Source organism: Ahrensia kielensis DSM 5890 (assembly GCF_000374465.1).
GTDB lineage: Bacteria > Pseudomonadota > Alphaproteobacteria > Rhizobiales > Rhizobiaceae > Ahrensia > Ahrensia kielensis.
The window spans coordinates 691621-747875 of sequence record NZ_KB894528.1 but is presented as its reverse complement, the minus strand read 5'-3'; the positions used below and the strand labels follow the sequence as shown (position 1 = coordinate 747875).

Here is a 56255-nt window from a genome sequence, read left to right as displayed (position 1 = left end):
GTTGTACAGCACCGCAGCGCGACGAAAATCAACTTCATGCGGCTGTTGTTGAACTTGTGGCGATGGATGACGCGGAAATTAAATATTCGACCGTTCAAAACTGGTATCCGGGCGATTCTACAGGCAAGGGCGGTATTTATAACTTTGTGACGAAACGTGGCGATTGCCGCGGCGACCGCTCTAAGATTTCTTGGACACAGGTCGAAACGGGTTCTGCGATCACTTGGAAATATCCATCATGCATTTTGCGCGGTGATGATAGCCAAGGCGAGTTTTACTCAATCGCGGTTTCCAATGGCGCGCAGCAGGTCGATAGCGGCACCAAGATGATCCATTTGGGCAAGCGCACAAAGAGCCGCATCATTTCAAAAGGTATTTCGGCAGGTCGTTCGCAAAACACCTATCGTGGCCGCGTTTCGGCGCATCGCAAAGCAACAGATGCACGTAACTTTACGCAGTGTGACTCGCTTTTGATTGGCGATCAGTGCGGCGCGCATACGGTGCCTTATATTGAAGCAAACAATGCAACGGCACAGTTTGAGCATGAGGCGACAACGTCTAAGATTTCCGACGATCAGCTGTTTTACTGCATGCAGCGCGGCATTCCTGAAGAAGAGGCCATCGCGCTCATCGTCAACGGGTTTGTGAAGGAAGTTATTCAAGAACTGCCAATGGAATTTGCGGTTGAAGCACAGAAGCTTATTGGCATCAGCCTGGAAGGCTCTGTTGGATAATGTTCGATAGCACAGCCATTGTTTGGTACGCCGCGGTTTGCGGCGCACTTGCGGCTTTTGCGCCGCGCTTTGGCGGTAGAACGGTGCGGATTGTTACGGGTGCCGTCGTTGGGATTGTTGCAGCTTCGGTGTTTCCCGCGATCAAAGGCATAATGGGATATTAAATGGACGACAATTTTTTTGATAGTTTGCCGGAAGATGATGACCAAGCATTTTTGGAATATGCGACTTATGCGATGGAGGAGATTCTTCAGCTAGATGAGGAAGGCGATCCGACCTATTCTAGTGTCGAACTTTTGCGCGTGAGACTAGCTCAGCTTACAGATGTATTTTCGGTATCAGATAAAATTAAACAGGAGATAATTGATGCCGATGAAATCAGTGATTATGTAGAAGGGCGAAAGTTTCTTTTCATTATTCGATCGTTTCGTGACATTTTACGGCTTAAAAAATCGCGTGAAAAATACAATGCAGTTTTTGATACTGTCAAAATTCGAAGTGAATTCAAAACCGAAATCCGTGACTTAATCGGGAAAATTAAGAAAAAAATTGATATCGCCGGTTTAGAGGTTCCGAGGACTGAAAGTCTTCATAATAAGCTCAATGTATTTTTAGCTGAATTAGACCGCGATAGAACTAAGTTGACCGCGCTTACTGCTGCGTTTGTTCAAGTGAGTGGCGCGGTAGGTGAAGGCGCTGAAAAACTTGATCCGGCTATAGCTATGCTTGAGCGTGTGATGAAAGCAATCGGGATTGGCAGTGAGGAACGCCCTGGGCTTCCTAAACCAGAAAAACAAAAGCAGCTTCCTGCTCCTGAAACAACAAATGGCTCCGGCAACGAGCCTGAAGTGAAAGAACAAAAAAATGCTAGAAATTAAAGACCTTCACGCGAAAATCGCTGGTACAGACACAGAAATCATCAAAGGCCTAAATTTGTCAGTGAAAGCTGGCGAAGTGGCAGCGATTATGGGCCCGAACGGTTCAGGTAAATCAACGCTGTCCTACATTCTGGCTGGCCGCGACGATTATGAAGTCACATCCGGCGACATTCTTTTCAACGGCGAAAGCATTCTTGAAATGGACCCGTCAGAGCGTGCTGCTGCTGGTCTTTTCTTGGCGTTCCAATATCCGATGGAAATTCCAGGTGTTGCGACGATGCAGTTTTTGAAAGTTGCGATGAATGAGCAACGCAAAGCGCGCGGCGAAGAAGAGTTGAAGACACCTGACTTTATCAAGCTTGTTAAAGAGGCTGCTGGTGATCTTGAGATTTCAATGGAAATGCTCAAGCGTCCACTTAATGTTGGCTTTTCTGGCGGCGAGAAAAAACGCGCTGAAATCTTGCAGATGAAACTGCTTGCGCCAAGCCTTTGCGTTTTGGATGAAACCGATTCTGGCCTTGATATTGATGCGTTGAAAATTGTGTCTGAAGGCGTCAATTCATTGCGTTCACCGGATCGTGCAACAATCGTCATCACGCACTACCAGCGCTTGCTTGATTATATTGTGCCGGACAGCGTGCATGTTCTTTCCAAAGGTCGGATCGTCAAAACGGGCGATAAAGAACTTGCTAAAGAGCTGGAAGCAAATGGTTATACGGACATCATCGCAGAAGCTGCGGCTTAACTGACGCGCGGTTTGCCAGCTTGGCCAATAGGCCTGCTGGAAACGATGAATTAGAATTTTAAAGGATAAGCCATGAATATTCAGGCTCCAATAAAACATACTGCTGCAGAAGAAGTGTTGTTCCAGTCGTGTGAGGCAGCAAATGCTGCTGTTGCATGTTCTGAAGAAAGCCAAAAATTGCGTGAAGCTGCCGTTGCGCAATTACGCGATAATGGTTTTCCAACACGCCGTGTTGAAAGCTGGCACTATACTGATCTGCGTGCTGCGGTGAAGCAGTTGAGCACACCCACTGGTTCTCGTGTGTCAACGCCATTGCTCGCAGGCTCTAAGGTGTTGTCCGCTGATACTCATATCGCAGGCGTTAAGATCGAACCTTGGAGCGCTGATAAAGCGCAGTTCGCACCGCTTGAAAGTGATGATGCTGTTGGTCAGATCAACACAGCATTGGCAACATGCGGTTCGATTGCGACCATTGAGGCAGGCCAGACAATTGATACGCCTTTGTCGATTGAAAACCGCGGTGCCCATGCGCGCAATGTTGTTTCTATCGGTGCTGGTGCATCTGCAACGATTATCGAATCAGTGTCAGGTGATGACGGCTTTTCGTCTGATGTTACGTTGATTTCGCTCGCAGAGGGCGCAAAAGCAACCTATGTGGCGACTTGCGAAAAAGGTGCTGACGCAATCCAGCTTGGACAATTGCGTGTCGCACTTGGCAAGGATGCCAATCTTGATATCGTTATTTTCAACGCTGGTGGCAGGCTCATTCGCCGCGAAATCATTGTGCTTGTTGAGGGCGAAGGCTCGAATCTCGACATTAAGGGCGTTAATCTGATCGGTGGTAACAGCCACATTGATGTGACCACTGTTTTGCAGCACACGGTGCCGAATACGGTGTCTGAACAATTGTTCCGCAATATCTCTACAGGCAAAGGCCAAGGTGTATTCCAAGGCCAGATTAAAGTGCACCAGATTGCGCAAAAAACAGATGCACAAATGGCTTGCAACACTTTGCTGCTTTCTAACGATGCAAGCTTTTCTGCCAAGCCGGAATTGGAAATTTTCGCAGATGATGTGATCTGTGCGCATGGTGCTACCGTGGCAGAGCTGGATGAAGATCATCTCTTCTATCTTTGTGCGCGTGGTATCACAGAGCGTACAGCACGTGCATTGCTGGTTGAAGCTTTCGTTGATGAAGCGGTAGAGCAGATTGAAAATGAAGCACTGGTTGAGGCGCTGGAAACACGGATTGGCGCTTGGTTGGAAGCCAATGGCTAACCCGATTTCAGCTTTTTTTGCTTATCTTGCTGACAGTTTGAAAATTTTTCTGCTGCCTGTGAGCACGATTGGTAAAGCCGCTGATCGTCAATTGCCCGCCGGTTCAGCGTTTGTTGCGCTGTTTCTATTGGCCATTGTCGCTGGTGCTCTTCAGTTCGTTTTAGGGCAAATGCCCGGCGGGCTTGGCCAGTCTGAAAGCCTTTCAAATGTGGCTATGCAGGCCGCTGCTTACGTCGTGTTCTTTCTGCTGGCGCTTGGACTTTTGTTTGCGCTGATTGTTAGCTTTGGCGGTAAGGCAAGCATTGCGCGCTTGTTTGCGGCCAAGCTTAGTCTTGCCTCCGCGGTTGTCGGCGCCTTAATGTTCGGGCTGCTTGGCAAGCTTATTATTGGCTTGCTGTTTTTAGGCGCAAGTGATGGCGTTGCTGGCGGTATGATTGTTCTTGGTGAGCAATTTGGTGCGATGGCGATAGGCCTCATCGTTGCTTTTTACACGATTATTGTTGCGCGTTTTGGCGGGCAAATATCATGGCCCAAAGCGGTGATCGTGGCTGTTGTACATTTCCTTCTTATGGTCGCTATAGCGACAGCTTATGGTGTGATTTTGCCAGACAGTAATCTACTCGTCGTTCAACCCGCATTGCAGATTTGAGACCTATATGGCTTATGATATCGAAAAAATTCGCGGTGATTTTCCAATTCTTGCGAGCCAAGTTTATGGCAAGCCGCTGGTTTATCTCGATAATGGTGCCTCGGCGCAAAAGCCGCGTCAGGTGATTGAAACGCTTACGCATACCTATGAGCATGAATATGCGAATGTGCATCGCGGCCTGCATTTTATGTCCAATGCGGCAACAGATGCCTATGAGGGCGCACGGGAAAAAGTACGCAAATTTTTAAATGCGCCCACGGTGGAAGAGATCGTTTTTACGAAATCTGCAACCGAGGCAATCAATACCGTTGCTTATGGCTATGGTGTGCCAAATATTGGCGAAAGCGATGAGATTGTACTGTCAATCATGGAGCATCACTCCAATATCGTGCCATGGCACTTTTTGCGTGAGCGCCACGGTGCTAAATTGGTTTGGGTGCCTGTGGATGAAGATGGCGTGTTTGACATTGCCGAGTTTGAAAAATGCCTGACGGACAAAACCAAACTTGTCGCGATCACCCATATGTCAAACGTGCTGGGCACGGTTGTTCCGATTAAAGAAATATGCCGTTTAGCGCATGAACGTGGCATCAAGGTTTTGGTTGATGGCAGCCAAAGCGCTGTGCATATGCCGGTTGATGTGCAGGATTTGGACTGTGACTTTTTTGTTTTTACAGGTCACAAAGTTTATGGCCCGTCTGGTATTGGCGTTCTTTATGCAAAGCGTGAGCTGCTCGATACAATGCAGCCCTTTATGGGCGGCGGCGATATGATTGTCGAAGTGACGCAAGACAATGTTACCTACAATAGTGGTTTTCACCGTTTTGAAGCCGGAACACCGCCGATTGCGCAGGCCATTGGCTTGGGCGCAGCGCTTGATTATATGGAAAGTATTGGCCGCGCGGAAATCGCAGCGCATGAGCATGATTTGCTCACTTACGCCAATGAACAGCTTGCGCATATAAATTCCATTAGAATCATCGGCAATGCACCCGATAAAGGGGCGATTATTTCATTTGAGATGGAAGGCGTTCACGCGCATGATGTTTCTATGTTAATTGACCGCTCTGGTGTTGCCGTGCGGGCAGGCACGCATTGCGCGCAGCCACTCTTGCAACGCTTCGGTGTAACCTCCACATGTAGGGCATCCTTTGGTATGTATAATACGCGCGGCGAAGTTGATGCGCTGGTGACTGCTTTGGATAAAGCGCGGACATTTTTTGAATAGGATTATGGCTCATGACTGAAGAAACAAAAACAGAAGTCGCAACAAGCGCCATTCCCAGAGATGAATTGGCGCGGTTGACGGATGATATCATTGCGGCCCTTAAGACCGTTTATGACCCGGAAATTCCGTGCGATATTTATGAACTCGGCCTGATCTACAAAGTCGACATCGAAGATGATCGCACAGTTAAGGTTGATATGACACTGACTGCGCCTGGCTGTCCTGTTGCTGGCGAAATGCCGGGCTGGGTTGAAAATGCCGTGCGCAGTGTTGAAGGTGTGATGGATGTTGATGTGGACATGGTTTTTGATCCGCCTTGGACGCCGGACCGCATGAGTGAAGAAGCGCAAATCGCCGTTGGTATGTACTAACAGTTACGCCTTGTAGATCGTAGCGGCTGTGCTTACATTTAGTTTAGTTGATAATGGAGAAATCCCATGGCTTTTGCCATAATGACTATGACGGATGCAGCTGCGACACGTGTTCGCGAGATTGTTGCCAATCGTGCAGACGAGGGCGCTTTAGGCGTTCGCGTCGGCATTAAAAAAGGCGGCTGTGCAGGTATGGAATATACCGTTGATCTTGTCACTGAACCCAATGCTGCCGACGACCACATCACGCACGCAGACGCTAATGTGTGGGTTGATCCTGCTGCAATGCTTTACCTTTTGGGAACGCAGATGGATTTTGAAGTGACAAAGCTACGCGCTGGTTTTGTTTTCAATAATCCAAATCAGTCTTCGGCCTGTGGTTGCGGCGAATCTGTTGAGCTTAAGCCTGCTGATTTGAAAGAATTGGCTGAAGCACGCGGTCAGGTTTAAGTTTGGACGAAGATTTTCTTCGCGATTTATTTGCCAGCATAGCACCACTGTCATTTCGAAAAATGTTTGGCGGCCTTGGTATTTATACCGATGGATTGATATTCGCCGTCATTCTTAAAGGCGAATTGATGCTCAAGGGTGATGAGCAATGCTGCGAGCAATTTGAAGCTGCCGGCATGACGCGCTGGACTTATAATAATAGTAAGTCGGGAAAAAAGGTTTTAATGCCTTATTGGTCAGCGCCAGAGCAAGCAATGGAAAGTGCCGAAGACATGGCGCCTTTTGCTCAATTGGCATTTGCAGCAGCATTACGCGCTAAAAAGACGTAAAAGGGCGCTTTTAGCGCCCGTTGAACATGAACGCAGGTATCGCGTCTTCAGCACCAAAGCCAGTTGATTGATTATTATCATTATCAACTTTGTTTTTCTTATTATTACGGCGACGATCATTGTTTTTATCATCGTCTTTGCCCGTTTTTTGCTGGGCATTATTTTCTTTGATTTTAGTCTTGCGATCATCTTTCTCTTCGCTCGGCTTAGCTTCTGAGATTGGTTGCTCGACTTTTTCTTCAGTTTTAGCACCGCGTTTACGGCTATTGCCGCGTTTTGCGCGCTTAGGCTCTTCGGCCTCTGAAGCATCAATAGCATCGGCAACGCCGTCAGCCAGATCAATCCACTCGATCTTTTTCTCAATCAATTTTTCAATCGCATCGAGATATTTAGTCGCTGATTTTTCAACAAGCGAGAAAGCTTGACCTTCACGGCCAGCACGGCCTGTGCGGCCAATCCGGTGTACATAATCTTCTGCATGTATCGGAACATCATAATTATAGACGTGGCTTACGTCTGGAATGTCCAAGCCGCGCGCGGCAACATCAGATGCAACAAGGATCTGAATTTCATTGTCTTTGAAACCTTGGAGCATTTGTGTGCGAGAGCGCTGGTCCATGTCGCCATGCAGCGCGCCAACAGAAAAACCATGTTTTTCCAATGACTTCCAGACAGTTGCTACATCACGTTTGCGGTTGCAGAAAACAATCGCGTTCTTGATGTTATCCTGACTTTTAAGCGCATCGCGTAAAGTCGCGCGCTTTTCATAGTCTTTGCCACCGGTTCTAATGAGCCGCTGTTCAACAGTGATTGCGGTGGTTGACGGTTTTGCCGTTTCAACGCGCACAGGGCCTTGCAAAAACTTATCAGCCAAGCGCTGAATTTCAGGCGGCATAGTCGCTGAGAAAAACAATGTCTGACGTGTGAACGGAATGAGCGAAACAATACGCTCAATATCAGGGATAAAGCCCATATCCAGCATACGGTCGGCTTCATCGATCACGAGGACTTCAACGCCCGTTAAAAGCAATTTGCCGCGCTCGGAGTGATCCAGCAAGCGGCCTGGCGTTGCGATTAAAACATCCGCGCCGCGCTCAAGCTTCTTTTCTTGATCGCCAAATGAAACGCCGCCAATTAGAAGCGCTACGTTCAACTTGTGATACTTGCCGTATTTTTGGAAGTTTTCATCAACCTGCGCGGCTAATTCGCGCGTTGGTTCTAAAATTAGTGTGCGCGGCATGCGTGCGCGGGCACGGCCACGCTCCAGTCGCGTTATCATAGGCAGAACGAAAGACGCTGTCTTTCCTGTTCCTGTTTGGGCTATGCCGCAAACATCTTTACCTTGAATCGCGTGCGGTATCGCACCTTCTTGAATCGGGGTGGGCTGGGTGTAACCAGCATCCTCAACAGCCTGCAATACTTTTTGCGAGAGGCCGAGGTCAGCAAATGAGACCAATGGAATTCCGTTTTGTTTAACAAAATCTGCTGCTCCCCGCATGGGCGCAGCTCATGCTTGGCGATAGGCAGTATCGACCGCAATGTCAATAAAACTATAGTAATTTCGAATGCTTCTGCTCAATTGACGCGTTTAAATGACATATTAGGCACATATTTTCACACATGTCTAAAATACGACTCAATATTTAAATTGTTCAGCAAGAATACGCTCATCCCAAGAATGGGAGGCATCAAACAGGATTGTGCTGCTTAAATCGCGTGCCTCTGACACCGTTACGCGCGTGACAGATTTTACTTCGCAATGATCTGCAACAGCGTTTACGGGCCGTTTTTCGCTTTCAATAACATCAAACTGAACCGAAACCTGATTGGGCAGCAATGCGCCGCGCCAACGCCGGGGCCTGAATGGGCTGACAGGTGTTAAAGCCAGCAGGGGGGCATCTATGGGAATGATAGGGCCTTGCGCCGACAAATTATAAGCGGTTGAGCCCGCAGGGGTGGCAATCATCAAGCCGTCGCAGGTTAATTCCTCAAGGCGCGTTTTGCCATCGACTGTGATTTTCAGTTTTGCAGCCTGATAGGATTGACGGAATAGTGACACTTCATTGATCGCCAAAGCTTCAGTAAAGCTGCCGTCAGCGCTTTCGGCCTTCATTCGCAGAGGGCAAATGGTTTCTGACGTGGCCTCACTAATACGCTCGCGCAAATTGGTTTCGCTATATTCATTCATGAGAAAGCCGACTGAACCGCGATTCATGCCGTAAATTGGAATGTCCTGATCCATAAAGCTATGAATTGTGGCCAGCATGAACCCATCGCCGCCAAGGGCTACAATCACTTCGGCATCGTCTGCACTGCTTTGACCATAGATGGATGCAAGCAAATGTGCAGCTTCATCGGCTGATTCTGTGCCTGAAGAGACAAAGTGAAGCGCGTTGACCGCAGGTTTAATATTTTCGTCGCGCATTATTTGCCTAATTTCGCCAGAGTTAACTCAAAATCATGTGTTTTTTTGTAATTCAAACAAAATGATTTAGCAAAGGTGCACTTAAGGTCTTTACAGGCCGTGAAATTGTGCTATTTCGCGTCTCGTTGCCCCTATAGCTCAGTTGGTAGAGCAACTGATTTGTAATCAGTAGGTCCGCGGTTCGAGTCCGTGTGGGGGCACCATTCTTTCCTTTAGCTGCTGATTTGTTTTGTAATATGACATACGCTTTGGTTTTACCTTTAGCGGGCGTTAGTTCTTTGTAGGCACTGTAAATTTAGCTAAATCTAGTTGGTGCAAGCTGTGCCAATTACACAAACGTCCGTCTCATCGCCCAGCTTTGCCAGAACTAGGCGAATCGTGAGACGCTGCTTTTCGATCTAGCTTCTGTTTTCAGCAGCCAATGCCAGTCCATCGACAATCGCCGTAAAAGCATCCGCATGAAGAATAGGGATGTTTGGAAACTGCTTCGTGACCTTTGTTTTGACGATTTGCATGAGGCTTGAGCCGCCGACAAAAATGATCTTGTCAATTTTGTTGCTATCAAGCCCTGCCGATTTCACGGTCTCAGACGCTGTAGTGCTAATTTTTTCAGCGTAAGATGCCAAAGATTCATCCAGATTAGCCATATTCAACGGCACGTTTAATTGTGATTCGATAAAATCAAGATCGATAAAGGCTTCGGTTGTTTCATTGGATTTGATTTTTGCGCGCTCAACGGCAAAGGCAATATCGTGACCATGCTCTAGTTCAAGCACGTCTATCAAGCGGCCGAACGTTTTCTTGTCGATCGCTTTTTTGTGCAAATCTTCGGCAAATCGCAGGCTGTCACGGCTGTATAGAGCGGGGATTTTTTCCCATGTCGCCAAATCATGAAATATATGGTTGGGAGCGGTCAATGTGCCAGCGCCCATATCTTTTTTAATATCCCCGCCAAAGCCTAGAAGAGGCATGACGTGGTCGATATTTAGCGTCTTGTCAAAATCTGTTCCGCCGATGCGTATACCATTATTGGCCAATACATTGATGCCATTGGCGGTGCCTTCAAACAAACAAAAGTCCGATGTGCCGCCGCCAATATCGACGATCAATGCGATTTCCCCGATGCCAACGCCGCCATTTGCGATCGCGGCAGCTTCGGGCTCAGCCATAAAGCTTACGCCTTTGAACCCAGCTTTCTCGTAACAGGCTTCTAAATCTGTGAGTGCTTGGGCGTTTTTCTTTTCATCGTCTGAATGAAAGTAAACAGGGCGGCCAGAGAGCGCATAATCAAATGATTGACCTGCTGCGTTTTCTGCGCGTGTTTTTATCTCGGTCAGAAATTGTGCGATCACATCAATGAAAGTAACACTTTGGCCCATGAGATATCGGCGTTCATGCATTAAGGTCGTGCCAAGTACGCTTTTTAAGGCGCGCAAAAAGCGTCCTTCTTCTCGATTAACGAGGGCAGCATTCGCTTCGCGTCCATATAGAACTTGTTTGCTTTGGTTATCGAAGAAAATCGAGGTGGGCAGTGTCTTTTCACCCTCTTCGACATGAAGCAGAACAGGCTTGTTATTCATCGCAATTCCTGCTGCGGAATTTGACGTGCCGAAGTCTATGCCGAGCACAGTGATTTGTTTGAGATTGTTCATGGATTCCACTTGCGCCAGCTGAATTAAAACAACGGTCGTTATCGGTTTAAGTTTAGATTCTCAAGTGAGTGTTTGCAGAAAAGCAACGAGGCTTATAAACCAAAAAATCTGTTGATCGGGAGAATTGTATACTTACCCACTTGATATACTTGAAACATGGTGTCTATGCTCAATTTTTTCGTGATGAATACTGACCTAAAGTAATCGCGAAACTCGCATTTGAGATCAACAAATTGAGAAAGTTCCCTATGCAAATTTTAAATTTCAAAAAGGTGCTGGCAGGCATGACGCTTGGGTGCATGATGACGGGTAGTGTTTTTGCTGCCACGTTAAATCTGCACAATGGCGGCGATGCTAGCTCACTCGACCCACAAAAAGTGTCCGGCGATTGGGAGAATCGTATCGTAGGCGATATCTTCGAAGGTCTGACGACTGAGGACGCGCATGCTGAACCAATTCCTGGACAAGCTGAAAGCTGGGAAATCTCGGATGACGGCCTTACTTATACATTCAAGCTGCGTGACGGCATTCAGTGGTCTGATGGCGAACCTGTAACCGCAGAAGATTTTGTATACTCTTTCCAGCGTTTGATGAATCCAGAAACCGCTGCGAATTATGCTTATCTTCAATTCGCGATCAAGAATTCTGAAAAGATAAACAGCGGTGAAATCACTGACTTTAACGAACTTGGTGTTAAGGCGATTGATGATAAAACGCTTGAAATTACGCTTGAACAGCCGACACCATATTTCCTAGGTGCGCTTACGCATTATACGGCTTATCCTTTGCCAAAACATGTGGTCGAAGAAAAAGCTGGCGATTGGGTTCGGATCGATAACATTGTGACGAACGGCCCTTACAAGCCAACAGAATGGGTGCCGGGCTCTCATGTTCTGACGACGATTAATGATAAATACTATGATGCTGACAAGCTTGCTATTGACGGCGTTAAATTCTTCACTCTGGAAGATCAGTCTGCTGCGCTTAAGCGCTATCGTGCAGGCGAGTTTGATATTCTGACGGCGTTTCCTACTGACCAGTATGAATGGATGCAGGAAAACTTGCCCGGTCAAGCGCGCGCTGCACCATTCGCTGGCCTTTATTACTACGCGATCAACAATCAGAAAGCGCCATTTGATAATGCGGATGTGCGAAAAGCATTGTCTATGAGCATTGTGCGCGAAGCAATTGGCCCGCAGGTTTTGGGTACTGGTGAAATCGCGGCTTATTCTTGGGTGCCGCCGGGCATGGCGAATTATCCAGAGCCAGCAACAGTTGCTTGGAAAGATTTGTCTCAAGCAGACAAAAACGCCGAAGCTAAAAAACTGTTGGAAGGTGCGGGCTATAATGCTGATAATCCGCTAAAATTGCAGTTGCGCTACAATACAGACGAAAACCACAAGCGTGTTGCGGTTGCTATTGCATCTATGTGGAAAGCGCTTGGTGTTGAAGTAGAGCTATTTAACACTGAAGTAAAAGTTCACTATGCTGAACTACAAGAAGGACAGCTTGATGTTGCTCGTGCAGGTTGGCTTGCTGACTATAATGATGCGGATAACTTCTTGAATCTTCTCAAAGGCGGTATCGATTATAACTATGGTCGTTACCAGAATGATGAATTTGATAAATTATTGGCAGAAGCAAATGCGAATACAGATGCAAAAGAACGTGCTGCACTGCTGAAAAAGGCGGAGCAGATTGCCCTTGATGAGTCAGCTGCTATTCCGATTTATTACTATCTGTCACGCAACGTGGTTTCGCCGAAGGTCAAAGGCTTTGAAGACAATGCTTTTGATATTCACCGCACACGTTGGCTTTCGATTGAAGAATAAGTTTCATCCTTAAACTTAGGCATGTTCGGTCATTTCGGTGACCGGACATGATTTCAAATATGCTCACTTATGCTTTTAAGCGTACTTTGACCGCTCTGCCTGTGTTGTGGATTGCGATCACTGTTTGTTTTTTCGTTCTTCGCCTAGCCCCAGGTGGCCCGTTTGATGGAGAACGGCCTATGCCTGCTGGAATCAAGGCCAATCTTGATGCGCATTACAATCTTGATAAGCCATTGATCCAACAATATGCGATCTATATCGGAGATGTGTTGCAAGGTGATCTTGGTCCGTCTTTTACAACCGAAGACTTCTCTGTTGCTGAACAGATTTCCATTGGTTTGCCTTACACGCTCATTTTGGGCGGTGCGGCATTTGTCGTGTCGATCGTGTTTGGTGTTCTTGCGGGAATTATCGGCGCGTTAAAACGCAATTCTTGGTCCGATCATACTTTGGCAGCGCTTGTTCTGCTGGGCTTGGTGATACCAAACTTTCTAATGGCTCCCATTTTGCAGCTCTTATTTGGTATTGAGTTGGCTTGGTTGCCTGTTGGCGGTTGGGGAGATGGCTCATTGCGCTATCTGGTTTTACCCGTTGCCGTTTTATCATTTCCACACATTGCACGTATTTCGCGGCTGATGCGCGGTGCAATGATTGAAGTTCTCGCCTCCAATTTCATCAGGACTGCGCGTTCGAAAGGGCTTGGCTCAACGCCGATAGTTATGCGCCATGCGCTGCGTCCTTCTTTGATGCCCGTTATGTCGTATCTTGGGCCTGCAGCGGGCTATTTGCTAACCGGATCGCTGGTTGTGGAACAGATTTTTGGCCTGCCTGGCATTGGCCGCTATTTCATTAATGCAGCGCTAAACCGTGACTATGGCATGGTGCTGGGAACCGTGATTTTCTATATGGTCATAATCCTTATCCTCAATTTGATCGTCGATCTTTTATATGCGTGGTTAGATCCACGGGTGAGGGCGCAATGATTTTACAATCTTTCAAACGCAACCTCTTTAAAGGTGTTGCAGATGGCGAAGTTTCTGGCCGCTCATTGTGGCAAGAAGCAATGCTTCGTTTGCGCCGAAACAAAGCGGCAATGATCTCTTCTGGCATTCTAATCGTACTTATTTTAGCAGCGTTAATTCTGCCTTCATTTTTGCCCTACGGTTATGAAGACCCTGATTGGAACGCGTTTCGTGCGCCGCCTTCAATTGAAACGGGGCATTATTTTGGTACAGACCAAAATGGCCGCGATTTGCTGGCGCGCACGCTCTATGGCACCCGCGTTTCACTGCTTGTGGCACTGGTCGCCACCTTCGTGTCGATTGTAATTGGTGTGTCTTATGGTGCAATCGCTGGCTATATGGGCGGGCGAATTGACCAAGCAATGATGCGCTTTGTCGATATTATGTATGCGCTGCCATATATTCTGTTCGTTATTCTTCTCATGGTGATTTTCGGGCGCAATGTTTATTTGCTCTTTGCTGCAATCGGTATGCTCGAATGGTTGACGATGGCACGTATTGTGCGCGGTCAAACCTTGGCAATTAAAAACCGTGAATTTATTGAGGCTGCACGTGCGTCTGGACGTAGTTCTACGGCCATCATATTCAGGCATATTGTGCCCAATCTTGTTGGCCCTGTTGTTATTTATGCAGCGCTGACTGTGCCAGAAATTGTTGCCACAGAAAGCTTCCTTTCTTATCTGGGATTTGGTGTTCAAGAGCCGCTTACTTCGCTTGGTACGCTGATTGCGGAAGGCAGTGATGCGATGGAAGTGTTGCCTTGGTTGCTGTGGTTTCCAGCTACTTTTCTCATTTTATTGCTCTTGAGCTTATTATTCATCGGCGATGGTTTGCGCGATGCGTTTGACCCGAAAGATCGGTAATCAATCATGACAAAATTATTATCAGTACATGACTTGCATGTTGATTTTGCAACCGAAGACGGCACTGTTAATGCGGTTCGCGGGATCAATTGTTACGTCAATCCAGGTGAATGTCTGGGTGTCGTGGGCGAATCTGGCTCGGGCAAAAGCCAGACATTCTTGGCGGCAATGAACTTGCTTTCAAATAATGGTAGTGCACGTGGAGAGATAAATTTCAAAGGGCAAAACCTACTCGATTTGCCTTTGAAAAAACTCAATAAAATACGTGGTTCTTCCATCTCAATGATCTTCCAAGACCCGCTGACATCGCTCACTCCGCATATGCGTGTGGTCGATCAGATGCGCGAAGTTCTAAAGTTTCACCAGAAACTAAGTGGTGCAGAAGCCGATAAAAAATGTCTGGAGTGGCTGGAACGGGTACATATTCCTGAAGCCAAACGCCGTTTGCGGCAATATCCATTCGAGCTTTCTGGCGGTATGCGCCAGCGTGTGATGATCGCAATGGCGATGTTGTGTAATCCTGATCTATTGATCGCGGATGAACCAACGACTGCGCTGGATGTTACAATTCAGGCGGAAATTCTCGACATTATGGATGAGCTTCGGCGCGAGCAGGGCACTGCTATTGTCATGATAACCCATGATATGGGCGTTGTGGCGCGTATGTGTGACCGCATACAGGTTATGCGATATGGCGAATATGTGGAGGAAGGCGCGGTTGATGATATTTTCTCCAATCCGCAGACTGAATATACTCGCATGTTGCTGGATGCCATGCCGCGTATCGATAAGCCCCGTCTTGAGCGTAAGCAGCCCGTTACTGCACCATCGAAAGACAGCTTTCTCAATGTTGATAGTTTGAAAGTTGAGTTTGATATCTTCAATGGCTTATTTGCGCGCAAAAATGTTTTGAAGGCTGTTGATGGCATCAGCTTTGATTTAGCGAAAGGCGAAACGCTTGGCGTCGTTGGGGAGTCCGGTTCAGGTAAATCAACTTTAGCGCGCGCGATTTTGCGTTTGCTGCCGGTGGCATCAGGCGAAGTGTCTTGGCTCGGTGCTGATTTGATGGGCATGGGCAAGAACCAGATGAAGGATGCTCGGCAAGATTTGCAGATTGTCTTTCAAGACCCAATGGCAAGCCTTAACCCATCTATGACAATTGGTTCGTCGATCATGGAGCCGCTGCGTATTTTTGCGCCTCATTTATCAAAGGAAGAACGGCGCCAAAAAGTGGAAGCCATGATGGACCGTGTTGGTTTGCCAAAATCTATGATTAATCGCTATCCCCATGAGTTGTCCGGTGGTCAAAATCAGCGTGTGGGAATTGCGCGTGCTGTCATTTTAAGCCCTAAACTTGTGATTTGTGACGAGGCGGTTTCAGCGCTTGATGTATCCATTCAGGCGCAGATCATCGATTTGTTGCGGGATTTGCAAAAGGATATGGGGCTCTCCCTCATTTTCATCAGTCATGACCTTTCGGTCGTGCGGGAGATTTCCGACCGTATATTGGTGATGTATCTGGGTAATGTGGTGGAGCTCGCAACGAGCGATGCGCTGTTTGAAGCCCCGCAACATCCATACACAAAGCAGCTTATTTCTGCTGTTCCAATTCCTGATCCTGTTGTGGAACGCACGCGCAAGCGCCTTAAATTAAAAGGCGAATTGTCTTCACCGCTTGATTCTGCTGCAAGGCTAAGATTTATGCCGTCTAAATCAGAGAGTTTGAGCGCTGCGCAAAAATCTGATTACCGTCCAAAATTGATTGATCAAGGTGATAATCATTTTGTTGCGGAGCATGATCCAATTGAAATGTTGCTGGTTGACGAATAATGCCACGCTTTTCAGCAAACCTAGGTTTCTTGTGGACGGAGCTTTCTTTGCCTGAAGCTATTGCTGCTGCAAAGGCTGCGGGCTTTGATGCTGTGGAATGTCATTGGCCTTATGATGTTCCAGCCGAATTGGTCCGCAAAGCCTTGGGCGATAACGACATTCAAATGCTTGGCATCAATACACGCCGCGGCGATGTTACGGCTGGCGATAATGGTCTTTGCGCATTGCCGGGTCGTGTGACGGAAGCCCGATCCGCGATCGATGAAGCAATCGATTATGCTACTGCTATAGATTGCCGCGCTGTTCACGTCATGGCGGGTTTTTCAAGTGGGGCAGCAGCTGAAGACACGTTCATCGACAATCTTCAATATGCCTGTTTGCGCGCTGAGAAGCATGGCATCACAATATTGATAGAGCCGCTCAATAGGTTTGATGCACCTGATTATTTTCTGTCGACGACAGATCATGCGCTGCGAATCATCGAGGCTGTGGCCAAGCCGAACATTCAACTCATGTTTGATCTTTATCATGTGCAATTGATGGAGGGCGATCTTGAGAATAAGATTGTAAATCTCTTGCCGCATATTGGTCATATTCAATTTGCTTCTGTGCCGGACCGAGGGCCGCCACAAAAAGGTGAAATTGATTTTGCTGCGCTGTTCGAACTGATCGATAATTTGGGCTATAAAAGGCCGCTTGGTGCTGAATATAAGCCCAATGGTCCGACTGAGCACACCCTTGAATGGCTACGCACTTACTCTTAATCATTTAAAACTTTTTTCTGCCTCACTTTTTACAAACTTTAGTGCGAATTTGAACAAGAACAATAGTGAATAATTACGCGTCTAACAAAATCCTATCTATTCAAATCATGAATAGGGGACTAGAGAGGCGCGGGAACCAAACGGCTCATTAAGTGTTCGTAATATTGGTTGCTTCAAATTTTCAGGACTCCCATGCATTCTAATATGTCTGATCGTAATTCATTGCGCCAATCGACTTTGTCTAGGCGTGGCTTTATTGCAGCTCTCGCTGCGACCACTACATTGGCTTTTTCAACGCGCGGTTTAGCTCAAGATAATGTTGCTGAAGTCGAAGCTACGGCTCAAGCGCCATTTTCTTTTGAGATTCTCATCGACCAAATGAGGGAGCTATCTAGCCAAGATTATGTGGAACCTACACAGTTAGGTCAGCCATTTAATAAGCTCAGCTATGATGATTACCGCAAGATTCAGTTTGATCCTAAGCATGCGCGCTGGAACGACGAAGGTAGTCAATTTCAGTTGCATGGATTTCATCCAGGTTGGCTCTATCGTGAGACCGTTGCTCTTTATGAAGTTAATGAAGGTGCTGCGCGTCCGCTCAATTTCACAGCCCATGATTTCAAATATTATGACGGCATGAAAACAAAAATTGACCCGGATATGCAATTGCCCGGCATTGCAGGTTTCAGGATCAATAATCCGCTCAATCGTTTGGATAAATTTGACGAGCTGATGGCATTTGTTGGCGCGAGTTATTTCAGAGCGCTTGGGCGCGGCAATGCTTATGGCATGTCTGCGCGCGGTCTTAGCATTGATACTGGCCTATCAACAGGTGAAGAGTTTCCTCGTTTTACCGCTTTTTGGGTTGAGCGCCCAGCGGCGAATAGCGGTATCATCACACTTTATGCAGCACTGGAAAGCCCATCTGTGACAGGCGCTTATAAGTTCGTGGTTGATCCGGGTGAAGACACGGTAATGGACGTTGAGTGCAAACTGTTTTTCCGCAAAGATGTAAAACAGCTCGGTATCGCCCCTTTAACCTCCATGTTCCTTTATTCTCATGTGAACCGTTCGGATTTTGACGATTATAGACCGCAGGTTCACGATAGTGATGGTCTGCTTATCGAACGCAAGAACGGTGATAAGGCTTGGCGGGCGCTGTCAAACCCTAAGCGTTTGAGCCTTTCTTACTTCTCAGAACATAATCTGAAAGCCTTTGGCCTTTATCAGCGCGCGCGTGATTTCGACGATTTTCAAGATGTTGGTGCACGTTATCATGACCGTCCTTCGGTTCGTGTTGAGCTAATTGGCGATTGGCCCAATGGGTCGGTGAGGCTACTTGAGATACCGGCTAATATTGAGGCCGATGATAATATTGGCGCTTTTTGGTCGCCAGACAAATCGCCTAAAGCTGGCGAAGAGTTGACGTTCGCATACCGGTTGCATTGGGGTGGCTTACCGCCTGAAATCAATGGTGATTTGGCTTATGTTGATTCAACACGCAGCGGGATCGGCGGTTTTTCAGGTGTGTCAAATCCTGACACGAATGTGCGTAAATTTGTCATTGATTTTGTTGGCGGTAATATTGCAAACCTTCCCTATGATCCTGACAAAGAAATGCCGATTAAACCTGTCGTAACCGCATCAGCTGGTGAGGTTAAAAATGTCGTGTTGTCTAAAGTGTCTGGTAAAGATATGTGGCGACTTGTCTTTGATCTTGATTCAAAAAATGAATCACTGTTGGAACTAACCGCGCATATTGCGGGTTATGAAAGTAAGTTAAGTGAAGTTTGGCATTTCCAATGGACGCGTGAACAATGACCACCCAAATAAATCGCAATAAAAATACTGTTTCTGACATTCTTGAACAGGGTGCATTACCAGAGGCACCGCTTTTTATGCCGCTCCAAGATTTGGAAAGACAGCGTTCTGTTCTTCCACGTTTTAACTGGTTTGGTTTCATCGGTCGAAAAACAGCAAATGGCTGAATAAATGGCAGCGCATTATTCGCGCGCAACAACTCGTAAATTCCGTTTTGTTGCGGCATCGATCAGTATCATGTCGGGCGCAATTGCTGCGTTTCTTCTGCTGCAATTTAGTGCAGCAGACGGCTTGCGCTTGATCGATTTAGTGCTGTCTTTTTTAGTCTTTTTAACGACAATTTGGCTCTGTTGGGGCGCTGTGCTTGGTATGGTGGGTCTTGTTCGCTCTTTGGCGGCAAAACCAGTGTCATTTTCTGATGAGCCAATAGACAGCAAGACCGTCATTTTGATGCCTGTCTATAATGAAGACCCTGCCACATCCTTTGCCCGTGTTGCGGCAATGGATACGGCACTGGCTGAGACAGGACTTCTTGATAAATTTCATTTTGCTATTTTGTCCGACACGACCAATGACGAGGTCGGCGAATTGGAAAAGCTTTGGTTCGCAAAGCTGATTAAAACGCGCGATGCTGCAGGGCGCATTTTTTACCGTCGGCGCTTACAAAACAAAGGCCGTAAAGCCGGCAATGTGAAAGACTTTATCGAACGTTCTGGCGCGGCCTATGACTTTGCTCTCATTCTTGATGCCGACAGTTTGATGGACGCTAACACCATTGTTGAAATGGTGCGCCGCATGCAGGCTGATCCAGAGCTTGGCCTGTTGCAAACACTGCCCAAAATCATCAATGCAAAATCATTTTTTGGCCGTGCAATGCAGTTTTCAGCCAGCTTCTTTTCGCCAATCTTTGCGCGTGGCCAAGAAACGCTGCAAGGTGATGAAGGCCCGTTTTGGGGCCATAATGCGATGGTTCGCATTACCGCGTTTGCAAACTCATGTGGTTTGCCGGAACTGCCAGGTAAAGCGCCTTTTGGTGGAACTATTTTAAGTCATGACTATGTCGAGGCTGCACTTCTTGCGCGTGCCGGATGGCGGGTGCGGCTAGACTGCGATCTTGAAGGTTCTTATGAAGAAGGACCTGAAAATATGATTGAATATGCCAAGCGTGATCGGCGTTGGTGCCAAGGCAATTTGCAGCATGCGGCTCTTGTTGGTGCGCCAAGATTAAAAGCGTGGAGCCGGTTTGTCTTTATACAAGGCATAATGAGTTATATCGCACCTGTTTTATGGGTCGCGTTTCTTATTGCTAATATTCAGGCAACCGCAACGCAGCCTAAAATTGATTATTTTCCGCCTGAAACATTGTTTTTCCCTGTCATACCCAGTGACTATACAAATAATGCGCTTGCTTTGGCGTTTGGTATTGTCGGTCTTCTTGTTCTGCCGAAAGTGCTTATCGTTTTTGGTGCTGTGCGCGAAGGACGTGCTGAGGCTTTTGGCGGGGGCGTTAGTGCTTCTTGGTCAACCTTTGTTGAGCTTTTAACATCGAGTTTCAATGCGCCAATTTTGCTTGCCTATCAGACGCGATCCGTATTTCAGGTTTTATCCGGTATTGATGGTGGGTGGCCTGCAACCAGCCGTGATCAACAAGCAATAACGATGCGCGAAGCCTATGATGCAAGTTATTGGATTTCGCTTATTGGTATAGGGCTGTTCGTAGCTGTCCATTATTTTGCGCCATCCTTGATCTGGTGGCTAAGCCCTGTTGGCATTCCGCTTGTTTGTGCACCTTTTGTGATTTGGAAAACGGGGCAAAGTTTTGCATCGCCAACATTTCACGTTCCTACAGAATCTGAATTGCCCTCAATCGTTGTCACGCATAACCGCATTATGGCGGCTTGGGAAAAAACCGGACTTGTCGATATAAATTCTGATGAGGCCAAGCCTATGAATGATTCTAGTAAGGGTAAAGTGCTTGCCTAACTCTTCGAATTTAACGTCGGCCGCAAAATCTAACATCGGTATCGAATCGGGTATTGTCGCAAACTCAAAGTCTAAGCGTGATCTTAGGCTTGATTTTTTTCGTGGTCTCGCGCTGTGCATGATCTTTATCAATCATTTGCCGAATAATTTCTATGAAATCTTCACCAACCGGAATTTTGGATTTTCTGATTCTGCAGAAGGTTTTGTTCTCATGTCCGGTATGGCCGCTGGCATAGCCTATGGTGCTGTGTTTGCGCGGGTATCGCTTTGGCGTGCTTTTGCAAAAGTCTGGGGTCGGGCGTGGCAACTCTACCAAACGCATCTTGTTATCACCGTTCTGGCGATTGGCATTGTTGCTGCAGGAGCTGTTCTGTTTGGCATAACCGACCCGTTGTTCAAGAATAATCTGAAAGCGCTCTGGGGCACGCCTTTAAAAACAATTGTGGGATTTGTGTCGCTTGGGCACCAAATGGGCTATGTCAATATTTTGCCGATGTATATGGTGCTGCTTCTTGGTACGCCGTTCTTCATCTTAATCGGACGCAAACATCCTTTTTTCTTGGCACTTCTTTCACTCGCTGGCTGGGCGTTAAGCGCACATTTTCGGATTAATTTGCCTGCCTATCCCAATGAGGGTGGTTGGTTTTTTAACCCACTTTGCTGGCAGTTGCTGTTTGTGTTGGGATTGTTGACCGGACTTCATTTGCGAGACGGCAAACGCTTTATTCCGTTCAACTGGCCGCTGGTTATAATTTGCAGCGCTTATTTGTTGATGTCACTTGTTTGGAAAGAATGGAGCGTGTTGTCGAAGCTCGGCAATAATACTCTTAGAGATTTAAATCAGTTCGGATTTCCGTATTGGATCACAAGCTTTGATAAGACGTTTCTTTCACTGCCAAGGCTTTTGCATATCTTATCGCTTGCCTATGTGATTTCAGTTATCCCGCAAATCAGCGCGATGTGCAAAACTAAGCTTGCAGCGCCTATCGTCCTTTTTGGTCAATATGGCCTTGCTGTTTTTGCGACTGGAACGGTGCTGGATATTGCGTTTCAGGTCATCAAAAATGGCGGCAAGGTGGATTTCGTATTAGATACGATCCTGATTGGCGGTGGTTTTATTGTTTTATATTTGGTGGCGTTCACAAAAAATGCACTGGCTGTGCGTGCAAAATAACATCGATAGTGCCGAGGGGTATCACTTGCTCGAAATGTTGCGAAGTCTTGGGACCAAATAGGCAAAAATGCTATTTGTTATTGCTGATGCAATAATGAGGATAACAGCGAGTATTGTCGTAAATATTGCAATTTTGATAGGATTTGCGATGTTTAGCCCGTTTAAATAGGGCAGTATCAACTTCATGCCGCCTGCGATGATGAACACATGCAATAGATAAATTTCATACGACCAATCGCCCAGTTTTTTAAATAAACGACTGTTAAAGTTCATCGCGCTTAAACCGGCATAAAGCGCAAATGCTGCCGGAAGTCCCCAAGTTAAGACACGGTGATTATTGATCTCGGCCATCGTCGTCAATTGCATGATAGTAAGGCTAGTGATCAGGACGGTATATGCGAGGTAGCTCGGCAATGACTTGCCTTGCACGCGCACGATATGAAAAACAGCGATACCAAAGGCAAATTCTAAAATGATGAGGTCTGTATAAAACTGCATATAGCCGTTTTTAAAATGGATCAGCTGGCCAATAAGCGCAATGAGACAAAGCAATGTTGCGGTTAAAGCCAATGACTTATCGCGGAACAATCCAACGCAGATTACGATAAGTGCGTAAAAGAACATCTCATAATTTAATGTCCAACCAATAACGAGTGTTGGTGTGCTGCTTAGTGGGTTTGCGCCGTTGGGAATGAAAAACAATGAATGTATGAGTTGTCCGATATCGGCTGTCGTTGAGCTCAGTAAGTCAGGTGCAACAGCAGCAATAAAAAACACAAACAATGTTGCGCTCCAATAAAGTGGCACAATGCGCCAAATGCGGCTGTTTACAAAGTTTTTTGCATTGAATGGTTTTTCCCAAATTATCTTGGCCATGATGTAACCGCTGATAACGAAAAACAAATCAACGCCTGCTGAACCAACTTCATAGATCGCGGGCACATAATCATTGCCGCTATTTTTTAGGTTTGCAGCAATGTGGTAATAAAACACAGCAAAGGCTGCTAGCGCGCGTAAATATTGGACTTGTAGTTGCATTGAGCAATCGCATTTAATTTTAGTTATGAGGGGCTTTATAGTCCTGAAAGGCTTTAGACAGGTTAACACTGACACCAAGTACTAACCTGCCAATCGCTACGGCTATTAAACATGCTTGTTGCAGATTTAAAATTTAGCTATCAAACGGTAAATTATACGGAGATTTTACGATGTGGTTTTCACGGGTTCTTGCTGAAGTTCTGGAATCACTCAATCTGGCAATTGGTATCATAATTGTTTTGATGGGTGGCTATTTTGGATATCGAACAGCGTATTGGGCAGGTGAGAACCTTACATTTGGCGCAGGTCTTGGTGTTGTTGCGGGGCTCGTTGCCGCTGCTTTAGTGTGCGGCTTGATCGCGAACCTATCACTTATAGAGCAGCATCTGGCTCTTATCGCGGACGATATCGAAGAAATGCGCGCGCGTGATGCTGGCGAATTGAACGCCGATAAAGATAGTTGATGCAAAAAAGCCGCACTCAATAAAGCGCGGCTTTTTAAATAAATATCAGATTGCCGATTCTTAAGAAATTGGAACCAGTTGAATTTCAACGCGGCGGTTCTGTGCACGGCCTGAATCTGAGTTGTTATCAGCAATAGGGCGTGTTTCACCAAATCCTTGGACAGCAAAACGCTGGCCGTTTACGCCTTGGCTGGACAGATAGCTGGCAACTGATTGTGCGCGGCGCTGTGAAAGAGCCATGTTGTAACCGTCATCGCCCGTTGAATCTGTGTGGCCGTAAACGTCGATGAGTGTCTGGTTGTATTTTTTCAATACAAGAACAACCGAGTTCAATGTTGGGTAGAAGCCAGAATTGATCGAATCTTGATCGGTTGCGAATGTGATGTTCGATGGCATGTTCAGAACGATGTTGTTGCCAACACGAGTTACCGATACGCCAGTGCCTTGAAGCTGTGCACGAAGCTCGGCCTGTTGGCGGTCCATGTAAAGGCCAATGCCGCCGCCTGCGAGCGCGCCGATGCCTGCGCCGATCAGTGCATTTTTACGATCATCACCGCCAGCCAATGTACCAAGCGCTGCACCGGCTACTGCGCCAATACCTGCGCCACCTGCTGTACGGGAAATTTGCTGCTGTCCAGTGAATGGGTCAGTTGTACATGCAGCCGTAAACAGCAATGCCGTTAGAGATGCAGTTAGGATCGTGGATTTATTCATTATGTGCCTCTCATGGCGATGGGTAAGAATCTCAAGTTTAGGCATAGTACCAAAAAAGGCAAAAATGCGAAACCGATGTATAATACTGCCTTATCAAGTCTTAATGCGTTCAAATTACGATACGAATATTTGTGTTTCGTTACTTTATTTGAGTTTTGATCGGGCAACATAGAGCGCTAATGCGGCTGCATTTGATACGTTGAGTGATTTAATGGCACCAGGCATATCAAGTCGTGCAAGGGTAGAGACCGTTTCGCGCGTTTTCTGGCGCAATCCTTTTCCTTCCGCACCCAGCACGATGGCCAGCTTTTTACCCTGAAGTGATTCTTCAAGGATATCGGGGCCTTCCGAATCAAGTCCAACGGTTTGAAAACCCATTTTATTGAGCTCACCCAGTGCATTTGCCAGATTTCGCACTTCAATATGCGGAATCATTTCCAAAGCGCCGGAAGCTGATTTGGCTAATGTTCCTGATTCTTGAGGGCTGTGTCTGCTTGTTGTAATCAAAGCGCCTGCATTTAATGCGACTGCTGAACGCATGATGGCGCCGACATTGTGCGGATCGGTTACTTGGTCGAGTACGAGAATCAGATCGGAACGCTCAAGGTCATTAAGATGTTTGGGGGCGAGGGGATCTGCCTCCAGCACGACGCCTTGATGAACCGCATCGCTGCCGACCTTAGCGTCCAGCACTTTCGGCGTTACGATTTCAACGGGAAAAGGCAGATCTGAAGGGCTTTCAACATCCAGACGTATGAGCGCATTGTCTGTCGTATACATCGTATGGATATTGCGCTGCTCGTTATCTAGGGCTGCGCGAACGGTATGTAGGCCATAAAGATAGATTCGGCCTTCCGGCACGCGACCTGCATCTTGATGCGGGCGTGGGCGAAATGTTTTAGGGTCATTTGGGTCAACACCAGCCTTTTTATCGCGAAACTGACGGCGCAGTTTTGCGTAATGAGTGTCTCTTGGTGTTTTTGTGTTTTTGCTGTCTGTCATGGCGTCCTTATAGTGCCTTTACTTTTTATGGCCACACATTTGCACTGTTTAGCAAAAAAAGATGAAATTTCGTTGCTTTGAGCGCAACTCCGTGTTGACACCGAGGTCGACCGGTTTCATAAGGCGGCCGTTGCCTCATATTGCAACGACTTGACACCGCCAGATGGAGGAGTGTCCGAGTGGTTAAAGGAGACGGACTGTAAATCCGTTCGCTTAGCGTACGCTGGTTCGAATCCAGCCTCCTCCACCATCGGCGTGTCAGTTCGCTTCAGTACAAGCTTAACGCGGGTATAGCTCAATGGTAGAGCAGCAGCCTTCCAAGCTGAATACCCGGGTTCGATTCCCGGTACCCGCTCCATATTTCATGATTTCTATTCTTGCGTGTTCAACTTTCCCCTTGCGAAAGTGATGCTAACATCTTAAATCGCGGCGATAACCGGGGCTTGCCCCAAAGTTTGAGCCACGAACAATAGGATTTGACATGGCCAAGGAAAAGTTTGAGCGCAATAAGCCGCACGTGAACATTGGCACGATTGGTCACGTTGACCACGGCAAAACATCACTAACAGCGGCGATCACGAAGTATTTCGGTGAATTCCGTGCGTATGACCAGATTGATGGTGCGCCAGAAGAGCGTGCACGTGGTATTACGATTTCTACAGCTCACGTTGAGTATGAGACAGAAAACCGTCACTACGCCCACGTTGATTGCCCAGGCCACGCCGACTATGTGAAAAACATGATCACTGGTGCTGCGCAGATGGACGGCGCGATCCTTGTTTGTTCAGCTGCTGATGGCCCAATGCCACAGACACGTGAACATATTCTTCTTGCCCGTCAGGTTGGTGTTCCTTCGCTTGTTGTTTTCTTGAACAAAGTTGACCAAGTTGATGACGAAGAGCTTCTAGAACTCGTTGAAATGGAAGTGCGTGAGCTTCTTTCATCATATGATTTCCCAGGCGACGATCTTCCCGTTATTAAAGGTTCTGCACTTGCAGCGCTTGAAGATAGCAACAAAGAAATCGGCGAAGATGCAATTCGCGCTTTGATGGCTGCTGTTGATGAATATATCCCAACACCTGAGCGTCCTGTTGATCAGCCGTTCTTGATGCCTATCGAGGATGTGTTCTCAATCTCAGGTCGTGGTACAGTTGCGACTGGCCGTGTTGAACGCGGTATTGTTAATGTTGGTGACGAACTTGAAATCGTTGGCATCAAAGACACGCAGAAAACAACATGTACAGGCGTTGAAATGTTCCGCAAGCTGCTTGACCGCGGTGAAGCAGGCGACAACATCGGTGCTCTTCTTCGTGGTGTTGACCGTGAAGCTATTGAACGTGGCCAAGTTCTCGTTAAGCCAGGTTCAGTAACACCGCACACAACATTTGTTGCAGAAGCCTACATTCTGACCAAAGAAGAAGGCGGTCGTCACACACCGTTCTTCAACAAGTACCGTCCACAGTTCTACTTCCGCACAACAGACGTCACGGGCGAAGTAACACTGCCGGAAGGCACTGAAATGGTTATGCCTGGCGATAACGCCGAGATGAATGTTGAGCTGATCAACCCGATCGCGATGGAAGAGCGTTTGCGCTTTGCTATCCGTGAAGGTGGCCGCACAGTAGGCGCGGGCATCGTTTCTAAAATTCTGAAGTAAGTTGTTACTATCTTGTTTGTGGGGCGGGGGGTTTTTTGCGGCTTTTTTTTTTGCTGTTTTGGCTGTTTCTGATTGTCCCGCGTCTTGGCGTCCGTGTTGGTGGTTTTTAGGGGTGTGTCTTGGTTGGTTGTGCGTGTGTCTTCGTGTCGGCTGGTCCACGTTTCGGTGCTGTTGTCCGTTGTCCTTTTTGGCTTTTGATTGGTCTTTGATTATTCTTGGTGTCCCTGTTGCCATTTATCTTGCAGTAATGCCTTGATTTGTTCTGGATTCGTCGCTATATCCGTTTGGTGGTTGTCTTTGATTTATGCGGGTGCGCAGTGGCCGCGCTTATGTTTGTCTTGCTTGTTGTTGGTGTTGCTTTGGAGATTGAGCTTTGTTCTCGGTCTCTTAAGTCGTTTTGTTTTCGTTCGGGTTTTATTGTGTTTTTGCTGTTTATGGGCCGCGTTTCGGCGGTTTTTGGTGTCTGGCCAGCGGTAATCGTTTTCCGTTTTTTGAGCTGTTTGGTTGTTGCTCTGCGTACTTGCGTTGGCCTTGGCTCCGCGGCTGTTTGATTTGGTGTTTTCTTGTGTTGGTCATGGTGTTTTTCGCGTGCGTTTTGTTTTTCTTTTGCGATCGGTTGTTTTGCTGGGTCTTTTCGCTTGTGTTTGTTCTTTGTTTTCTTAGTCAATTTTCTGGATGTTGTCGCTTGGCTGCTTGCTGGTCCCTTTTTTGCTGTTCTTCGAGTTTCGTGCAGAGGGTCGCTGCAGGGTTTGGGGTTTGCGGTTGTTTTGAGGGGTTTTCGGTTTGTTTGGGGCCGTTTCTTGTTCGTTTTGTCAGTTTCGTTGCGTTTGGTTGTTTCGGTAGGTTTGTTTCAGGATGTGGGTTCTTTCTTGGTTGGTTGGTGGTTGGCGGGTCTTTTGGGTGCTAGGTTTGTCACGTCATCGAGCCTCGGCCTTGTGTCACCTGTTTCCTTTGTTGGTTTGATCCTCGTTTGCGGTTCCGTTCTTGGGTCGCGGGTGGTATTTTTTTTGATCTTCGAGGGTGTTTGGGTCGGTCTTCGTGATCTTTTTCTTTTGCCTTTTGCGATCCGTTGTTTGTTTGGGCGGGCTGGTTTGGGTGGTTTGTCGTTGTTGTTTCAGTAGTGGACGTTGATGGTTCATGTTTGGGCGTTGTCGTTTTTTTTTTCGGTGTTTTTGGGCTGGTTGCTCTTGCTTTTCTTCTTGTGGGTATGGTCTGTTCTGAATTGGGTGGGGCTGAGCAGTTTTTGCGTGTTTTTCCAGGTGGTTGAGGCGTTGTTTTCGCCGGTTGTGGTCTGTACCGCCCGACCTTTTCTGGTAAGTGCGGTGGTCGCGCTTCATCTGCTGCGGCTTTTTGTGGTTGTGGTAATTGCCGGTGTGCTGTTGCTGGCAGTGCTTGGGTTTTCTTGGCGCCCGTCGTTGGTGCTTTGGCTCTTTTTGGTTCGCTTTGGTCTTAAGCTCATTGTGTTTTGTTTATTGTTTTTGGTGGCTTGATTCGCGATGGCAAAAGGCGGTCTGTTTCTTCCGCTTTTTAGTTATTGTGTTTGTAAGTCTTTTTGTTTTTCGGTGGTGACACCTTCTGTTTGTTTTTTCTTGACGCTGGTGGCTGGTTTTCGCTCTTTTTTGTGCTCGCCATGCAGGTCATTCGTGTGTATGGTATCTTGCGTTGCAGTTCTTTTGTTTTGTGGACTTCGGCTGTCGGAGCTGTTTGGGGGCGTTTTCGATGCCGGTTTTGTGCTGCTCTGATGTTCTGGTCTTTCTGTGTGTTTGGGAGTGGGCGGCTGTTGTGTTTGCTCACATTGGGGTCGTCTTCAATGTAGTTCGTGATGGTTTTGATCGGGTAATGCTTTCCTCTGTGGATGCCTTTTTTGCTGTGGTTGTTGAAGGTGTTACTGCTTTGTTCGGTGAGGGTATCGTTATTGGCTTGCGCGTTGTTGTTGGCCGCCGTCGTGCTGTTCAAATGGTTCTTGTGGTTGTTGTCTTGGGCCGGTGGATCGGTGTTGCTGTTGGCGTTTCTGTGTTTGGGGGTGGTGGCTTGTGTGATTGAGGTAATTTAGTGGGTGCTGATCTCGTTGGTGTTGGTTGGTTTTTGTCGACCGTTCTGGTTTTCGTGATGGCTTTTGTGTGCTGTCTTTGGCCCCCTGCCTTTCTGCGTCTTGTTGGTGTTCTTGTTTGGGTTGTTTTCCTGCGTACCATGATGGTGGTGGTTACAGTTGGCCTTGTCGTGTCATTGGTTTCTGCTGTTGTTAGTTTTTTTTTGGGGGTCGCTTTTGGGTTTTGGGTTGTGACCGGTGGTGTTCTGCTTTTATTTCTTTGCTGTGCTTTGTTTGTTGTTGGTTTGCTTGCATCTTGTCTTCGCGGCTTTTTGGTTGTTGTGATTAGGTTTTTGCCGCTGGGCGTTCAGGGGTGTTGTGTGGTGCTGGTTTGCTTGTTTTCTCTATTGGGTTTTGTCGTTTTGTTTGCTCTTTTGTCGTTTTGCGCGGCATGGTCGCTCTGTTTGGTCTTTCGGCCGGTGCTTCTGGTTCGTTTGTTTGTGGTGTTGGTGTTGTTTCTTTTCTTCGTTTGTGTTTGGGGTGTCTTCGTCTTGTTTTTTTTATTTGTATTGGCCTAGTTGGTGCTGTTTCTAGCCCGGTTCTCTGATTTATCGGTTTTTGTGTTGGAGGTGTTCTGCGTTGTGTCGTTTGTTTTGCTTCTTTTCGGGTTGTTTTTGTGGGGGCTGTCTCTTCGCGCGTTGGTTTTGTTGAGGGTCTTATGTTGGTTGTTCGTGGTGCCGTGGGCCCTTTGGGTATGCTTCCTTAGGGTTTGTGTTCACTCTGCGTTACGTCGTGTGATGAGTTGATCATGGGGTCTTGTTCCGCGCGTTGGACTTAGTTTTTGAGGACTCTGGTTCTGTTTTTTTGGGTTTGTACAGGTGTGTTTGTGTTGGGGTATTTTGTGATGTTCGTTGAGAAGTGCGGCGTGCGGGGTGGTCTGTTCGTTTTGCGAATTTGGGTCTTTTTCTCGTCGGTTTTGCCGGCGTTGGTTGTTTTGGCATTGGTTGTCTGTTCCTTTGACAGGCTTTTCTTGGTTTTGCTTTCTGTGGGGTTGGTTGTCCTCAAGTTGGGTGCGTTTTCGCTATGGGTCACTTCCTGCTGGTTCTTCTTGGCGGCGCAGTTGGCTCGGCTGTTCTCGATGGGTATGGCTTGGGGGCTTTGGCGGTTGTTGGATCATTCGGCGCGCTCCGTGGCTAGGTGGTTTGTCTTTTGCCCTCAGCAGCTGCGCGTTTTTGTGGCGTTACTGCTGGGCCGGCCGGTCTGGTCGGCCGTTTCTTCTGTTGATTTGTCGCGCAGGGGTATTTCGGGTAGGGTTTCTTTGTCACTCGTGTCCGCTCTTGCTTGGTTTGAACTTGACCATGCTTTGGATGTTGATTGGCTGGTGTTGGTTGAGTCTTTTGTGGGTTCTTCGCTCTTACTGTAGTGTTTTCTGGTGCGTTTTCTTGGTTGCTTGAGGCGTATTGTTGCGTTTTTTTTGCTGTTGCTGTTGGTTTTTCTTGTGGTTGTGGCGGCGGAGGTGGTGGTGTTGTGGGTCAAACTGTTTTTGCCGTTGTTTTTGGTGTTGGCGTTGCCCGGACGTTGGATTTGCTTTGGTATGTTCGCGGTGTCGCTTGTGTTGGGTTGCTGGATGCTGACTTGATGGTCGGTGCGTTTCTTGAAGCGGTTCTTGAGGCGGTTTCTGTTGGTGAGGTTGTTGTGGTGGTTCCGCACCTTACGTGCGGTGTTGCTATTGCCTCTGTGCGTTCGGGTTTTGTTTTCTGTATGTCAGGCGTGGTCATTTGGTTGTTTCTGACGTCGTTTTCTGAGCTTACTCCTTTTGCTGCACTCTTCGTTGTTTTTGAGGTTTTTGGGCCTGGGTTTTATGCGTTTCTTGTTGGTCAGTCTATTTTTCGGCCGTTGGAGCGGGGTGTTTCTTTTTGTCGTGCTATTCGGTGTGGTTTTCATTCAGCAATGTGTGTTGGCGTACCGGGGATCACGCTCTCTTGGGGTGGTGGTGTTGGTGGTGCATGGCTTGGTCGTTTTGATTTGTCGGTCGTAGGCGGTTTGGCGTTTTTTTTGGTGCGCTTTGTGATTTTTTGGGGTTGTGCAGTCTGTTCGAGGTGTTACGGGCTTCTTGTGATCAATTTTTGGTTGTTTATGTGTGGGATGGTTGTCGATGATCCGATGGCTTCTGGGCGTCGTTCTATTGAGTATTTCCTCTTGGGGGTTTTTCTGGCCCGTCGCTGCTCGAATTCTTACGTTTTGCTTGCTTGGAGCCTAGATTTTGTTGCGACGGATGTGGTCTGCGTTCTTTGACCTTTTCAGCGGTGCTGTCCGTGGCGTTGCTTTTGGTTGTGTTTGCTTTCGCTTTGGTGCTTGGGGTTTGGTGTGTTTTGGGCCTTACCGCGTGAGTGGTTTTGATGTGGGAGCTGCTGGTCGTGCGATTACATGTTACATTCATCGTGCTTGGTGTTTTTGGTTTTGTCTTTTCTCAGATGCACCGTTCACTTGGTGTGTTCTTTGAGTACGTCTGGGTCAAGGTGCGGTTTTTTTGTATTCTTGTGTTTGCCTCGTTCGTTCTTGCCTTTTTCTGTTTGTGGTTGGTTGTTTTCTTTGATGTGTGGGATGTTGTTCGTTTCGGTTTGGTTCTTCGCCGCTTTTTGTGGGTGCCCGGTTTGTTTATGGCGTTTGGTCTTTGGGAATATTATTTTGTGGCTTGCTGTTATCCGTTTGTTTCTTGTCGGTGTGTTGGTGGTGGGTGTCGCATTCCTGTTTCAATCGCAGTTCTGCCTGGGGTTTCAGGGTGTCACTATCTTGTTTGTGCTGATAGCTGTTGTTTTCTTGTTTCGTCTTGCCATCGCATGTCTTCCAAGTCTTTCCGGGCTGTTGGGGGGCAAAGCGTCAGCTTGATTGGAGGACCGGATGCCGATTTGTTTTTTGGCTGTTTTGGTTGTGATCTTGTCAACGGGGTGACCGGTTGTCTTTCTGGTTGAGCGTGGGTTTGGATCTCCGCTGTTTTGCTCGCCTGTTTGATGGTCTCTGGGCTCTCAAGCTTCTGAGTCTTGTATCTCGGTTTTGTTTGTGTTGGCGGTTTTATTTGCAGAGTGTTGGCCTCTTTTAAGAAGCGCGCGTTTGAGGGTTGTTTGTTCTTCATTTCGGTCGTTTTTTTTCTTTGTTTGGTTCCGGGTATTGCGGGTGCGGGAGCAATGTTGGCGTCCTTTTTTTTTTCCGCTGCACGTTACGCTCTTTGTGGTTTTTGCTTTGTTCGCCTGTCGTTTTGCGTTGATCTTCGTGCTTGGGGTTTTGTTGGTTTGTTGTGCTTCTGTTGTCTTGTTTATGTTGTTCTCAGTTTGCTTAGTTTTTGTGCTTGGACGGGTGAAATCGGGTGCTTTTATGACCTTTGTTGTTGTCGTGTTCGCTCTGTTGGTGCGTTGCTGGGATGGCAGTGTCGTTTTGTTTTGCTTCGTTTGGGGCGTTCTATTGGGGGGTGTATGTGTTCTATTGGGCTCGCGTCTTTTCTGCCGCGTGCTTTGCTCGTTGCGCGGTCTGCTGCTTCTGCTGTTCGTGTCTTTTTCGGCTGATGTGTTGTTTGAGAGTTTGTGGTGCAAACCATCCGTTTGTGTGAGATTGTGGTTGTGCTTCGTGTTTCTGCTCTTGGGCGTTGTGGTTTTGTACGTGAAGTTGTTGGCTTTGATGTCCGCGCTGTTGTTGCAGGTCTCTATGTTGTTATCTGCCCGATTGGCCCGTCGGAGGGTCGGGACGTTGGTCTTATTTCCTCGGTTTCGCCATTTGCGTTTTTGAATTTGTCGGTTTTTGTTGCTAGCGCTTGCCGGCCAATTCTTGTTGGTTTGGTTATGGTGGGCGTTGTGTATGTTTGTTTCGTGGAAGGTTCTGGATATTTGGTTGCTGGGTGAAGCTCTTTATTCGCTGCTCGTGGCGGTTTTGTTCCTGGGTTTGTTGTTTGGCGTCTTGCTGGCGTCGTTCTGTTGTCAGCGCGTTATGTGGTTTCCTTTGTTGACGTTTCTCGTTATCAGTTTGTTTCTTTTTGTGGGGCTGTTCTCTTGTTCGTTTCGTGCTATGGTTGGTGCCGTGTTGTTTTTGGTTGCTGGTTGCAGCGTGCGGGTGTGTTTTTTTTGCGTTTGGATTGTTGTTTTTTCGGTTCGGGCATGTATGCCGTTTTTGTGTGTGGTTCCTGTGCTGGTCTTGGGTCTGTCTGTGTTGGTGTTGTGTTTGGTGTTGATGGGGCTCGTGTGGTTGTTTGTGTTTCGGGGGCTGTTTCTCCAGGGGTTTGTTGGTTTTGTCTTTTTTGCTTTGGGTCTTTCCGGCGTTCTCGTGTTTCCAGATGTCTCCTCTGGTGTCGTCTGTTCCGTTTTGGTGATGTTCTTTATCGTTTGTATGTTTTTGCTGACTGTTGTTGAAGCGTTGTTTTTGCTTTGGGGCTTGGCCTTCCCGTTCTTGTCGCGTTTATGGCTTGGAACGGCTGGTGTTTTGGGGTGTCTATCGTTCTTTCAGTCGGTGTTGTTCGTGGTGGCGTTTTCTTGTTTGTTCACTTTGCTGAATTGGGCGTTGTGGTGCGTGCTATGATTCTTGGCCGTGAGGTTCTCATTGGCGATCTTTTGAACGTGTCGGTCGAATTGGTTGCTATGCTGGGTGACGGTGGTATCATTTGTATTGGTGCTGGCTTTGGAGTTTGTGGTCTTCTCGTTGGTTTGTTTCGCCCGCTGGGTGTGTGCCGTATGGCGCTTGGCGATCTTGTTCTCCGTGGCATTTTGGGTGGCGTCGTGTCTTCTGTCTGTTACGGGTCTGTTCGTATGTCGGTTTGTGCTTTTGTTGGTGTTGTTGTGGTTCGTGTTTTTAACGGTTTGGGCGTTTCTAAAGGCGGGGTTTCTATGGCTGTCTCTCGGGAAGGTGTTGGCGTTCTTGCTGTTGTTCGTTCTGATGGTTAGATCCTTGTTTATTGCCAGGTTTATTGTGGTTTGGGTGATTTGGTGTTCGTTCTCGAACTTATTTCTGGTGCGGGGGGCTTTGTAATTGGCGCTGTGGTTCGTGTTTCGCTGCTTGGCGGTTGTGTTTGTTTTGGGTTTTGGTCGTTTGCCGTTGTTGCCGATGGTTTGGGGGTTTGACTTGTGTCGCTTCGCTCCGGTTTTGTTGCGTCTCAGGGTGTTCTTGAGCAGCGTTTTGTTGGCGAGTTTGTGTGGGTCGTGTTCTGCGGCGAGATTGCTCCTTGCGTTTTTAAGATGGTTCAGGTTTTTGTTTGTCTCGTGTTGGTAATCCAGCGATTGGCCTTGCTGGTGGTGTTTCAGGGTCGCTAGGGTGTGGTTTCGTTCATTTTGCCGGCCGTAGGGGTGCGGTTGCTTTCGTCTGGTGCGCTTGTTTTTTTGTTGCTGTACCGGCTTGGTGTTTCTTTGTTTATGCTCGTTGTTGCTCTCCTTTTGCCCGATTTGGGTTGGGCCTGTGCCGGTCTGTGCTCGAGGATTTTGTTTCTGGTGTTCGCTTATGTTTTGAGTGGTGGTTTTCAGTCGCTGGTGTTGGTTATGGTGGTTTTGTTTCCTGTTAACGCCTGTAGTTAGCGGTTTGTTGTTCTGGTTGTTTTGTTTATTGTTTTCGTTGGTGCGTCTTTGCTGCGCGGCGTTTGCCTTGTGACATCGTTTTTTGTTGGTTCTGTTGGGGACGGCTTGGTTGAGTTGCTTCTGAAATTCGTTCTTTCTGCTCGCGTTCGGTTTGTCTTGTCTGGTGTTTTTACTGTTGGGCAGTTCGGCTGTTCGGTGACTGTGGTTTGCATCTGTATGGTTCGCTTTCATGGCTTCGTGGATGCTAGCATTGCTGCGCGTTGGGTTGGTCGTTCGTCGCTTGTTGCGGAGGGTCGGCTGGGTGGTCGTGCGCCTTTCGGTTTTCCGCTCTTCGGTGAGTTTGTATTGTGGGCTCTTTGGTGTTGTGGCGGGGCATACACTTTGTTGTGCCTGCTGTTTGTTTGGTGGTCTTCGGTTGTTGGTCGTGTCAGGTTGTGTTACTCATTTGTTCGCTGTGGTTGTCCGTTTGGTTGCGGTATTTGGTTCTGCTTCAGGGTTCTGGTCAGTGGTTTTCGTTCGTTTGGTCTGTATTTTGCACTGTCTTCTCCACGTTTTGTTTGTGGTTGCGCGTGGGGGTGGTTTCCTGTTGTAGTTTGGTCGTCGTTTTGGTTAGTTTTTTGGCGGTTTTTTGCGGGGGGTGGCTTTTCTTTGTGGGGGTTTTCTTTGTTGCTTTCTTTTTTTTAATTTCCGTGGTTGGGGTTGCTCCTGTGTTTTAGGGGGGTTTGGCCCGATGGTGGCGGTCGTGACGCCCGCGGTTGCCGCTCTGTTGTCGCCTGCGGCTTCTTTGCCGAGTTTGTTCTTCTTTCTCGTTTTTCTTGCGTTTTCGGAGGCGGTTGTTTCTTTGTTTTTGGTGGGCTTTTCGTTGTTGGCGACCATCAAGTCCGTGTCGTTTTTGGTCGTGGTTGGTGGTGTTTTGTGTGTGCGTCTTTTTGGCCGGCTCCTGGAGTTTGAATGTGTTTGCTGCTTTTCTTTGCGTTTGGCATCTGACGTCCTTTTCTGCGCGACGTTTGGTGTTGTGGTTGCTCTGTTACGGTTTTGTTGCGTGCGTCTGGTGCTTGTTGTGGTTTTCTTGCTTGTTGTGCTTTTTTTGTTGTTTTCGTCATTGTTGGTCTGTATTGCTTTGTTGCTTGATCTGTTTTTTCTTGGTATCGATCGGGTTTTGTTTTTGGGGCATTTGATGGTTTGTGAGCCGGGTTTGACTTGTTTGACATCGCTTCTGCTTGTTTTTTTAGATGCTTTCCTGTTGGGTGGTGTCGTCTTGGTTTGATTTGCGTTGACGTGTATGATTGGTGCTGCCGTTCTTCGGGCCATTTTTTCCGGTGTTGTTGTGCTTTGGTTTGTTGTTCCGCTGGGTGGTGTGTTTGCGTTGACCTGTTCTGCGGTTCAATCTGCGGCTCTTTTGACGCGCGTTAAAGTCTTTTCGGTCTTGGTGTGTTTAGGCTGTCTTGTTTAGTGGCTGTTTATGATACTCGTTCGGTTTGTTGCGTGGTCTTTGCGTTCTCTTGTTTCGTTTGTTTGCGGGCGTTTGGTTGCTTGAGCTTTGTATTTGCTTTGCCGCTGTGTGATCTACGGGATCATGCGTTTGCAGCGTTTTCTGGAATTGGTTTTGGTGGGGGTCTTGGTTCTTGTCGGGGCGCGTCTGGTTGACGCGTCTTTTGATGTCTTGTTTGATGCTGGTGTTTGTGTCTGTGTGGTTACGGGGGCTGCCAGGTGTCGGTTTATCTTCGTTTGTGTCATGGTTGCTTTTCAGCCGTGTTTTTTCCGCCCTTCCTTGTTGTTTCTATGGGTCGTCTTTTCGGGTCTTTTGGTTCTCGTGAGTTTTCTTGTGTTGACATTGTTCCTGTTTGGTCTTTGTTCGAAGCTGGCTTTTGCCGTTTTGCTTTGGTTGGTGTTTGCGTTCTTTGTTGTGGCGGGTTTTTCTTTAACTTTTATCTTGGCGTGGCTGGTGGTTGTAAGTGAGCGGTTGGAAGTTTGGGATATGCTGGTTGTGGTTTTTCTGTTGCCTCCGGTGCTGTTTCGGCGTTTTCCTCTATTTTTTGGCGTTGGTGTTGGGGCTTTTGCCGCTTTTTTTGTTTGTGGTAATGGTTTTCTGCTTTACTCGCTTTTTTTTTCAGTGTTTTTGTGCGTTTTTGGTGGGGTCTCTTTTGCTTTTCTGGTTTCGCTTTGTTTGGTCGCGTTGTTTGCGGGGCGTGTTGTTCTGGTGTCTTCTATGGCCTTTGTTGCCGCAGCCTTTGGTTTTCCTATGATTTTTGGGTCCTTGTCTATGGTTCTTGGTCTTTACTATCTTTTTTTGTTTGCGGTTGGTGCTCTGGTTGTTTATCTGCTGTTTGCTTATATGGGGTTGCTGGGTTTTGCTCTTGATGCTTTTGTTGTAGCTTTCCACACCCAATTCAGCGGTCTTTTTGGGCCCTTTGATGTGTTTGGCGGTGGGGTGATTGAGCTGCTTGCGATTTTTGCAGTTGGTATTATGCTTTGTGTTTTTTTGTCTGTTGCTGTTCAGTTGCTGTTCTCTGTTTTTCCTCAGGTTGTGCCGCTTAAAAACGTGTGTGCGCTGGTGGGTACGGTTTTTCGTCACTGTGGTCGTTATGGGACTGTTTTCTTTGCTGCCCTTCTTGTTTCTGTTGTCTTTGTTGGTGTTTGGGGTGGTGGTGTTTTTTTTTGTGATGCCGGTTTGTTTTTCCGGTTTTCAACAGTGGTTTTGGTTGTTGGCGGTGCCATGTTCGTCATGTGGTTTGGTGAGCAGTTTACTGCTGGCGTGATTGGTTTTGGTGTTTCGTTGATTATTTTTGTTGGTGTTTTTGCTGGTTTGGCTTCTGCGCTTGCTGGTGCTCTCGTGGTTGGTCTTCCGGGTGTTTTGTTTGCCGGTCTTGTGGTTGGCATACTGGTGCTTTCTGTTTCTATTATTGCTTTTTTTGTTTTTGTTGGTTGTGCACGTCGGCTGTTGCTGCTTGCTTGTCTGCGTGGTCTTGTGGGCAAGCGGTTGTTTGAGGTCGTTGCGTCGCCGTTGCCATTAAAGTTTAACGCAGGTTTTGTTGTTCCTGCGTTCTTCGCCTCGTCACTTGTTTTGTTTCCTGGTCTTGTTGCTGGTTTGTTTGATACTGGGAATTTTGGTTACTTGGCGCGTCGTTTTGTTGCTGTTGTTGGTGATTGTCTGCTTCTTTCTATGGTGTTTTGTGCTGCTTTGGTTGTGTTCTTTTCTTTCTTTTTTGCTGCGGTTGTTTTTGTTGCTTCTGTGGGCGCTGGCGTCTTTGGTCGTCCTTTTGTTTTCGTTGTTGTGGTTCGGCCTTGTGCTGGTATCGTTGTTTCTGTTGGTTGTGTTTTTGCTGGGGTTGCTGTTGTTGGTGTTGTTTCGTTTGTTTTTGTTTGTATTTTCCTCGGTTTTGTGCTGGCTTGTGCAGTGGTGTCTTTTTTTTTTGGTGTTTGTTCTTTTCTTGTCGTTGTCCGCGTTACACTGGTTACGGTCGGTGAGGTTGTCGGTGTTCTTGTTGCTCAGTCGTTTGGTGGGTTTGTTACGCAGTTTACATTGCGTGGGTTGCACATGGGTGGTTGAGCTTAGTTTTTGTAGTGCTGCTTGGTTGGGGTATGTTATGATGGTGTTGTGGGCTTGTTGAAGCTTACGGTCTTGCGTAACTTTCGTGTGGTTATCTTTTTTGTGGGGCTGTTGCTGTTTGTCCTGATTTTGGTTTTCGCGGTCGATGCGTTCTGTATGCATGTGGTTTTTTGTGGTTTTCTCTTGTTGGTTGGTTTTTGTGAGGTTGTCTTGCGCGGTTTGCTTGTGGTTGAGTGTTCCTTTTTGATGGGTCCGCTTGTGTGGTGGGGCTCGGTTATGGTTTAGCTTGTGTGTTTTGTTGATGGTGTCTGTGGTTTGGTGTGGTGCTTTGGCTGTCCTTTTATGACTAAGTTTTTTTTTATCGCCTTGCTTTCCGCTTTACGTGGTGCTGTTGTGGCGCTGGTTATTCTGGTGCTTTGTAGCCTGGGGGTAGTTTTGGCGTTTGCGCGTGGTGCGGTTGTACGTTTTTTGCTTTCCGTAGGTGTGATCTTGGCGGTTGGGTCAGGTGGGGGGTTTTGGCCTGTTGTTGTTATTGCTCGTCTTTGCTTGGTTTTTGCTATGCCAAAGGCCTTTTCCGGTGGTTTTCTGGGTTTTGGTGGATTGTTTGAGTTGGGGCGTGCTTAGGACCATTTTTTGATGGCGTTTATTGCGGGTCGGTTGCGTTCCGTCCGTTCGTTCTGATTCGTGCGTCGTGTCTTTTTTGAGTTGTTTGCGTCGGGTTTGTAGCCCGCGGACTCTCTTATTCCCGCGTGCGTTTTTTTTCCTTTTGGGGTTGGTTTGCGTATTTGGTAGGGTGCCTCGCTTGTTGCTGGTTCCCCTGGGCGGGATGATCTTCTTGGTGTTTTTGGTGTGGATGGTGTTTTTTGTTTGGTTGTTGTTGCCGTGGTTGACGTGTCCCGACTTCAGGGTGTTTTTATCTCCGTCCAGTACATTGACGTTATTGTTGGTCAGTTGGTGCAGGAGGTGGTCGTGACTGAGCCCGTTGCTTCAGGTTGTCTTGTGGGCGACTTTTTTGACGGTGTCGTTCTTGGCGTTGTTGATGCGCTTGTGCGTGACTATGGTGTTGCAGGCGCCCTTGGTGGTGCTGTTTTTCTGGGTGTTACGCGGTTGTTGTTTCTTGGTTGTTCGTTTGTTTTTGGTGCTTGTTTTGGTGTTCCTGTTCGTGTTCTGCGTGCGGCCTCGATTGCGGGTACGCTTGATGGGCTTGCGGGTGTTATCGCTGGTGTGATTGTTTGTTGCTTGATTTTTGGTTTTGCCGGTGGTGCTATGGCGGCGCTTGGCCTTATCGGATCTTTTCGCTGTCTGCTGATGCTTGATGCGTTTCAGGCCGCTTCAAGCGCAGCATTTGCTGTTGCATTGTTGGTGTGCATTCTGGTTTCGAGCGCGCCATGTTCATAATCTGTGGTTTTCAGGTTAATGCAATTGCTTGGTCTTTGGTTGTTCTGCTTTTTTTTTTTTGTTGTGGTTGTTTTTTTTTTTTTGCTGTTGGGCTGGCTGTCGAAGGTTTTTCTCTCTTCGTCCTCGTCGGTGGTGTGGGTTCTTTGGGGGTTTTCGTTATCGGTCCTTTCTTCGGTGGTGACTCTGGCTTGTTTGCGTTGCATGGTGCGTTTTTCGGCTTCTGGTTTTTTCTTGTTGTGGGGCTTGTTGCGGATTGTTGCTGTCTGGTTGAAGGAGGTTTCTGGGTATCCATCTTCCGATGATGTGTTTTGTGTGTCTTTAATCGCGGGATGGTCGTTTGCTGCTTTTGCTCTACTGTTGGCTTGTATTGTTGTTGTTTTCTGTTGCTGCTGTGCTTTGCCTACACTGGTGAGAACTGGTTGGTCTTGGTCTTGTTGAGTTTCCATGTTTTGTTCAGTTTTTTTCTTTGATCTTTTAGTGTCTTGGCCTCGGTTTCTGTTTGGGTTTGGGTTGTGCGCTTTGCGGTGTTTTGTTGTTTTTACTTGGTTGTGGTTTTGTTGGTTTTGTGCTGCTTGGCGTCGTTCTAGTCGATTTGTGTTCTCTTCGTGGTTTTGTCTATTCTGTTGCTTTCATCCTCTTGCACGTTTCATATATTGTGTTTATCTTTGAAGTTGTTGGGCTTTTGCTTCTTGTTGTTTGCGGGCAAGTCGGAGGCGCTGTTTTGTCTTCTTATGTTTAGGTTGTTGGCTATTTTGTGGTTCTTGTGCGTGCCGATTTCTTGTGTGGGCTTGTTTTAGTGGCTGCAGTCCGTCTGTTGTTCCGCGTTGCTGGTGTTGCGGGTTTTGTTCGTGCTGAAGTTCCTGGTTTTGAGGCTGCGCCGCTCGGTCTTGTTGTTTTTGCTCGTGTTTATTCACCGGTTCGGAAAGTTTCTTACTCTGTTGTTCGTACAGTTGCCGGGGTTGTTCTCGCTTATGGTTTTTTGGTTATGGGTTTTGTCCCTGGTGGGGGTGTTTCCGTTGAAGATGCTTTTGTTTTTGTTGTCCGTGTTGTCCGCGTCCAGGTTTTTGTGTTTGTTCGTTTTGACGTTCTGGGTGGTGTTGTGGATGCGGAGGGCGTTCAGGACCTTGCGTTGCGTCGCTCTCTTTTTGGGGCTGTTGGTGCTTTGTAAGTTTCTTTTGGGTTTTGTTTTTGCTTGAAGGTGGGCATTTTTTTTTTTCTTTGGGCTCTTTTTCGGAAGAGGTGAGGTGAACTGTTTTGTGCGGTTCGGTTCTGTGGTTGTTCTCTTATTGATGTTCGCGATGTTTTTTGATGTCTGGGCGTCTATTTCTGTGTGTATGTTCTACGTTGGCTTCGAGATCGTGTCTGAGATGTCGCAATCCGTTCCGGTTGTCATTTTTCATTTTTGTTTTTACTCTGTTTGGGCGGGTGTTGTTGTGCGTTGGCTCCTTGTTGGTGGTGCTTCATGTCGGGTTCTTGTTGGTGTGCGCCGTGAGCGTCGTGCAGTTTTTGCTATTCTGTGGGTGTTTGTTGTTGCACGCGAGCGTATCGTGACAACTTTGGTTGATGGCTTGTCCTTTGGTTTGCTCGTTGCGGCGCTCGTTCGTTTGGGTGCCGTTGGTGATCTTGACGCCCGTCGTCAAGTGGCTTCTTCCATTCGTGCGTTCTTTCAGTCCCGTTGGTTGTTTGCTTTTTTTTTAGCGGGTTGTGCGGTTTGTTGTGGCGGGTATTTGCGCTTCATGATTGTGGTCTTTTTGGTATGTTGGCATGCGTTTATGGCGGTCATCGAATTCTTTGTTCGTGTTTTTTGTTTTCGTGTTGTGGGCTTCCGTGCATGTCTTGAGTGTGCGGATGTGCTGGGAGTATGTGCTGGATGGTTTCGGCTTTGGAGGGGGTTTTTGCGGTTAGGTCCTTTGGTGGGCCTTTTTTTTTTGTATGTTGTGCTTGTTATAGTGGTTTGTTCGGTGTTATTGATGCTTCTTGGTTTTTTTGCTTTACCTTTTATTTTGGGGGTTGCTTGCGTTTGCTCGATTGTTGTTTTTGCGTTGTTTCTGGCTATTCTGGTGTTTGGTTTTCTCCTGGAGTTGTTTGGGGTCAGTGTGCCTGGTCTAACTTTTGCTGTGTGATCTCTGCCGGTTGGATGGACGTGACTGGTGCTGCGTTTTTCACTTGGGTGAGGCGAGTTTCAGCTTTCTTTTGTGCTGCTTGTTGTGTTTTGCTGTTGTTGTTTTGTTCTGGTTTTTGGTTTGCGGGCGTTCTTGCTGTTATCGTCGTGTTTTGGTTTTTCTGGATTTTTTGGGCGGTTTTTTGGCGCTGGGCTTTTGTGGCGTTTGGTGCGTGTTTGATGGTGGCTTGTTTCGGGTGTTGTTGTTTGTTGTTCGGGGCTGGTTTTGACGTCGATTCATGTGCTTTGTGGTGTTGTTTTGATGGTAGTGTGTCTGTCAGTTGTCCGTTCGTTTGGCTTTTTCGTTGTGGTTGTTTCTGCGTTTTCTTCTTTTGGTTTTTTTGTGGTTCGTGCTTTTGAGGCTTTGGTTTCGCTTCGCTTTTTGGAGTTTTATCGGTTTTTCTTCGTTGGTTTGTTTTTGTGCCTTGTCTTTCGGTTTTTTGTGTGCCGACTGATTACGTGCGGTCTTGTTTCTGCTGTGGTGCTTAGCCGGTTTGTCTTTTGTGGTTTTGGTTTCTTTATGCCCCGTTTTTTTGGGCTTTTTCTTTGTGCTTTCTGTGTTGTGTTGATTTTTATGCCGGTTGTTTTGTTTGGCATTCTGTGCGGTGTCTTTAGTCGTTCTTTTGGCTTATGTTGTATCTGCTTTGTTATTCTGGCGTTTATGTTGCGTGCGGTTTTGGTGGTGGCCTTGTTTGTCTGTGTTGTTTTTGAGCGACGTTATCTTGGGGTTGATTTTGTGCTTGTTTGGCCCGATTTTTTTTGGAGTGTGTGGTTTTCGCTTCTCTGGTGTTTTCTCTTTGTATGTGTTGTTGATCTGGGGGCTGCTGAGAGTGGGTGGTTGTTGGTTTGTGCCGTTTTGCTGGTGATTATCGTTCATTGCGTGTTCGTTCGTGTTGCGCTTGGTTTTCGTTTGTTGTTTCTTTCCTTTGTTGGCTTCGCCTCGGTGTTTTTTTTTTCTGTTTGCAAGGTTGTTTCGATGTTGGTTCGACTTTCGGCGCCTCGGGGTTTGGTTGCTGCGAGGCCCTTGCTCGTGGAGGGGCGCTGTCTTTTTGGTGTTGGAAACATTCTTGTGGTTCTGTTCGGTTTTCTCGTTTGGCTGTGGTTTTTGGGTGGTGTTCGTGGTGTTGTGATTTTAGATTTTGATCGTGGTTCGTTTGCTGTGCGTTTCGTCTTTAGTCCCTTCGGGGTTTTGGAAGATGTATCCGGTGAGTTGTTGATGCTTGTTGGGTTTGTTGCTTCTGTTTTTTGGGTTTTTCGTCGTTGTTGGTTTTTTGTGCTTATTATGACTTTGCGTTTTCTGTTTTTGTTTTTGCGGTCTTTGCTTGTGTGGCCTTTTTTGTAGTTGCGCTGAGGGGAGGTGCTCCGTTGGTTGTTTCAATCGTGCGGTTTGAGGTGGTTTGCGCTGCAGAGTGCTTTGGGGTGTTTTTTGTTGGGCTTATTTCTCTTGGTGTTCGGGTTTTTTGTCGTGTCTGTTTTCTCCTTGTGGCGGTGGTCGGCTTTTTTTTTGGGGTGGGTCCTGTGTTGGGTTACGTGCTTTCTTTGGTTTGATTGCTGGCAGGCCGTGTCCTGTCTTTGATGGTTTTTGTTCTTTTTTTTGTGGTTTCGCTGGTTTTGTGTGGCTATTTGAATCAGCGCTTTTGTTCCGTTGTCTTTGGCGTGCGTCCTTTGTTTTCGTTGGCGGCTTAGCGGGCTTCATGGGGGCACGGCATGGCCGTTTTTTAGTTTTTGTGGAATATGGTGCGCTTGCCTTTTTGGGTGCTTGGTCGGGTTGTCCGTGGTTTGACCTTACTGCTGGGGTCTTTTCACGGGCGCGGGTGCTTACTTTAAAGCGCCATGATGAGAATAGTCTTTCACTTCTTTTGACCAAGGCTGAAGCGCTTATTGGTCGGCCTCTGCCCGTTGATGAAGATGGGCGCGTCGCCATCATCGCTATGGCTGATGGTGATGGACGCGCAGTGCTAACACTTGCAGAAGAGCTTTATCGTTCAACATTGCCTGATGAGCGCATCGGCGTTGATGGTTTACGTAAAATTTTGCAACGCCGTGCGCCGCTTTACGACAAGGGCCAAGACGGTCATTACAATCTCATATCGGCCTTACATAAATCTGTGCGTGGTTCTGATCCGGATGCTGCGCTTTATTATCTTGCACGTATGCTCGATGCTGGCGAAGATCCGCTTTATCTAGGGCGGCGCTTGGTGCGTATGGCGTCAGAAGATATTGGTCTTGCTGATCCGCAAGCGCTGCAGATTACGTTGGCTGCTAAAGATGCGTTTGATTATCTCGGCTCGCCAGAAGGTGAGCTGGCACTGGCGCAAGCATGCGTCTATTTAGCCTCTGCGCCTAAATCCAATGCCGTTTATAAAGCTTATAAAGCGGCGCGTATATCAGCACAGCAATTTGGTTCATTGTTGCCGCCTAAGCATATTTTAAATGCTCCAACCAAATTGATGGGTGCTGAAGGCTATGGTGTTGGCTATCAATATGATCATGACGCACCGGATGCTTTTTCAGGGCAGGACTATTTTCCAACCGAGATGGGGCGCCAGAAATATTATAAGCCCGTCGAGCGCGGCTTTGAACGCGATATCGGGAAACGCTTAGATTACTGGTCGAAATTAAGAAGACAGCGTGGCAGTTCTTGATAGCAGGTCAAATTGTAACCTTGCTGATTGAACGATCAATGCGTAAATGAAACACATAAATGAACAAGTGATGGTGCTGCGATGAATCGTGATACAAAAAAGCTTATCAAAAGCATGGCAATCGCCGCTATTGTATTGGCAATTCTATTTTACTTCATACCGTTGATTACGATTTTTTGGCTGATCTGCGGTCTGCTTGATATTTCACGCAATAAGGCAAAGACCGGTATGATGTTTCGGCGCTATTTTAGCGGCAACGGATTGCTGACTTGGTTTTTATCGCCATTCAACCTGTTTGTAGATATCATTTCACCGCGCAATCCCGGTGTTCTTAAGCTTGAAGATTTGCCCGAAACACACCGTGCTGAAATTGATGATGTGTTGGACGTATTTCGCGCGCAAAAAGATACAATTATTGCTGATATTGACGCTGTCTTTGGCGAAGGCCGACGCGGCATGTATGTGTATCGCTGGTTTGGTAAAAAGCAGATTGATAATGTGCCGGAATTGAACGGCGATTATAAATTTGTCAAAACAATTGCAGTTTCTGTGTTTAGCGGCAAAGAAAAAACAACGTGGCACTATGGTCCACACCGTTTGAGCTATCGCGTTTTGCTTAATTTGTCGCCGATTGAAACAGACAAAGTGTTTATCGAATGTCAGGGCAAAAAGCATTACTGGCACGAAGACCCGCTTTATATTTTTGACGATACATTGTTCCATCGCTCTATCAATGATCTGGATGCGAGACGTTACGTAGTGTTTATGGATGTGGCGCGCCCAAGTTACGTGCCTGCCTTTATTGATGCTGGTTTGGCTTTTGTGTCATTTGTTGGTGGCCGCTTGAAGAAGTTTTTCTATAAAAATTGGAAGTTGATCGGGGCCAAAGCGAACTGATGCGTTATGTTTAGTTTCTTGCTCATTGGTATTGGCGGCGCTTTGGGCGCAATGCTGCGGCATGGCGTGAATGTGAGCGCCACGCGCCTGTTGGGCGTTGGGTTTCCTTATGGCACCATCATCGTCAATATCGCTGGCTCTTTTTTAATGGGGCTTTTGATTGCATGGCTCGCGCGCCGCATGGGCGGCTCGAGCAATGAATTGCGGCTGTTTCTTGCCACTGGTTTTCTCGGTGGATTTACGACATTTTCTGCATTCTCTTTGGATGCGGTTGTTTTGTATGAGCGCGGTGATATCGCTCAAGCAGGACTTTATATTGCGATTAGCGTTATCGTTTCGATCGGCGCGCTTTTTGCCGGTTTGCTGCTTATGCGCAGCTTAGGTTAGGGAATTTTATGGCGGGCGTTGAAAATATTGAAGTTGACGGCGAAGAGGATGGCATGCGCTTAGACCGCTGGTTTAAGTCGCACTATCCAGGTTTAGGCTTCGGGCCGTTACAAAAACTATTACGCTCTGGCCAAGTGCGGGTTGATGGTGGCCGTGTAAAATCAGATACGCGTCTTCAAAAAGGCCAAAGCGTTCGTATTCCGCCTATGCAGACGGATAGAGCAAGTGATGGCAATATGACAGCGCATTCCATTCGTAATACGGGTGATGCAGAAGCTATTCGCAAGATGACGTTGTTTGAAGATGAGCGCGTGCTGGTTATCAACAAGCCGCCGGGGCTTTCGGTGCAGGGCGGTTCAAATGTGCCGCGTCATATTGATGGAATGCTTGAAGCGCTTCGCAATAAGAAGGGTGAGAAACCGCGTCTTGTTCACCGTCTTGACCGTGATACATCCGGCGTTCTTATGGTTGCGAAAACACGCAGTGCCGCTCAAAAGTTAGCCGAATCGTTTCGTCACCGTGAAACGAAGAAGACCTATTGGGCACTTGTGAAAGCTGCGCCGCCGAAAACTGAAGGCACAATCAAAAGCTGGCTTTTGAAAAAGCAGACACCGGATGGCGACCGCATGGAAGTTGTTCGCCATGGTATTAAAGGCGCAGATCACGCTGTTTCAAACTACCGGATTATTGAGCGGATTGGCCAACGTTTAACATGGCTAGAGCTTGAGCCTTATACAGGGCGTACGCACCAGCTTCGTGTTCATGCCTTGCAGATGGAATGCCCAATATTGGGCGATCCGAAATATTTTGAAGATGATCCGAACTGGGATTTTCCAGGTGGTATTCAAAATAAGCTGCATTTGCATGCACGGCGCCTACGTATACCGCACCCGTCAGGCGGTGCGATGATTGATGTCAGTGCGCCAATGCCGCAACATATGGTTCAAAGCTGGAACCTCCTCGGTCTTGAAGAGGCCCGCGGCGATGAAATGGAAGACAGCTAAGCCTTAAAGCTGGGATTTTAGTTTGGCCAACAAAGCGCGTCTTTGTTGGTCATTTGTGCTTTTGTCGAGTTTCTTGGTTAGCTCCACGACGAATGCTGCATAATCATTATGCCAATCGGTTTTCATCTCGCTTGTATCAATGCGCGGCGGTTTTGCGCCCAATGATTTAACGCGGCCCTTAGAGGCGGGATCGCCCGCTTTAAGCGCGTAGCTTTCATCGAATTGCGGCATATGAATGAGTTCAGGCTTGATGCCTTTTTCAATCAGCAGGCCTTTTAAAACTGCGCGCGCATCATCGTCGCCGTGATTGAGGAAAAGACCGCCAGCAATTGGTGAGCGTTCCAAAATCCATTCCAGCAATTCGCCCTGATCTGCGTGCGCTGAATAATTTCCGAGGCGGCGAATATCAGCCTTCACGGCATATTCTTGGCCATGAATGCGGACTTTTTCCGCGCCGGATATGATTACATGACCGAGGCTGCCCGGTGCCTGATAACCGACGAACAGAATAGTCGCATTACGTTTCCATATATTGTTTTTAATATGGTGCTGGATTCGGCCAGCATCGGCCATGCCTGATGCAGAAATAATGATCGCACCACCTTTGATTTTATTGATCGCTTTGCTTTCATCAACGCTTTCAACGAGGCGGAAATCTTCATCGCGGAAAAGCTCGCTATTGGCAATTTCCACATCATCAAGCGTATCAGCGTGTTTGATAAAAACTTCTGTGACTTTACGCGCAAGTGGCGAATCTAAAAATACAGTTGTTTGCGGCAACTCATTTCGAGCAAGCAATACACCAATATCATGCAGAAGCTCTTGGCTTCGCTCAACAGCAAAGGCTGGAATGACAACATTGCCACCTTTTTCTAAACCGCGCACCAATTCGGCTTTAAGCATTTCGCGGCGCTTTTCCAGCGTGTAATCATCGCGGTCACGGTCGCCATAGGTGCTTTCTGACACAATGTAGTCAAAGCCTGTTTCGCCGCCAGGTTCTGGGTGGAATACTTTTTCCTCTGGCCCAATGTCACCGGAAAACAAAATGCGCATTGTGTTGCCGTTTTCATCGGGAAATTTGATTTCAGCCGAGGCCGAACCGAGAATATGGCCAGCATTCCAGAATCGAAATTCGATATCTTTGTGCGGTGAAAACCAATTGCCATAATCGACGGCTTCAAGCAGCGGGAAAACACCTTTTGCGTGGTCTTGAGTGTAGAGCGGCTCAACGGGATCAAGCCCTTTGCGCGCGCGCTTGCGGTTTTCGCGCTCATTATTGCCTTCTTGAATCCGTGCCGAATCAAGCAGCATGAAACTCAACAAATCGACCGTTGGCGTTGTGGCGTAAATTTTGCCTTTGAAACCATATTTAATGAGCTTTGGCAGTAAGCCAGAGTGGTCGATATGAGCGTGAGTAAGGATGAGAAAATCAGCCTTAGCGGCATCGAAAGGAAAATCCTGATCGTTGAGAGCACGGACTGTTTTGTTGCCTTGAAACATGCCGCAATCAACAAGAAAGCTTGCGCCTGCTGTTTCTACCATGGAACAAGAACCGGTAACTGTGCCTGCGGCACCGAAGAATGAGAGCGTGGTCATAGTTGGGATATCCTTGATCATGTGAAAACGGCGGTATTTCTACCGCCGAGTTCTAATCGTTTATGTGACGGAGACAAGCTCAACATCAAAGACAAGGTCTTTACCTGCCAATGGATGGTTTGCATCCATTGTTACAGTCGTTTCATCAACTTCAATGATGGTCAGGTTGATGGCTTGTCCATCTTGGCCTGTTGCTTGGAGCTGCAAACCAACTTCAGTTTGAATTTCTGGTGGCAACTGGCTGCGCTCGACCTTTTGCACGCCTTCAGGGTGGTGCGGGCCATATGCTTCGGCTGCTGGAATTTCGATTGTTTTCTTCGCGCCAACTTCCATGCCGCGCATCGCTTTGTCTAAGCCAGGGATAACTTGTCCTGAACCTAATTCGAAAGTGAGTGGGTCGCGATTTTCAGAGCTGTCAAAGACAGTGCCGTCTGGAAATTTACCCGTATAGTGGATGTGTACGGTGCTGCCGTGTTCTGCTTCTGCCATAATAAATGCTTCTCGGGATAAAGTTCTGGGGAGCGTACTCACCCATTGGATAATCCGCCATGCGGCGGGATGTTCTCTTAACATAATAACGAAGAGCGTGATGTAAAGGTTTGAAGCCCAGCTTATCGTTCTTGTGCACCTTACAATGCCCAATGCGCTGCCTTGTGTGGGCTTTTTAGGCGCATAAAAAAACCGGCAATCATTGCTGATTGCCGGTTTGACTTAAGAAATCGCTAAATTAGAGAGAGTAGTACATGTCGAACTCAACCGGATGCGGTGTTTGTTCGTAACGAAGGTTCTCTTCTTTCTTAAGCGCGATGTAAGCATCGATCTGATCGTCGTCGAATACGCCGCCAGCTTTCAAATATTCACGGTCATTATCCAAAGCATCAAGCGCTTCACGCAGTGAAGTACAAACTGTTGGAATTGACGCAAGTTCTTCCGCAGGAAGATCGTATAGATCTTTGTCCATTGGTTCACCTGGGTGAATTTTGTTTTTGATGCCGTCAAGGCCAGCCATCAACATCGCTGAGAATGCCAAATATGGGTTTGCCATTGGGTCAGGGAAACGTACTTCCATACGCTTGCCTTTTGGTGATGGTGTGAACGGAATACGGCAAGATGCTGAACGGTTACGTGCAGAATAAGCAAGAAGAACCGGTGCTTCATAACCTGGAACCAAGCGCTTATATGAGTTGGTTGATGGGTTTGTAAAAGCGTTCAATGATTTTGCGTGCTTAATGATGCCGCCGATATAGAACAAGCAAGTTTCTGAAAGGCCTGCATATTCGTCGCCAGCAAATAATGGCTTGCCGTCTTTCCAGATTGACTGGTGCACGTGCATGCCTGTGCCGTTGTCGCCAAAGACAGGTTTTGGCATAAATGTTGCTGTTTTGCCGTAAGCGTGCGCTACGTTCTGAACAACATATTTGTAGATCTGTGTTTCGTCGGCTTTAGCAACCAGCGTGTTAAAGATCATAGAAAGTTCGTGCTGAGCAGCCGCAACTTCATGGTGATGCTTTTCAGTAGCAATACCCATTTCAGCCATAACTGTAAGCATTTCAGAACGCATGTCCTGACAGCTGTCGACTGGGTTTACTGGGAAGTAGCCGCCTTTGTTTGTTGGGCGGTGGCCCATATTGCCTGTTTCGTATTCAGTGCCTGTGTTTGAAGGCAGTTCAGACGAGTCAAGCGAGAATCCTGTGTTGTATGGGTCTGTGTTGTAGCGAACATCATCAAAGATGAAAAATTCTGGCTCAGGGCCGAAATAAGCTGTGTCACCGAAACCACCAGACTTAACGTAAGCTTCTGCGCGTTTTGCTGTCATGCGTGGATCGCGGTTGTAGCCTTCGCCAGAAACGGGATCCAAGATGTCACAGATAACAACCATTGTAGACTGCGCGTAGAACGGGTCCATATGGGCTGAAGATACGTCAGGCATCAAAACCATGTCTGACTCATTGATGGCTTTCCAACCACCGATTGACGAGCCGTCGAACATAACACCGTCTGAGAACATGTCCTCATCAACAACAGCAACATCAATTGTTACGTGCTGCAATTTACCGCGTGGATCTGTGAAGCGCAGGTCAACGAACTTTACGTCGTTGTCTTTAATCTGCTTCAGAATATCATTAGCGCTCATTTATTGGCCTTCCTTCTCATTTTAAGTTGGCTCGTTTTAACAACAGACGTTAAACAGCGTCTGCGCCGGTTTCTCCCGTGCGGATGCGCACGACCTCTTCGATCGGCGAGACAAAGATTTTGCCATCGCCAATGCGACCTGTTTGCGCCGCATTGCGGATCGCTTCTATTGCGGCATCGACTGTTTCAGACGTTACCACAACCTCGATTTTAACTTTCGGCAGGAAGTCCACGACATATTCTGCACCGCGGTATAATTCAGTATGGCCTTTTTGGCGACCGAAGCCTTTTGCTTCGGTTACTGTAATTCCCTGTAGGCCAACTTCCTGTAGTGCTTCTTTGACTTCATCAAGTTTGAACGGCTTAATGATCGCTTCGATCTTTTTCATTCAGGTGACCTCCGATAGATGTTGTCGCGTGCTATGCAAGGTGCGTGCCAGTTTGAATTTTTGGCTGAGATGAATATTGTGCCTCATTATTACATCATATGCGGCTTTTTAAGGTGCGCGAAGGGCATTGGCAAACTGTCAATTTATCTACGCGCTTAAACTTTGTGCTTACTGCCTATAAAATGTGCAGTGGCTGGTTTTATAGGCAGTATAGTATTCTGAGCTTGTGGTTGAATCTGCTTATTAAAATTGCGTGGCGGTTATTTTTTCAAAGGGCGGCGTTCAAGAAGTTCTTTTAAAAAATGACCAGTGTAAGACCGTTCAACGGTAGCGATATGTTCTGGCGTTCCTTCTGCCACGATTTCACCGCCACCATCGCCGCCTTCAGGGCCAAGATCGATAACCCAGTCCGCTGTTTTTATAACTTCGAGATTGTGCTCAATAACCACCATCGTGTTGCCGCTATCAACCAGCTCATGCAAAACTTCGAGCAGTTTAGCGATGTCGTGGAAATGCAGCCCCGTTGTCGGCTCATCCAAAATATAAAGCGTTCGGCCAGTTGCGCGGCGTGACAGTTCTTTTGCAAGCTTAATGCGCTGCGCTTCACCGCCCGATAGGGTGGTTGCTTGCTGACCGACTTTTACATAGCCCAAGCCAACGCGGCGCAAGGTTTCCATTTTGTCGCGCACAGCTGGAACGGCCGCAAAGAAATCGACACTTTCATCAACGGTCATATCCAAAACGTCGGAAATTGATTTTCCCTTGAATTCGACCTCTAATGTTTCACGGTTATAGCGTTTGCCGTGGCACACATCGCATGTCACATAAACATCGGGCAGAAAGTGCATTTCGATTTTGATGACGCCGTCGCCCTGACAGGCTTCACATCGGCCGCCCTTTACATTGAAAGAGAAGCGGCCCGGCTGATAGCCGCGAACCTTTGATTCCGGCAATTGTGCAAACCATTCACGGATCGGCGTGAATGCACCTGTATAGGTTGCAGGGTTCGAGCGCGGTGTCCGGCCAATCGGTGATTGGTCAATATCAATGACCTTGTCGATATGTTCAAAACCTTCAATGCGGTCATGTTCGGCCGGCACATCGCGTGCGCCATTGATGCGCCTTGCGGCAGCTTTGTAGAGTGTTTCGATTAGAAATGTGGATTTGCCGCCGCCCGATACACCGGTAACAGCGGAAAACACGCCGAGCGGCAATGTTGCTGTCACATTCTTTAGATTGTTGCCTTTGGCGCCGATGACTTTAATGCCGCGCTTTTTGTCAATTTTACGCCGCTCGTCGCGCATGGGAATGCTCAGCTCACCGGTCAAATATTTACCAGTAAGCGATTTCTTATTCTTCATTATCTGTTTGGGCGTACCGCTGGCGATCACTTCGCCGCCGTGAATGCCGGCCGCAGGTCCAATGTCCAGTACATAGTCTGCCGTTAGAACTGCATCTTCGTCATGCTCGACGACAATAACAGTGTTGCCGAGGTCACGCAGATGGCGCAAAGTTTCAAGCAAACGCGCATTATCGCGCTGGTGCAGGCCAATGGATGGTTCATCAAGAACATAAAGAACACCAGTTAGGCCCGAACCAATTTGAGAGGCAAGGCGAATACGCTGACTTTCACCGCCTGAAAGTGAGCCAGAGCCACGCGATAGCGTTAAATAATCAAGTCCAACATCGACGAGAAACTTCAAGCGGTCCCGAATTTCTTTCAAAATTCGGCCAGCAATCTCCATTTGTTTGTCGGTCAGGTTATTGGGCAGATCGCCGAACCAATCATTGGCCGCGCGAATTGACATTTCAGCAACTTGGCTAATGTGCAGCTTATTGATTTTGACCGAAAGAGCTTCTTCCTTAAGCCTGTAACCATTACAATGAGAGCAAGGATTGCGCGACATATAACGTTCAATTTCTTCGCGCATCCATGCCGAATCTGTTTCGCGCCAACGGCGTTCCAAGCTTGGTATCACGCCTTCAAATGGTTTGCGGGTTTTGTAGGTGCGCAGCCCGTCATCATAAGCAAAGTCAATGTTTTGCGTGCCTGTGCCGTAGAGCACAGCATCTTTGCTCTCTTGGGATAAATCATCCCACACATCGTTCATTTTAAAGCCGTATAATTTTCCGACCGCTTGCAATGTTTGTGCGTAATAGGGGGAGGGATTTGTAGATTTTGACCAAGGGGCAATCGCGCCCTTGTGCAAGCTTAGGCTTGAATTGGGCACAACCATGCCCGGATCAACGCCTTGTTCGGTGCCCAAACCATCACAATGCGAACACGCGCCAAAGGGGTTGTTGAACGAGAATAAACGCGGCTCGATTTCCGGAATTGTAAAGCCAGACACAGGGCAGGCGAATTTTTCGGAGAAAACCAGCCGCTCATGGGTGTCGTTTGCGGATTTGTTTTTGGATTCTTTTTTCGTTTCGCTATCAGGAAGTGGCTTGTCGGCAAATTCTGCAATCGCCATGCCTTCTGTCAGGCTAAGGCACTGCTCCAAAGAATCGGCAAGTCGCGACTGCATGTCTTCACGCACCACGATGCGATCAACAACAACATCAATGTCGTGCTTGTATTTCTTATCAAGGGTAGGGGCGTCAGCTAATTCATAGAATTCGCCATCGATTTTGACGCGCTGATAGCCTTTTTTCATCAGCTCTGCGAGTTCCTTCTTATACTCGCCTTTGCGGCCGCGAACGATAGGCGCAAGTATAAAGAGCCTTGTGCCTTCTTCGAGCGCCAAAACCCGATCAACCATTTGGCTAACGGTTTGGCTTTCAATCGGTAATCCGGTTGCAGGAGAATAAGGAATGCCAACACGCGCAAACAGCAAGCGCATATAGTCATAAATCTCTGTCACCGTGCCAACCGTTGAGCGCGGGTTTTTCGATGTTGTTTTTTGCTCAATGGAAATTGCAGGCGACAACCCATCAATTTGGTCAACATCTGGCTTTTGCATCATCTCCAAGAACTGGCGCGCATAAGCAGATAAGCTCTCTACATAGCGGCGTTGGCCTTCTGCATAGATTGTATCAAAAGCGAGTGATGATTTGCCTGAGCCTGAAAGGCCGGTGATGACGATCAATTTATCACGTGGTAAATCAACGTCGATATTTTTGAGATTGTGCTCGCGTGCACCACGTACGGAAATATATTTGCTGTCGGCCATCTTATAATCGCTGTTGTTGCTTCGATGAAGTCGAATTCACCCACCATGTAGGCCGTATTGCTGGCGTGTCGAGGTCGATGAAGTGAATCTTGACAGATTCGCTTCGCTTCAATAGAACAAAAATAGAACGTATGAAAGTCTGTGGACAGATTACATGTCACTGTTTTGCATCTATTCGATGCTTTAGTGTGTTTAGAAAGAATTCGAGTAGGAGTTTCTGCAATGGCAGGCAGCGTGAATAAAGTTATTTTGGTTGGAAATCTGGGCGCTGATCCAGATGTTAAGCGTATGTCGAGTGGTGACCCTGTGGTCAACCTTTCGGTGGCAACGTCTGAATCATGGCGTGATAAGGCTTCTGGTGAGCGTAAAGAGCGCACCGAATGGCACCGTGTCGTCATTTTCAATGATCAGCTGGCAAAAGTTGCTGAGCAGTATTTGAAAAAGGGCGCGAAGGTTTATCTTGAAGGCGCTTTGCAGACCCGCAAATGGCAGGATCAAAACGGTCAAGATAAATACACGACGGAGATTGTGCTTCAGCGTTATCGCGGCGAGTTGCAAATGCTTGACGGACGCAATGAGCGCGACGGCGGCGGTTACCAAGGCGGTCAATCAGGCGGTGGCCAACAGCGTAATGTTTCGAATGATAGCGGCTATGGCGGCGGTAATCAGGGTGGCAACCAAGGCGGCCAATCATCAGGCGGCGGCGATTTTTCTAGGGATATGGATGACGAAATTCCGTTCTAGAATCAAACCTAGAAATGAAATTGATGTGCGCGCGGGAGGGTTTTCTTTTCCGCGCGATGTCGGTTTGCACTCGCGTGATTTGGTCGTCGGTGTCGCTCTTGCTGCGCTGGGATTAATATTAATCGCGGGACAAGCGATTGCTGGGCAGGCCGATATTGTTGATGTTGAGGCGTCACAAAGCTCAGATAAATCTTGGCGATTTAGTGTGACTGTCAAACATGATGATGCCGGATGGGATCATTACGCCGATAAATGGGCGGTGTTTGCACCAGATGGAACGATGCTTGGCGAGCGTGTGCTTGCGCATCCCCATGACAATGAGCAGCCATTTACACGCTCGCAGAGCGGTATCCTCATTGATGAGGCTATAAATGTTGTCACGGTTAAAGCACATGATAAGGTTCATGGCTGGGGCAGCGATGCTTTCACTTATGAGTTGAAGCGATAGGGCTGTTTAGCTTGCCACAATCGCTTTAATGCCATCGGCAACAAACTGTACTGCTAGCGCAGACAGGATTACACCCAAAAGACGGGTGAGCACCGAGCGGCCTGTTTCACCAAGCAATTTGTCTACTTTTTCCGCTACAAGAAAAACCAAATAGGTCACAAGAATTATCAGGCCGATAATTAAAATGAGGCCTGCGCGTAAGGCAGGTGAGGAAAAATCGTTCGACAATAGAATGCCAGCTGAAATTGCGCCCGGACCTGCCAGAAGCGGAATAGCAAGCGGAAACACGGCAACAGAGCGCACCTGATCGGCCGTAATCGCCTTTTGAGCGGTTTCTTCATGCCGTTCCTGTCGTTTCTCGAAAATCATTTCAAACGCAATCCAGAAGAGCAGCAGACCGCCAGCGACGCGGAATGCAGGAAGCGTAATGCCGAAAAGTGTTAGAATGCCAGATCCAGCAACGACAAATACAACCAGAATGCCAAACCCCATAAGACATGCGCGCATGGCCACTTGTTTGCGCTGTGCGGTGTCCATGCCACCGGTTACAGCTAGAAATAAGGGCGCTAGGCCTGCTGGGTCGATCGTAACAAGCAATGTCACGACAGCATTTACAATTAGGTCTAAGTTCATAGCGGGCCTATAGTCAGCGGAATCTTGATGCGTCAATATATAGTCGACAGCTATGTGTATCGGCAAATCTGGTGAAATTCTACCGCTCTAATAAAATCGTCTAAACAATCCGGCATCAGATTGTTTGATAAGGTCGGTGATAGAGCCATTTACCTGCTGTTTAACCGCGAGTTTGGTCCAACATTGCTTTAGAAAGAGCATTTAAGCAGCGTGGCTGTCATCCATCGTGCGCGATGACGTGTTGAATGGTGGATAAATGCCCGTAAACCTTGGATGTTTGGTGTAAACGGGCTAACCTTACTCAATTGATTCTGAATTGAAAGTGGCTAGTTTTGAACGACAAAACACCGATAGATGGCAACGGCGGAAATTCCGGCATTGAACCTATCTCTATTATAGAGGAAATGCAGCGCTCCTATCTCGATTATGCAATGAGCGTAATCGTGTCTCGTGCGCTTCCCGATGTGCGCGATGGCTTGAAGCCTGTCCACCGCCGTATTCTCTATGCAATGCATGACAGTGGTTATCACTGGAACCGCAAATATGTGAAATCGTCGAAAATCGTCGGTGACGTGATGGGTAACTTCCACCCCCATGGCGACAGTGCGATTTACGA

59 protein-coding genes, 3 tRNA genes and 2 pseudogenes (2 of these 64 only partly in view) are annotated in these 56255 nt (G+C 47.5%); 49 read left to right on the top strand and 15 right to left on the bottom strand.

Annotation, left to right across the window (positions count from 1 at the left end; all coding sequences use genetic code 11):
* The 10 genes from sufB to C504_RS0103760 form a co-directional block, all read left to right on the top strand.
* On the top strand, positions 1-734 hold the 3' portion of the coding sequence (gene sufB, locus C504_RS0103805) for a Fe-S cluster assembly protein SufB (RefSeq protein ID WP_018687978.1). 736 nt of this gene lie to the left of the window's left edge; only the last 734 of its 1470 coding nucleotides appear in the window; the start codon falls outside the window, past its left edge; the stop codon is at positions 732-734.
* Positions 734-898 (top strand): hypothetical protein, encoded by a 165-nt coding sequence (locus tag C504_RS18695; RefSeq protein WP_018687977.1) that lies wholly within the window; start codon positions 734-736, stop codon positions 896-898. The genes sufB and C504_RS18695 overlap by 1 nt, the downstream gene beginning before the upstream one ends.
* A complete protein-coding gene (locus C504_RS0103795) occupies positions 899-1612 on the top strand; it encodes a hypothetical protein (protein ID WP_018687976.1) in 714 nt (237 codons plus the stop codon). It abuts the gene before it with no gap.
* Positions 1599-2357, top strand: coding sequence for a Fe-S cluster assembly ATPase SufC (gene sufC / locus C504_RS0103790; RefSeq protein WP_018687975.1), 759 nt, complete (start codon positions 1599-1601; stop codon positions 2355-2357). Before C504_RS0103795 ends, sufC begins: the two co-directional genes overlap by 14 nt.
* Before the next feature lie 72 nt (positions 2358-2429).
* A complete protein-coding gene (gene sufD / locus C504_RS0103785; protein WP_018687974.1) occupies positions 2430-3635 on the top strand; it encodes a Fe-S cluster assembly protein SufD in 1206 nt (401 codons plus the stop codon).
* Positions 3628-4284 carry a hypothetical protein gene (locus C504_RS0103780; protein WP_018687973.1) on the top strand — a complete coding sequence of 219 codons (657 nt, stop codon included), beginning with the start codon at positions 3628-3630 and terminating at the stop codon, positions 4282-4284. The genes sufD and C504_RS0103780 overlap by 8 nt, the downstream gene beginning before the upstream one ends.
* A gap of 7 nt (positions 4285-4291) precedes the next feature.
* Positions 4292-5512 (top strand): cysteine desulfurase, encoded by a 1221-nt coding sequence (locus tag C504_RS0103775; protein WP_018687972.1) that lies wholly within the window; start codon positions 4292-4294, stop codon positions 5510-5512.
* Positions 5513-5523: 11 nt separating this feature from the next.
* Positions 5524-5883, top strand: a complete 360-nt coding sequence (locus tag C504_RS0103770; RefSeq protein WP_018687971.1) for an SUF system Fe-S cluster assembly protein — start codon at positions 5524-5526, stop codon at positions 5881-5883.
* Positions 5884-5949: 66 nt separating this feature from the next.
* Positions 5950-6333, top strand: coding sequence for a Fe-S cluster assembly scaffold SufA (sufA, locus tag C504_RS0103765; RefSeq protein WP_018687970.1), 384 nt, complete (start codon positions 5950-5952; stop codon positions 6331-6333).
* Between the two features lie 2 nt (positions 6334-6335).
* Positions 6336-6662, top strand: coding sequence for a TfoX/Sxy family protein (locus tag C504_RS0103760; RefSeq protein WP_018687969.1), 327 nt, complete (start codon positions 6336-6338; stop codon positions 6660-6662).
* Here the strand turns inward: C504_RS0103760 and C504_RS19165 are convergent.
* From C504_RS19165 to C504_RS0103750, 3 genes and pseudogenes are all read right to left on the bottom strand, one after another.
* Positions 6642-6971, bottom strand: coding sequence for a phage holin, LLH family (locus C504_RS19165; protein WP_483756894.1), 330 nt, complete (start codon positions 6969-6971; stop codon positions 6642-6644). The two genes, C504_RS0103760 and C504_RS19165, sit on opposite strands and share 21 nt — an antisense overlap.
* 31 nt (positions 6972-7002) lie before the next feature.
* Positions 7003-8118: pseudogene (locus C504_RS0103755) on the bottom strand (DEAD/DEAH box helicase); the annotation flags it as partial.
* A gap of 180 nt (positions 8119-8298) precedes the next feature.
* Entirely contained in the window at positions 8299-9087 is a 789-nt protein-coding gene (locus C504_RS0103750) for an NAD kinase (RefSeq protein WP_018687967.1), read from the bottom strand.
* Positions 9088-9214: 127 nt separating this feature from the next.
* Between C504_RS0103750 and C504_RS0103745 the strand changes: the two genes are divergently transcribed.
* Positions 9215-9290: transfer RNA gene (locus C504_RS0103745), tRNA-Thr, on the top strand.
* A gap of 195 nt (positions 9291-9485) precedes the next feature.
* Here the strand turns inward: C504_RS0103745 and C504_RS0103740 are convergent.
* Positions 9486-10739: an Hsp70 family protein gene (locus C504_RS0103740; protein WP_018687966.1), complete on the bottom strand. Its 1254-nt coding sequence runs from the start codon at positions 10737-10739 to the stop codon at positions 9486-9488.
* 248 nt (positions 10740-10987) lie between these two features.
* Between C504_RS0103740 and C504_RS0103735 the strand changes: the two genes are divergently transcribed.
* From C504_RS0103735 to C504_RS17170, 9 genes are all read left to right on the top strand, one after another.
* On the top strand, positions 10988-12571 hold the full coding sequence (locus C504_RS0103735; protein WP_018687965.1) for a peptide ABC transporter substrate-binding protein: 1584 nt from the start codon (positions 10988-10990) through the stop codon (positions 12569-12571).
* A gap of 59 nt (positions 12572-12630) precedes the next feature.
* A complete protein-coding gene (locus tag C504_RS0103730) occupies positions 12631-13554 on the top strand; it encodes an ABC transporter permease subunit (RefSeq protein ID WP_026317191.1) in 924 nt (307 codons plus the stop codon).
* Positions 13551-14456: an ABC transporter permease gene (locus C504_RS0103725; RefSeq protein WP_018687963.1), complete on the top strand. Its 906-nt coding sequence runs from the start codon at positions 13551-13553 to the stop codon at positions 14454-14456. The genes C504_RS0103730 and C504_RS0103725 overlap by 4 nt, the downstream gene beginning before the upstream one ends.
* A 6-nt stretch (positions 14457-14462) precedes the next feature.
* Positions 14463-16286 carry an ABC transporter ATP-binding protein gene (locus C504_RS19005; protein ID WP_018687962.1) on the top strand — a complete coding sequence of 608 codons (1824 nt, stop codon included), beginning with the start codon at positions 14463-14465 and terminating at the stop codon, positions 16284-16286.
* On the top strand, positions 16286-17050 hold the full coding sequence (locus C504_RS0103715) for a hydroxypyruvate isomerase family protein (RefSeq protein ID WP_018687961.1): 765 nt from the start codon (positions 16286-16288) through the stop codon (positions 17048-17050). Before C504_RS19005 ends, C504_RS0103715 begins: the two co-directional genes overlap by 1 nt.
* A gap of 204 nt (positions 17051-17254) precedes the next feature.
* Complete coding sequence (locus tag C504_RS0103710) at positions 17255-18871, top strand: OpgD/OpgG family glucan biosynthesis protein (RefSeq protein ID WP_018687960.1); 1617 nt, start codon at positions 17255-17257, stop codon at positions 18869-18871.
* The gene (locus C504_RS18690; RefSeq protein WP_018687959.1) at positions 18868-19038 is read left to right on the top strand and encodes a hypothetical protein; all 171 of its coding nucleotides are present in this window, start codon (positions 18868-18870) and stop codon (positions 19036-19038) included. The genes C504_RS0103710 and C504_RS18690 overlap by 4 nt, the downstream gene beginning before the upstream one ends.
* Positions 19039-19042: 4 nt before the next feature.
* Positions 19043-20854, top strand: coding sequence for a glucans biosynthesis glucosyltransferase MdoH (gene mdoH, locus C504_RS0103700; RefSeq protein WP_018687958.1), 1812 nt, complete (start codon positions 19043-19045; stop codon positions 20852-20854).
* Positions 20847-22028, top strand: a complete 1182-nt coding sequence (locus C504_RS17170; RefSeq protein ID WP_018687957.1) for an OpgC family protein — start codon at positions 20847-20849, stop codon at positions 22026-22028. The genes mdoH and C504_RS17170 overlap by 8 nt, the downstream gene beginning before the upstream one ends.
* A gap of 21 nt (positions 22029-22049) precedes the next feature.
* Here the strand turns inward: C504_RS17170 and C504_RS0103690 are convergent, their stop codons facing one another.
* Positions 22050-23066: an acyltransferase family protein gene (locus C504_RS0103690; protein ID WP_018687956.1), complete on the bottom strand. Its 1017-nt coding sequence runs from the start codon at positions 23064-23066 to the stop codon at positions 22050-22052.
* A 170-nt stretch (positions 23067-23236) separates the two neighbouring features.
* Here C504_RS0103690 and C504_RS17165 point away from each other — a divergent pair, with 170 nt between their 5' ends.
* On the top strand, positions 23237-23530 hold the full coding sequence (locus C504_RS17165) for a hypothetical protein (RefSeq protein ID WP_018687955.1): 294 nt from the start codon (positions 23237-23239) through the stop codon (positions 23528-23530).
* Positions 23531-23590: 60 nt separating this feature from the next.
* Here C504_RS17165 and C504_RS0103680 read toward each other — a convergent pair whose 3' ends face one another.
* Entirely contained in the window at positions 23591-24244 is a 654-nt protein-coding gene (locus tag C504_RS0103680; protein WP_018687954.1) for a YiaD family glycine zipper/OmpA-like lipoprotein, read from the bottom strand.
* A 144-nt stretch (positions 24245-24388) separates the two neighbouring features.
* Positions 24389-25246 carry a 23S rRNA (guanosine(2251)-2'-O)-methyltransferase RlmB gene (gene rlmB, locus C504_RS0103675; RefSeq protein ID WP_018687953.1) on the bottom strand — a complete coding sequence of 286 codons (858 nt, stop codon included), beginning with the start codon at positions 25244-25246 and terminating at the stop codon, positions 24389-24391.
* A gap of 165 nt (positions 25247-25411) precedes the next feature.
* On the opposite strand from rlmB, the gene C504_RS0103670 reads away from it, so the two are divergent.
* The 14 genes from C504_RS0103670 (at position 25412) to C504_RS19000 (ending at position 34034) form a co-directional block, all read left to right on the top strand.
* Positions 25412-25496, top strand: a tRNA-Tyr gene (locus tag C504_RS0103670).
* 34 nt (positions 25497-25530) lie between these two features.
* Positions 25531-25604: transfer RNA gene (locus tag C504_RS0103665), tRNA-Gly, on the top strand.
* Between the two features lie 123 nt (positions 25605-25727).
* Entirely contained in the window at positions 25728-26903 is a 1176-nt protein-coding gene (gene tuf / locus C504_RS0103660) for an elongation factor Tu (protein ID WP_018687952.1), read from the top strand.
* 800 nt (positions 26904-27703) lie between these two features.
* Positions 27704-28024, top strand: a complete 321-nt coding sequence (locus tag C504_RS18260; RefSeq protein ID WP_156815847.1) for a hypothetical protein — start codon at positions 27704-27706, stop codon at positions 28022-28024.
* A gap of 9 nt (positions 28025-28033) precedes the next feature.
* Entirely contained in the window at positions 28034-28393 is a 360-nt protein-coding gene (locus C504_RS18685) for a hypothetical protein (RefSeq protein ID WP_156815846.1), read from the top strand.
* 229 nt (positions 28394-28622) lie between these two features.
* Positions 28623-28946, top strand: coding sequence for a hypothetical protein (locus C504_RS0103635; protein WP_018687947.1), 324 nt, complete (start codon positions 28623-28625; stop codon positions 28944-28946).
* A 9-nt stretch (positions 28947-28955) separates the two neighbouring features.
* Entirely contained in the window at positions 28956-29510 is a 555-nt protein-coding gene (locus C504_RS0103630; RefSeq protein WP_018687946.1) for a hypothetical protein, read from the top strand.
* Between the two features lie 326 nt (positions 29511-29836).
* Positions 29837-30355, top strand: a complete 519-nt coding sequence (locus tag C504_RS18255; RefSeq protein ID WP_052323625.1) for a hypothetical protein — start codon at positions 29837-29839, stop codon at positions 30353-30355.
* Between the two features lie 104 nt (positions 30356-30459).
* Positions 30460-31227 carry a hypothetical protein gene (locus tag C504_RS0103620; protein ID WP_156815845.1) on the top strand — a complete coding sequence of 256 codons (768 nt, stop codon included), beginning with the start codon at positions 30460-30462 and terminating at the stop codon, positions 31225-31227.
* A gap of 104 nt (positions 31228-31331) precedes the next feature.
* A complete protein-coding gene (locus C504_RS17140; protein WP_018687942.1) occupies positions 31332-31904 on the top strand; it encodes a hypothetical protein in 573 nt (190 codons plus the stop codon).
* 606 nt (positions 31905-32510) lie between these two features.
* Positions 32511-32825: a hypothetical protein gene (locus tag C504_RS0103600; RefSeq protein ID WP_018687940.1), complete on the top strand. Its 315-nt coding sequence runs from the start codon at positions 32511-32513 to the stop codon at positions 32823-32825.
* On the top strand, positions 32782-33495 hold the full coding sequence (locus C504_RS18825; RefSeq protein ID WP_018687939.1) for a hypothetical protein: 714 nt from the start codon (positions 32782-32784) through the stop codon (positions 33493-33495). The genes C504_RS0103600 and C504_RS18825 overlap by 44 nt, the downstream gene beginning before the upstream one ends.
* A complete protein-coding gene (locus C504_RS0103590; protein ID WP_156815843.1) occupies positions 33378-33857 on the top strand; it encodes a hypothetical protein in 480 nt (159 codons plus the stop codon). Before C504_RS18825 ends, C504_RS0103590 begins: the two co-directional genes overlap by 118 nt.
* A gap of 42 nt (positions 33858-33899) precedes the next feature.
* Positions 33900-34034, top strand: a complete 135-nt coding sequence (locus tag C504_RS19000; protein WP_281167576.1) for a hypothetical protein — start codon at positions 33900-33902, stop codon at positions 34032-34034.
* Positions 34035-35090: 1056 nt separating this feature from the next.
* Here C504_RS19000 and C504_RS18675 read toward each other — a convergent pair.
* On the bottom strand, positions 35091-35792 hold the full coding sequence (locus tag C504_RS18675) for a hypothetical protein (RefSeq protein WP_156815842.1): 702 nt from the start codon (positions 35790-35792) through the stop codon (positions 35091-35093).
* 271 nt (positions 35793-36063) lie between these two features.
* On the opposite strand from C504_RS18675, the gene C504_RS17125 reads away from it, so the two are divergent.
* From C504_RS17125 to C504_RS0103535, 3 genes are all read left to right on the top strand, one after another.
* Positions 36064-38031: a hypothetical protein gene (locus tag C504_RS17125; RefSeq protein ID WP_169385079.1), complete on the top strand. Its 1968-nt coding sequence runs from the start codon at positions 36064-36066 to the stop codon at positions 38029-38031.
* A 342-nt stretch (positions 38032-38373) separates the two neighbouring features.
* Positions 38374-38655, top strand: coding sequence for a hypothetical protein (locus C504_RS0103540; protein WP_018687929.1), 282 nt, complete (start codon positions 38374-38376; stop codon positions 38653-38655).
* Positions 38656-38880: 225 nt separating this feature from the next.
* Positions 38881-39429 carry a hypothetical protein gene (locus tag C504_RS0103535; protein WP_018687928.1) on the top strand — a complete coding sequence of 183 codons (549 nt, stop codon included), beginning with the start codon at positions 38881-38883 and terminating at the stop codon, positions 39427-39429.
* Here C504_RS0103535 and C504_RS18670 read toward each other — a convergent pair.
* Positions 39354-39875, bottom strand: coding sequence for a hypothetical protein (locus C504_RS18670; RefSeq protein WP_156815840.1), 522 nt, complete (start codon positions 39873-39875; stop codon positions 39354-39356). The two genes, C504_RS0103535 and C504_RS18670, sit on opposite strands and share 76 nt — an antisense overlap.
* 86 nt (positions 39876-39961) lie before the next feature.
* Between C504_RS18670 and C504_RS0103525 the strand changes: the two genes are divergently transcribed.
* The 8 genes and pseudogenes from C504_RS0103525 (at position 39962) to C504_RS0103475 (ending at position 46523) form a co-directional block, all read left to right on the top strand.
* Entirely contained in the window at positions 39962-40168 is a 207-nt protein-coding gene (locus C504_RS0103525) for a hypothetical protein (protein WP_156815839.1), read from the top strand.
* A 57-nt stretch (positions 40169-40225) separates the two neighbouring features.
* Entirely contained in the window at positions 40226-40597 is a 372-nt protein-coding gene (locus tag C504_RS18240) for a hypothetical protein (RefSeq protein WP_156815838.1), read from the top strand.
* Between the two features lie 121 nt (positions 40598-40718).
* Positions 40719-41552, top strand: coding sequence for an uS7 family ribosomal protein (locus C504_RS18235; protein WP_156815837.1), 834 nt, complete (start codon positions 40719-40721; stop codon positions 41550-41552).
* A gap of 264 nt (positions 41553-41816) precedes the next feature.
* Complete coding sequence (locus tag C504_RS0103500) at positions 41817-42932, top strand: hypothetical protein (RefSeq protein ID WP_018687922.1); 1116 nt, start codon at positions 41817-41819, stop codon at positions 42930-42932.
* A gap of 55 nt (positions 42933-42987) precedes the next feature.
* Positions 42988-44235: pseudogene (locus C504_RS17110) on the top strand (replication-associated recombination protein A); the annotation flags it as partial.
* 81 nt (positions 44236-44316) lie between these two features.
* A complete protein-coding gene (locus tag C504_RS0103485; RefSeq protein WP_018687919.1) occupies positions 44317-45132 on the top strand; it encodes an aspartyl/asparaginyl beta-hydroxylase domain-containing protein in 816 nt (271 codons plus the stop codon).
* 6 nt (positions 45133-45138) lie between these two features.
* Entirely contained in the window at positions 45139-45519 is a 381-nt protein-coding gene (crcB, locus tag C504_RS0103480) for a fluoride efflux transporter CrcB (RefSeq protein WP_018687918.1), read from the top strand.
* A gap of 8 nt (positions 45520-45527) precedes the next feature.
* Positions 45528-46523, top strand: a complete 996-nt coding sequence (locus C504_RS0103475; protein WP_018687917.1) for an RluA family pseudouridine synthase — start codon at positions 45528-45530, stop codon at positions 46521-46523.
* Between the two features lie 3 nt (positions 46524-46526).
* On the opposite strand, the gene C504_RS0103470 is transcribed toward C504_RS0103475, so the two are convergent.
* The 5 genes from C504_RS0103470 to uvrA form a co-directional block, all read right to left on the bottom strand.
* A complete protein-coding gene (locus tag C504_RS0103470) occupies positions 46527-48119 on the bottom strand; it encodes an MBL fold metallo-hydrolase (protein WP_041951553.1) in 1593 nt (530 codons plus the stop codon).
* Between the two features lie 60 nt (positions 48120-48179).
* Positions 48180-48608: an FKBP-type peptidyl-prolyl cis-trans isomerase gene (locus tag C504_RS0103465; protein ID WP_018687915.1), complete on the bottom strand. Its 429-nt coding sequence runs from the start codon at positions 48606-48608 to the stop codon at positions 48180-48182.
* A gap of 238 nt (positions 48609-48846) precedes the next feature.
* The gene (glnA, locus tag C504_RS0103460) at positions 48847-50253 is read right to left on the bottom strand and encodes a type I glutamate--ammonia ligase (RefSeq protein WP_018687914.1); all 1407 of its coding nucleotides are present in this window, start codon (positions 50251-50253) and stop codon (positions 48847-48849) included.
* Positions 50254-50302: 49 nt separating this feature from the next.
* Positions 50303-50641, bottom strand: a complete 339-nt coding sequence (locus C504_RS0103455; RefSeq protein ID WP_018687913.1) for a P-II family nitrogen regulator — start codon at positions 50639-50641, stop codon at positions 50303-50305.
* 260 nt (positions 50642-50901) lie between these two features.
* Positions 50902-53814 (bottom strand): excinuclease ABC subunit UvrA, encoded by a 2913-nt coding sequence (gene uvrA / locus C504_RS0103445; protein ID WP_018687911.1) that lies wholly within the window; start codon positions 53812-53814, stop codon positions 50902-50904.
* A gap of 222 nt (positions 53815-54036) precedes the next feature.
* Here uvrA and ssb point away from each other — a divergent pair, with 222 nt between their 5' ends.
* Together ssb and C504_RS0103435 are read left to right on the top strand one after the other, a co-directional pair.
* On the top strand, positions 54037-54558 hold the full coding sequence (ssb, locus tag C504_RS0103440) for a single-stranded DNA-binding protein (RefSeq protein ID WP_018687910.1): 522 nt from the start codon (positions 54037-54039) through the stop codon (positions 54556-54558).
* Positions 54539-55006 carry a hypothetical protein gene (locus C504_RS0103435; RefSeq protein WP_018687909.1) on the top strand — a complete coding sequence of 156 codons (468 nt, stop codon included), beginning with the start codon at positions 54539-54541 and terminating at the stop codon, positions 55004-55006. The genes ssb and C504_RS0103435 overlap by 20 nt, the downstream gene beginning before the upstream one ends.
* 6 nt (positions 55007-55012) lie before the next feature.
* Here the strand turns inward: C504_RS0103435 and C504_RS0103430 are convergent, their stop codons facing one another.
* Complete coding sequence (locus C504_RS0103430; protein WP_018687908.1) at positions 55013-55639, bottom strand: MarC family protein; 627 nt, start codon at positions 55637-55639, stop codon at positions 55013-55015.
* Positions 55640-55971: 332 nt separating this feature from the next.
* Here C504_RS0103430 and gyrA point away from each other — a divergent pair, with 332 nt between their 5' ends.
* Positions 55972-56255 carry the 5' end (the start) of a DNA gyrase subunit A gene (gene gyrA / locus C504_RS0103425; RefSeq protein WP_018687907.1) on the top strand. Its footprint extends 2563 nt past the window's final position, so the window shows 284 of its 2847 coding nt (coding positions 1-284); it begins with the start codon at positions 55972-55974; the stop codon falls past the right edge of the window.

Excerpts from the sequence above, each read along its gene's own strand:
- C504_RS18695 (WP_018687977.1), top strand. The coding sequence starts at position 734 with ATGTTCGATAGCACAGCCATTGTTTGGTACGCCGCGGTTTGCGGCGCA.
- C504_RS0103795 (WP_018687976.1), top strand. The coding sequence starts at position 899 with ATGGACGACAATTTTTTTGATAGTTTGCCGGAAGATGATGACCAAGCA.
- sufC (WP_018687975.1), top strand. The coding sequence starts at position 1,599 with ATGCTAGAAATTAAAGACCTTCACGCGAAAATCGCTGGTACAGACACA.
- sufD (WP_018687974.1), top strand. The coding sequence starts at position 2,430 with ATGAATATTCAGGCTCCAATAAAACATACTGCTGCAGAAGAAGTGTTG.
- C504_RS0103780 (WP_018687973.1), top strand. The coding sequence starts at position 3,628 with ATGGCTAACCCGATTTCAGCTTTTTTTGCTTATCTTGCTGACAGTTTG.
- C504_RS0103775 (WP_018687972.1), top strand. The coding sequence starts at position 4,292 with ATGGCTTATGATATCGAAAAAATTCGCGGTGATTTTCCAATTCTTGCG.
- C504_RS0103770 (WP_018687971.1), top strand. The coding sequence starts at position 5,524 with ATGACTGAAGAAACAAAAACAGAAGTCGCAACAAGCGCCATTCCCAGA.
- sufA (WP_018687970.1), top strand. The coding sequence starts at position 5,950 with ATGGCTTTTGCCATAATGACTATGACGGATGCAGCTGCGACACGTGTT.
- C504_RS19165 (WP_483756894.1), bottom strand. The coding sequence starts at position 6,971 with ATGCTTCAGAGGCCGAAGAGCCTAAGCGCGCAAAACGCGGCAATAGCC.
- C504_RS0103750 (WP_018687967.1), bottom strand. The coding sequence starts at position 9,087 with ATGCGCGACGAAAATATTAAACCTGCGGTCAACGCGCTTCACTTTGTC.
- C504_RS0103740 (WP_018687966.1), bottom strand. The coding sequence starts at position 10,739 with ATGAACAATCTCAAACAAATCACTGTGCTCGGCATAGACTTCGGCACG.
- C504_RS0103735 (WP_018687965.1), top strand. The coding sequence starts at position 10,988 with ATGCAAATTTTAAATTTCAAAAAGGTGCTGGCAGGCATGACGCTTGGG.
- C504_RS0103730 (WP_026317191.1), top strand. The coding sequence starts at position 12,631 with ATGCTCACTTATGCTTTTAAGCGTACTTTGACCGCTCTGCCTGTGTTG.
- C504_RS0103725 (WP_018687963.1), top strand. The coding sequence starts at position 13,551 with ATGATTTTACAATCTTTCAAACGCAACCTCTTTAAAGGTGTTGCAGAT.
- C504_RS19005 (WP_018687962.1), top strand. The coding sequence starts at position 14,463 with ATGACAAAATTATTATCAGTACATGACTTGCATGTTGATTTTGCAACC.
- C504_RS0103715 (WP_018687961.1), top strand. The coding sequence starts at position 16,286 with ATGCCACGCTTTTCAGCAAACCTAGGTTTCTTGTGGACGGAGCTTTCT.
- C504_RS0103710 (WP_018687960.1), top strand. The coding sequence starts at position 17,255 with ATGTCTGATCGTAATTCATTGCGCCAATCGACTTTGTCTAGGCGTGGC.
- C504_RS18690 (WP_018687959.1), top strand. The coding sequence starts at position 18,868 with ATGACCACCCAAATAAATCGCAATAAAAATACTGTTTCTGACATTCTT.
- mdoH (WP_018687958.1), top strand. The coding sequence starts at position 19,043 with ATGGCAGCGCATTATTCGCGCGCAACAACTCGTAAATTCCGTTTTGTT.
- C504_RS0103690 (WP_018687956.1), bottom strand. The coding sequence starts at position 23,066 with ATGCAACTACAAGTCCAATATTTACGCGCGCTAGCAGCCTTTGCTGTG.
- C504_RS17165 (WP_018687955.1), top strand. The coding sequence starts at position 23,237 with ATGTGGTTTTCACGGGTTCTTGCTGAAGTTCTGGAATCACTCAATCTG.
- C504_RS0103680 (WP_018687954.1), bottom strand. The coding sequence starts at position 24,244 with ATGAATAAATCCACGATCCTAACTGCATCTCTAACGGCATTGCTGTTT.
- rlmB (WP_018687953.1), bottom strand. The coding sequence starts at position 25,246 with ATGACAGACAGCAAAAACACAAAAACACCAAGAGACACTCATTACGCA.
- tuf (WP_018687952.1), top strand. The coding sequence starts at position 25,728 with ATGGCCAAGGAAAAGTTTGAGCGCAATAAGCCGCACGTGAACATTGGC.
- C504_RS18685 (WP_156815846.1), top strand. The coding sequence starts at position 28,034 with ATGGTTCATGTTTGGGCGTTGTCGTTTTTTTTTTCGGTGTTTTTGGGC.
- C504_RS0103635 (WP_018687947.1), top strand. The coding sequence starts at position 28,623 with ATGCCGGTTTTGTGCTGCTCTGATGTTCTGGTCTTTCTGTGTGTTTGG.
- C504_RS18255 (WP_052323625.1), top strand. The coding sequence starts at position 29,837 with ATGTTCGTTGAGAAGTGCGGCGTGCGGGGTGGTCTGTTCGTTTTGCGA.
- C504_RS17140 (WP_018687942.1), top strand. The coding sequence starts at position 31,332 with ATGTGGGAGCTGCTGGTCGTGCGATTACATGTTACATTCATCGTGCTT.
- C504_RS18825 (WP_018687939.1), top strand. The coding sequence starts at position 32,782 with ATGTTTGTTTCGTGGAAGGTTCTGGATATTTGGTTGCTGGGTGAAGCT.
- C504_RS0103590 (WP_156815843.1), top strand. The coding sequence starts at position 33,378 with ATGGCTTGGAACGGCTGGTGTTTTGGGGTGTCTATCGTTCTTTCAGTC.
- C504_RS18675 (WP_156815842.1), bottom strand. The coding sequence starts at position 35,792 with ATGGCCCGAAGAACGGCAGCACCAATCATACACGTCAACGCAAATCAA.
- C504_RS0103540 (WP_018687929.1), top strand. The coding sequence starts at position 38,374 with ATGACTAAGTTTTTTTTTATCGCCTTGCTTTCCGCTTTACGTGGTGCT.
- C504_RS18670 (WP_156815840.1), bottom strand. The coding sequence starts at position 39,875 with ATGGAAACTCAACAAGACCAAGACCAACCAGTTCTCACCAGTGTAGGC.
- C504_RS18235 (WP_156815837.1), top strand. The coding sequence starts at position 40,719 with ATGTTCGCGATGTTTTTTGATGTCTGGGCGTCTATTTCTGTGTGTATG.
- C504_RS0103485 (WP_018687919.1), top strand. The coding sequence starts at position 44,317 with ATGAATCGTGATACAAAAAAGCTTATCAAAAGCATGGCAATCGCCGCT.
- crcB (WP_018687918.1), top strand. The coding sequence starts at position 45,139 with ATGTTTAGTTTCTTGCTCATTGGTATTGGCGGCGCTTTGGGCGCAATG.
- C504_RS0103475 (WP_018687917.1), top strand. The coding sequence starts at position 45,528 with ATGGCGGGCGTTGAAAATATTGAAGTTGACGGCGAAGAGGATGGCATG.
- C504_RS0103470 (WP_041951553.1), bottom strand. The coding sequence starts at position 48,119 with ATGACCACGCTCTCATTCTTCGGTGCCGCAGGCACAGTTACCGGTTCT.
- C504_RS0103465 (WP_018687915.1), bottom strand. The coding sequence starts at position 48,608 with ATGGCAGAAGCAGAACACGGCAGCACCGTACACATCCACTATACGGGT.
- glnA (WP_018687914.1), bottom strand. The coding sequence starts at position 50,253 with ATGAGCGCTAATGATATTCTGAAGCAGATTAAAGACAACGACGTAAAG.
- C504_RS0103455 (WP_018687913.1), bottom strand. The coding sequence starts at position 50,641 with ATGAAAAAGATCGAAGCGATCATTAAGCCGTTCAAACTTGATGAAGTC.
- uvrA (WP_018687911.1), bottom strand. The coding sequence starts at position 53,814 with ATGGCCGACAGCAAATATATTTCCGTACGTGGTGCACGCGAGCACAAT.
- ssb (WP_018687910.1), top strand. The coding sequence starts at position 54,037 with ATGGCAGGCAGCGTGAATAAAGTTATTTTGGTTGGAAATCTGGGCGCT.
- C504_RS0103435 (WP_018687909.1), top strand. The coding sequence starts at position 54,539 with ATGACGAAATTCCGTTCTAGAATCAAACCTAGAAATGAAATTGATGTG.
- C504_RS0103430 (WP_018687908.1), bottom strand. The coding sequence starts at position 55,639 with ATGAACTTAGACCTAATTGTAAATGCTGTCGTGACATTGCTTGTTACG.